Source organism: Desulfocurvibacter africanus subsp. africanus DSM 2603, from assembly GCF_000422545.1.
Classification (GTDB): domain Bacteria; phylum Desulfobacterota; class Desulfovibrionia; order Desulfovibrionales; family Desulfovibrionaceae; genus Desulfocurvibacter; species Desulfocurvibacter africanus.
The window spans coordinates 1-53,739 of the sequence record NZ_AULZ01000024.1; the positions used below are offsets into that span (position 1 = coordinate 1).

General features: G+C 61.9%; 44 protein-coding genes and 1 pseudogene. 23 read left to right on the forward strand and 22 right to left on the reverse strand.

Features of this window, described 5'->3' with window-relative positions:
• Window positions 1-281 precede the first annotated feature (281 nt).
• Entirely contained in the window at window positions 282-836 is a 555-nt protein-coding gene (locus H585_RS0115220) for a hypothetical protein (protein ID WP_027368443.1), read from the reverse strand.
• 166 nt (window positions 837-1,002) lie between these two features.
• A complete protein-coding gene (locus H585_RS0115225; protein WP_027368444.1) occupies window positions 1,003-3,102 on the reverse strand; it encodes a methyl-accepting chemotaxis protein in 2,100 nt (699 codons plus the stop codon).
• A gap of 227 nt (window positions 3,103-3,329) precedes the next feature.
• On the opposite strand from H585_RS0115225, the gene H585_RS0115230 reads away from it, so the two are divergent.
• The 3 genes from H585_RS0115230 (at window position 3,330) to H585_RS0115240 (ending at window position 6,071) form a co-directional block, all read left to right on the forward strand.
• On the forward strand, window positions 3,330-5,000 hold the full coding sequence (locus H585_RS0115230) for a PAS domain-containing sensor histidine kinase (RefSeq protein ID WP_027368445.1): 1,671 nt from the start codon (window positions 3,330-3,332) through the stop codon (window positions 4,998-5,000).
• Window positions 5,001-5,276: 276 nt separating this feature from the next.
• Window positions 5,277-5,591, forward strand: a complete 315-nt coding sequence (locus tag H585_RS0115235) for an RNA recognition motif domain-containing protein (RefSeq protein ID WP_027368446.1) — start codon at window positions 5,277-5,279, stop codon at window positions 5,589-5,591.
• A 168-nt stretch (window positions 5,592-5,759) separates the two neighbouring features.
• Window positions 5,760-6,071 carry a hypothetical protein gene (locus H585_RS0115240; RefSeq protein WP_027368447.1) on the forward strand — a complete coding sequence of 104 codons (312 nt, stop codon included), beginning with the start codon at window positions 5,760-5,762 and terminating at the stop codon, window positions 6,069-6,071.
• Between the two features lie 112 nt (window positions 6,072-6,183).
• Here H585_RS0115240 and ablB read toward each other — a convergent pair whose 3' ends face one another.
• The 5 genes from ablB to H585_RS0115265 form a co-directional block, all read right to left on the reverse strand.
• Window positions 6,184-7,086 (reverse strand): putative beta-lysine N-acetyltransferase, encoded by a 903-nt coding sequence (gene ablB / locus H585_RS0115245; RefSeq protein WP_027368448.1) that lies wholly within the window; start codon window positions 7,084-7,086, stop codon window positions 6,184-6,186.
• Window positions 7,076-8,419: a lysine 2,3-aminomutase gene (gene kamA / locus H585_RS0115250; protein ID WP_027368449.1), complete on the reverse strand. Its 1,344-nt coding sequence runs from the start codon at window positions 8,417-8,419 to the stop codon at window positions 7,076-7,078. Before kamA ends, ablB begins: the two co-directional genes overlap by 11 nt.
• Before the next feature lie 230 nt (window positions 8,420-8,649).
• Window positions 8,650-9,441 (reverse strand): amino acid ABC transporter ATP-binding protein, encoded by a 792-nt coding sequence (locus tag H585_RS0115255; protein ID WP_081678696.1) that lies wholly within the window; start codon window positions 9,439-9,441, stop codon window positions 8,650-8,652.
• A complete protein-coding gene (locus tag H585_RS0115260) occupies window positions 9,438-10,100 on the reverse strand; it encodes an amino acid ABC transporter permease (protein WP_027368451.1) in 663 nt (220 codons plus the stop codon). The genes H585_RS0115255 and H585_RS0115260 overlap by 4 nt, the downstream gene beginning before the upstream one ends.
• An 87-nt stretch (window positions 10,101-10,187) precedes the next feature.
• Window positions 10,188-10,973 (reverse strand): ABC transporter substrate-binding protein, encoded by a 786-nt coding sequence (locus tag H585_RS0115265; protein WP_034628235.1) that lies wholly within the window; start codon window positions 10,971-10,973, stop codon window positions 10,188-10,190.
• Window positions 10,974-11,742: 769 nt separating this feature from the next.
• Between H585_RS0115265 and pgi the strand changes: the two genes are divergently transcribed.
• The 3 genes from pgi (at window position 11,743) to H585_RS0115280 (ending at window position 14,552) form a co-directional block, all read left to right on the forward strand.
• Window positions 11,743-13,386: a glucose-6-phosphate isomerase gene (pgi, locus tag H585_RS0115270; protein ID WP_027368453.1), complete on the forward strand. Its 1,644-nt coding sequence runs from the start codon at window positions 11,743-11,745 to the stop codon at window positions 13,384-13,386.
• Between the two features lie 79 nt (window positions 13,387-13,465).
• The gene (locus tag H585_RS0115275; protein WP_244432572.1) at window positions 13,466-13,975 is read left to right on the forward strand and encodes a GNAT family N-acetyltransferase; all 510 of its coding nucleotides are present in this window, start codon (window positions 13,466-13,468) and stop codon (window positions 13,973-13,975) included.
• A gap of 88 nt (window positions 13,976-14,063) precedes the next feature.
• Window positions 14,064-14,552 carry a GNAT family N-acetyltransferase gene (locus H585_RS0115280; protein WP_027368455.1) on the forward strand — a complete coding sequence of 163 codons (489 nt, stop codon included), beginning with the start codon at window positions 14,064-14,066 and terminating at the stop codon, window positions 14,550-14,552.
• Window positions 14,553-14,706: 154 nt separating this feature from the next.
• Here H585_RS0115280 and H585_RS0115285 read toward each other — a convergent pair whose 3' ends face one another.
• Window positions 14,707-15,186 (reverse strand): rubredoxin-like domain-containing protein, encoded by a 480-nt coding sequence (locus H585_RS0115285; protein WP_027368456.1) that lies wholly within the window; start codon window positions 15,184-15,186, stop codon window positions 14,707-14,709.
• A gap of 409 nt (window positions 15,187-15,595) precedes the next feature.
• On the opposite strand from H585_RS0115285, the gene H585_RS0115290 reads away from it, so the two are divergent.
• Together H585_RS0115290 and H585_RS0115295 are read left to right on the forward strand one after the other, a co-directional pair.
• Window positions 15,596-16,267 carry a PHP domain-containing protein gene (locus H585_RS0115290; protein WP_027368457.1) on the forward strand — a complete coding sequence of 224 codons (672 nt, stop codon included), beginning with the start codon at window positions 15,596-15,598 and terminating at the stop codon, window positions 16,265-16,267.
• A 67-nt stretch (window positions 16,268-16,334) separates the two neighbouring features.
• Window positions 16,335-16,904: a GNAT family N-acetyltransferase gene (locus tag H585_RS0115295; RefSeq protein WP_027368458.1), complete on the forward strand. Its 570-nt coding sequence runs from the start codon at window positions 16,335-16,337 to the stop codon at window positions 16,902-16,904.
• Here the strand turns inward: H585_RS0115295 and H585_RS21650 are convergent.
• Genes H585_RS21650 through H585_RS0115305 form a run of 3 tightly spaced genes read right to left on the reverse strand, consistent with a single transcriptional unit; the run spans window position 16,879 to window position 17,772 of the window.
• The gene (locus H585_RS21650) at window positions 16,879-17,103 is read right to left on the reverse strand and encodes a hypothetical protein (protein WP_034628237.1); all 225 of its coding nucleotides are present in this window, start codon (window positions 17,101-17,103) and stop codon (window positions 16,879-16,881) included. The two genes, H585_RS0115295 and H585_RS21650, sit on opposite strands and share 26 nt — an antisense overlap.
• Window positions 17,073-17,474: a phage holin family protein gene (locus tag H585_RS0115300; RefSeq protein WP_027368459.1), complete on the reverse strand. Its 402-nt coding sequence runs from the start codon at window positions 17,472-17,474 to the stop codon at window positions 17,073-17,075. Before H585_RS0115300 ends, H585_RS21650 begins: the two co-directional genes overlap by 31 nt.
• Before the next feature lie 4 nt (window positions 17,475-17,478).
• The gene (locus H585_RS0115305; RefSeq protein ID WP_005982748.1) at window positions 17,479-17,772 is read right to left on the reverse strand and encodes an ElaB/YgaM/YqjD family protein; all 294 of its coding nucleotides are present in this window, start codon (window positions 17,770-17,772) and stop codon (window positions 17,479-17,481) included.
• 216 nt (window positions 17,773-17,988) lie between these two features.
• Between H585_RS0115305 and H585_RS0115310 the strand changes: the two genes are divergently transcribed.
• Complete coding sequence (locus H585_RS0115310) at window positions 17,989-19,728, forward strand: dynamin family protein (RefSeq protein WP_027368460.1); 1,740 nt, start codon at window positions 17,989-17,991, stop codon at window positions 19,726-19,728.
• A 113-nt stretch (window positions 19,729-19,841) separates the two neighbouring features.
• Here H585_RS0115310 and H585_RS0115315 read toward each other — a convergent pair whose 3' ends face one another.
• The 3 genes from H585_RS0115315 to H585_RS0115325 are packed head-to-tail and all read right to left on the reverse strand — an operon-like array spanning window position 19,842 to window position 22,451.
• Entirely contained in the window at window positions 19,842-20,606 is a 765-nt protein-coding gene (locus H585_RS0115315; protein WP_027368461.1) for an aminotransferase class IV, read from the reverse strand.
• Complete coding sequence (locus H585_RS0115320; protein WP_027368462.1) at window positions 20,603-21,925, reverse strand: chorismate-binding protein; 1,323 nt, start codon at window positions 21,923-21,925, stop codon at window positions 20,603-20,605. The genes H585_RS0115315 and H585_RS0115320 overlap by 4 nt, the downstream gene beginning before the upstream one ends.
• The gene (locus H585_RS0115325) at window positions 21,903-22,451 is read right to left on the reverse strand and encodes an aminodeoxychorismate/anthranilate synthase component II (protein WP_027368463.1); all 549 of its coding nucleotides are present in this window, start codon (window positions 22,449-22,451) and stop codon (window positions 21,903-21,905) included. The genes H585_RS0115320 and H585_RS0115325 overlap by 23 nt, the downstream gene beginning before the upstream one ends.
• A 246-nt stretch (window positions 22,452-22,697) precedes the next feature.
• Here H585_RS0115325 and H585_RS0115330 point away from each other — a divergent pair, with 246 nt between their 5' ends.
• Complete coding sequence (locus H585_RS0115330; protein WP_027368464.1) at window positions 22,698-23,282, forward strand: hypothetical protein; 585 nt, start codon at window positions 22,698-22,700, stop codon at window positions 23,280-23,282.
• 1,379 nt (window positions 23,283-24,661) lie between these two features.
• Here H585_RS0115330 and H585_RS0115340 read toward each other — a convergent pair.
• From H585_RS0115340 to H585_RS0115355, 4 genes are all read right to left on the reverse strand, one after another.
• A complete protein-coding gene (locus H585_RS0115340) occupies window positions 24,662-26,497 on the reverse strand; it encodes a sensor histidine kinase (RefSeq protein ID WP_027368465.1) in 1,836 nt (611 codons plus the stop codon).
• Window positions 26,498-26,827: 330 nt separating this feature from the next.
• Window positions 26,828-28,216: a sensor histidine kinase gene (locus tag H585_RS0115345; protein WP_034628242.1), complete on the reverse strand. Its 1,389-nt coding sequence runs from the start codon at window positions 28,214-28,216 to the stop codon at window positions 26,828-26,830.
• Window positions 28,206-28,883, reverse strand: coding sequence for a response regulator transcription factor (locus H585_RS0115350; protein WP_014259286.1), 678 nt, complete (start codon window positions 28,881-28,883; stop codon window positions 28,206-28,208). The genes H585_RS0115345 and H585_RS0115350 overlap by 11 nt, the downstream gene beginning before the upstream one ends.
• Window positions 28,884-29,022: 139 nt before the next feature.
• Window positions 29,023-29,277: a hypothetical protein gene (locus H585_RS0115355; RefSeq protein WP_005982794.1), complete on the reverse strand. Its 255-nt coding sequence runs from the start codon at window positions 29,275-29,277 to the stop codon at window positions 29,023-29,025.
• A 189-nt stretch (window positions 29,278-29,466) separates the two neighbouring features.
• Here H585_RS0115355 and H585_RS0115360 point away from each other — a divergent pair, with 189 nt between their 5' ends.
• Window positions 29,467-30,840: a protein kinase domain-containing protein gene (locus tag H585_RS0115360; RefSeq protein ID WP_027368467.1), complete on the forward strand. Its 1,374-nt coding sequence runs from the start codon at window positions 29,467-29,469 to the stop codon at window positions 30,838-30,840.
• A 198-nt stretch (window positions 30,841-31,038) separates the two neighbouring features.
• Here H585_RS0115360 and H585_RS0115365 read toward each other — a convergent pair whose 3' ends face one another.
• A complete protein-coding gene (locus H585_RS0115365) occupies window positions 31,039-32,208 on the reverse strand; it encodes a response regulator (RefSeq protein WP_027368468.1) in 1,170 nt (389 codons plus the stop codon).
• 628 nt (window positions 32,209-32,836) lie between these two features.
• On the opposite strand from H585_RS0115365, the gene H585_RS0115370 reads away from it, so the two are divergent.
• The 12 genes from H585_RS0115370 to H585_RS23130 all read left to right on the forward strand — a co-directional run bounded on the left by H585_RS0115370 (window position 32,837) and on the right by H585_RS23130 (window position 50,008).
• Window positions 32,837-34,048 (forward strand): zinc-dependent alcohol dehydrogenase, encoded by a 1,212-nt coding sequence (locus tag H585_RS0115370; protein ID WP_014259289.1) that lies wholly within the window; start codon window positions 32,837-32,839, stop codon window positions 34,046-34,048.
• Window positions 34,049-34,792: 744 nt separating this feature from the next.
• Window positions 34,793-35,962, forward strand: a complete 1,170-nt coding sequence (gene metK / locus H585_RS0115375) for a methionine adenosyltransferase (RefSeq protein WP_027368469.1) — start codon at window positions 34,793-34,795, stop codon at window positions 35,960-35,962.
• Between the two features lie 1,336 nt (window positions 35,963-37,298).
• Entirely contained in the window at window positions 37,299-38,693 is a 1,395-nt protein-coding gene (locus H585_RS0115385) for an undecaprenyl-phosphate glucose phosphotransferase (protein WP_027368471.1), read from the forward strand.
• Between the two features lie 42 nt (window positions 38,694-38,735).
• Window positions 38,736-39,392, forward strand: coding sequence for a polysaccharide biosynthesis/export family protein (locus H585_RS0115390; RefSeq protein WP_027368472.1), 657 nt, complete (start codon window positions 38,736-38,738; stop codon window positions 39,390-39,392).
• 24 nt (window positions 39,393-39,416) lie between these two features.
• A complete protein-coding gene (locus tag H585_RS0115395; protein ID WP_027368473.1) occupies window positions 39,417-41,675 on the forward strand; it encodes a GumC family protein in 2,259 nt (752 codons plus the stop codon).
• A 187-nt stretch (window positions 41,676-41,862) separates the two neighbouring features.
• On the forward strand, window positions 41,863-42,939 hold the full coding sequence (locus tag H585_RS0115400) for an NAD-dependent epimerase/dehydratase family protein (RefSeq protein ID WP_027368474.1): 1,077 nt from the start codon (window positions 41,863-41,865) through the stop codon (window positions 42,937-42,939).
• A 34-nt stretch (window positions 42,940-42,973) separates the two neighbouring features.
• Window positions 42,974-44,248, forward strand: coding sequence for a lipopolysaccharide biosynthesis protein (locus tag H585_RS0115405; RefSeq protein ID WP_027368475.1), 1,275 nt, complete (start codon window positions 42,974-42,976; stop codon window positions 44,246-44,248).
• 58 nt (window positions 44,249-44,306) lie between these two features.
• Complete coding sequence (locus tag H585_RS0115410) at window positions 44,307-45,557, forward strand: O-antigen ligase family protein (RefSeq protein ID WP_244432573.1); 1,251 nt, start codon at window positions 44,307-44,309, stop codon at window positions 45,555-45,557.
• Window positions 45,529-46,530: a glycosyltransferase family 4 protein gene (locus tag H585_RS0115415; RefSeq protein WP_027368477.1), complete on the forward strand. Its 1,002-nt coding sequence runs from the start codon at window positions 45,529-45,531 to the stop codon at window positions 46,528-46,530. Before H585_RS0115410 ends, H585_RS0115415 begins: the two co-directional genes overlap by 29 nt.
• Window positions 46,527-47,492 carry a glycosyltransferase family 2 protein gene (locus tag H585_RS0115420; protein WP_027368478.1) on the forward strand — a complete coding sequence of 322 codons (966 nt, stop codon included), beginning with the start codon at window positions 46,527-46,529 and terminating at the stop codon, window positions 47,490-47,492. Before H585_RS0115415 ends, H585_RS0115420 begins: the two co-directional genes overlap by 4 nt.
• Before the next feature lie 18 nt (window positions 47,493-47,510).
• On the forward strand, window positions 47,511-48,314 hold the full coding sequence (locus tag H585_RS0115425; RefSeq protein WP_027368479.1) for a WecB/TagA/CpsF family glycosyltransferase: 804 nt from the start codon (window positions 47,511-47,513) through the stop codon (window positions 48,312-48,314).
• 35 nt (window positions 48,315-48,349) lie between these two features.
• A complete protein-coding gene (locus H585_RS23130; RefSeq protein ID WP_027368480.1) occupies window positions 48,350-50,008 on the forward strand; it encodes a right-handed parallel beta-helix repeat-containing protein in 1,659 nt (552 codons plus the stop codon).
• 74 nt (window positions 50,009-50,082) lie between these two features.
• On the opposite strand, the gene H585_RS0115435 is transcribed toward H585_RS23130, so the two are convergent.
• From H585_RS0115435 to H585_RS0115445, 3 genes and pseudogenes are all read right to left on the reverse strand, one after another.
• Entirely contained in the window at window positions 50,083-50,874 is a 792-nt protein-coding gene (locus tag H585_RS0115435) for a polysaccharide deacetylase family protein (RefSeq protein WP_244432574.1), read from the reverse strand.
• 134 nt (window positions 50,875-51,008) lie between these two features.
• A complete protein-coding gene (locus H585_RS0115440; RefSeq protein WP_027368482.1) occupies window positions 51,009-52,142 on the reverse strand; it encodes a lipid II:glycine glycyltransferase FemX in 1,134 nt (377 codons plus the stop codon).
• 822 nt (window positions 52,143-52,964) lie between these two features.
• Window positions 52,965-53,739, reverse strand: a pseudogene (locus H585_RS0115445) (NosD domain-containing protein); the annotation flags it as partial.

The window sequence follows — 53,739 nt, forward strand, 5'->3', positions numbered from 1 at the left end:
ATCGCAGCAGCCCTTGACCTGATCACTCCTGAGAATGCCAGAGGATGGTTCAAAGCCTGTGGGTATTCTCAGCTTAATTGCAAAGTGCTTTAAAAGCAGTCTGCTCTAAAAGAGAGCCTCCGAGGTGCCAAGATCCGCACCGGGGAGGCTCTGTACAAGGCGATCGCACCCGCCCTGAACCTGATCACCCCGGAGAATGCCAGGAGATGGTTTAGGGCCTGCGGATATCTCTCAGTTTAATTGCAAGCCGCTCAAGGCCGATGGACTCGGAATGTCCGGGTCTATTTGGAGAAGCTGCGGGAGAACAGCCCGGCCAGGGCCTGTCTGCCGTTTTCTTCCAGGAAACGCGTACCCGTGCCGGTGAAGTGGTGGTGCGTGATGGCCGGATCGGCAACGGGATTCCAGCGCTCGCCGTCCCACGTGAACCAGCCGTTCTTCTGCTGATCGAACACGAACAAGGGCTTGTTGCAGATCTTGGCGAACTCCGCGCCCCAGCCCGTGCCGCCCTTGACCGTGCCGTCCTCCAACACCTCGCCCACTATCCAGATCTCGTGGCCGCTGTCGACCTGCCAGGATATGGACTGCAGCACCTTGCGGAAGATGGGCGCGCTCGAATACGCGCGGTTCATGAGCTTGGACACATAGGCCAAGCTCACGTCCTTGCGCATGAGCTCCTCGCTGGTCAGGGCCCGCACGCCGCGAGCGCGCTCGCTCTGATGTCCCTCGAAGCTGAAGTTGACCTCCTCGATGCCGTACTTCTCGGCGAGCCTTCCGAACTCGGACTCTGCGCCGCGCGCTCCGCCGCTGTAGAGGGTGCACTTCTTGGGGTCGAGCATGGGGATATCCTTGCAGATGTTGAGGTTAGCTCGGTTACCATGGCAGTAGCATACGTCCTGGCCCGATGCAACGCCGTGCCGCTTCCGCAGGGGTATGTCCGCCATCGCGCGCCGCCCAACCTTGGGTGTGAATGGGGATCTCGCCTTATGGTTGGGCGGCGCGGCTTCAGCGCTGGATGTTCTGTATGATTGCGTTGAGGCGGCCGGCCAGTTCGGCAAGCTGTGTTACGGCCTGGGCTGACTGCATCATTGCGTCGGCGGCCTCCGAGGCGATGCGGTTGATCTCGTCGGTGGAGCGGGAGATCTGCTCGCTGGAAGCCGATTGCTGCTCCGAGGCCGTGGCTATGCTGAGCACCTGCTCCGCGGTCCGCTCGGCCAGGCCCACGATCTCGCGCAGAGCCTCGCCCGAGGAGCGGGCCAGCTCGGAGCTGCGAGCAATGGCCTGGGCGGTCTCCTCCGTGGATTGAATATTACGCTTGGCGCTGGTCTGGATTTGGCGGATGGCCGTGTCCACGTCCGCCGTGGCGGACATGGTCTTTTCGGCTAGCTTGCGCACCTCGTCCGCCACGACCGCGAAGCCACGCCCGGCCTCGCCCGCGCGGGCCGCCTCGATGGCGGCATTAAGGGCAAGCAGATTGGTCTGATCCGCGATATCAGAGATGACGCCCATGATGCGGCCGATGCTCTCGGCTTGCCGGCCCAACTCGCCCATGTCGCCCCGCAGGGCGTCGGCCATGCGGCTGATGCCCTGGATGCCGCCAACAGCCTCCTCCACGATGCGTGAGCCCTCAAGGGCCTTGCCGCGCGTCTGTTCGGCCACGTTAGCGGCGCCTTGGGCATTGCGGGCCACCTCCAGCACCGAGGCGTTCATCTGCTCCATGGCCGTGGCGGACTCGGCCAGCCGACTGCGCTGCAAATCGGCCCCTCGGCTGGATTCGTCCACCTGGGCCGCCAACTCCTCCGAGGCCGAGGAGACCTGGGAGGCCACGTCCGTGGCCTCGAAAGCGGCGCGGGCGATAAGCTCGTTCTGTTGCTCGATGCGGGTCTGCTTCTCCTGGATCTCGGTCAGGTCCGTCACGATGGCGAAGGCGGCGATAACCTGGCCATCCAGGTCCTGGATGGGCGCCACGTCCATCTTGATGTGGCGCTGGTTGCCCTTGAGCGTGTGCATCGTGACCTGCACGTCGCGTAAGACCTGCTCGTCGCGCACGGCCCTGGAACTCAATGTTTCGCGCTTGGGGTCGTTGTAAAAGAACTCGCCCGTGAGCATGCCGACGGCATCCTCCGGCTTTCCGTCACGCTCCAGAAGGTCCAGGCAGGCCTGGTTGGCGAACAGGACGTTGCCCTGCACGTCGCTGATGACGCAGGGCACGGTCATGCCGTGCATCAGGCCCTGGCTCATGCCCAATTTGTTCTTGAGTTCCGCGACCATGGCTTGCACGTGGCCGGCCATGGTCGCCAATTCGCCCGTGAGCGAGGCATCGATGGAGGCGGCGAAATCGCCTCCGGCCACGCGTTCGGCATAGCGGCGCACGGCGTGCATGGGCCGGATGATGCCGCGCGAAGAGAGCAGGCCGAAGGTCGTAGCCAAAGCCAGGCCCACGAGGATGCCGACGAGGGCCGTCATCCGGGCCGTGGACACGCTCCGGGACGTCTGCAGCTCGACAACCTGATAACTCTCGGCGGCAAGGGCATCGGCCTTGACCAGCAAGGCTACGAGTTCCTCGCCGATTCTGTCGGTCTGCGCATCGATTTCGATGACTTCGCGCTCAAGCTTGCCAAGTTGATTCAAGGGGTCGCCGCTGGCGCGCAGGTCCAATACCCGCTTCGACTTGCCGTAGGCCACCAGCATGGACTTCTCGAGAACGCCTGAATGCAGGGCCGCGGCCTTGCCAATCAGTTTGCGCAGCTCGGCATGCGGGACCGCCTCGTAGCGCTTCCCATCCACCTCGCCGCCTTTGAGCAGCGCAGCGGACAGTTGGTTGAAATATTTCTCGTGTTCCAGGTAGCTCCGCCAGGACTCCTGGATTTCATCCGCATCCTGCGCGGTCATGATTTCCATGAGCATCTGCATTTCCCTGGCGACGAGATACTCCAGTTGTGCTGCCGCGTTGGAGAGCTGGGCGTGCCTTTCCAACTCCGTCACGGATCCGCCCATAATACTGGCCTGCCACAGGCTCGAGCCTCCCAATCCCACCAGCAACAAGGCTATGGCGCCGAAACCGGCGAACAGCCGAGCCTGGATGGTCCCCCAGAGAATGCGCATGTCCTCTCCTAAGCCTGCGGTCCGGTCTTCAAAGACACCGGGCGGTACGCATGTGTTCGATCTTTCCACGGATGAATTTTTGTGGGTTATTGTAAAAAAGTCGACAACGCAATCTCGTATTCGGCGGGTCAGGGCCTATGCGGATATGTATCATCCGATTTATGTTGCAATCCGCGTAAGAACATAAGAAGATATTTCATCATTTTCAGATTACCCTGGTGTTGAGCATGAACCGCAAGGTTCCTCCCGAAATCGATCCTGCATGCAGGCAGGTCCTTCAGAGTCGGCGCTATGTCTTCCCTGAACCGATTGCTGACGCCATACAGCCGAGCCTGGAGGCAGCCATCGCATCCATGCCCGACGGCGTCATGGTCTTTGATGCGGAGCTGCGCCTTGCGCGCGCCAATCCCGCAGCCAGGCGAATCTTCGGGCTGGGGTCCGAGGAATGCCGTTTGTCCGTTACGGATCTTGCGCTAGTCCTGCTTCCGGCAAGGCTCGGCGGCACGCCCCTGTCCGTGGAGGATATGCCCTGGATGCGCGCCTGGAGGGGCGAGGCCGTGGCCAGCGAACGGCTCATGGCGAATGTCGGCGGCCAGACGCGCCACCTGCTGTGCAGCGCCGCGCCTATTGCTTCCGGCCCTGACGGTCGGTTGGGCGTGGTGGTGACCGTCCGCGACATCTCGGACCAAATCGACGCGGACTCCCAGCGCGAAGCCCTGCTGCTGGAGCTTCGCTTGGCCAAGGCCGCGGCCGAGGACGCCAGCCGGGCCAAAAGCCTGTTCCTTGCCAATATGAGCCATGAGATACGCACGCCCCTCAACGGTATCATGGGCATGACTGAGCTGGCCCTTGCCAAGGAACCGCGTAAGGAAGTCCGTCAGTATCTGGAACTGCTCAAACAATCCGCCCATTCGCTGCTGGATATCGTCAACGATATTCTGGATCTGTCCCGGGTCGAATCCGGCGAGGCGCAGCTCGTCTTGCGCGAGTTCGTCGTACGCGACGAGCTGGAAGCAGCCGTGCGGCCCCTGGCTTTGAGCGCCAAGCAAAAAGGATTGGCTTTCAGCATGGACGTCGCCCCCGACGTTCCGGAAATCTTGACGGGAGACCCGCAGCGTCTGCGGCAGATCATGATCAATCTCACGGGCAATGCCGTTAAGTTCACCAGGCAGGGCGGTATTGCGGTGCTGGTGGACATCGACGCACTCGACCGCGACCCTCGCGGCGGCAAGGTTCTGATGCATGCGCAGGTCCGCGACACGGGCATCGGCATAGCCCCGGAGCACCTTGCGAACGTCTTCGAGAGGTTCTTCACCACTGCGGCGCTGGATTGCCCTGATTCCGGAGGCACCGGGCTGGGGCTGGCCATCTCTCGTCGTCTGGTCGAGATGATGGACGGGGAGATATGGGTCGAGAGCGTCCAAGGCCGCGGCAGCACCTTTCATTTCACTGCCCGTCTCGGCCTGGGCGAGGATCGCGTCAGGCGATTCCCTCCTGGGCAGCCAGCCGGCCAGGAGCCCGGCACGGCCTCGCCCTTGCGCATACTTCTCGCCGAGGACAACGCCATCAATCAGCTCGTGCTCATGGATCAGTTGGAAGCCAGAGGCTACATGACCGATCTGGCTCACAACGGTCTGGAGGCCCTGCGCATGCTGTCCGTGGGCGACTACGATCTGGTGCTCATGGACGTGCGCATGCCCGAGGTGGACGGCGAAGAGGCCGTGCGCCGCATTCGCGCGGGCGAGACCGGCAACCCGGACATCCCGGTCGTGGCCCTGACGGCTTGCGCCCTGGAGGGCGACCGCGAACGCCTGCTGGCCTGCGGCATGGACGACTATCTGGCCAAGCCCGTGGACATGGATGCCCTGGACAGGCTTCTGGCCCGCTTCGCATTCTGAGTCGCACCTGGCTCGCATCTGGCCATCGTCCGCTCACGTTTCTCCATTTACATTTCAGCGCCTTATTTCTTCTTGACCTCGCCCCATCCATAACCGTAGCTTCCGATACCATGAGGGGACCGTTCATCCGCATGGTGCGGAGGGGTCCCGGTTCACGGCAACGCGGCATCGTTGGGACAGGAGCCACGGTAAGGTCTTATTCCCCAGGGTAGTTTTTCCGCCCTCCTCGTTTCCGGAATCGTCTGTGACACCCCAAAGTGTAAGGAGTTATTGTGCATGGCTAAGTCGCTGTACATCGGCAATCTGCCCTTTTCCGCTACCGAGGGGGATCTGCGCACCATGTTCGCGCAGTTCGGAGCCGTGACCAGGGTCAACATGATCACCGACCGCGAAACCGGCCGGCCGCGCGGCTTCGCTTTCGTGGAAATCGAGGGGGATGTGGACGGCATCATCCGGGCCCTGGACGGCTACCGCATGTCCGGCCGGGTGCTCAAGGTCAACGAAGCCAAACCCCGTGAACCCCGCGCACCGCGAGAGGCTCCCGATTACCGCGATAGCCGCGAGTACCGCCCGCGCCAGCCGCGCTGGTAGGTGCGTGACGCATACAGAGCTGACCGCCCGCTCCGGGACACCGGGGCGGGCATTTTTTATGGCGGAGCGCCCTGCGCCGTTTGCGGCAAAATGGCTCGCGGCGGCTTTCACTGCGCCGGGCGCTCATGTATAAGCTAAAGGAAAACCAGAGCCCCATGGAGGTCGCCCGTGAACAGCACTGTACTGCAACGCATCCGCCAGATTGTCGCCAGCCCCGAGGAGGAGCGGCCCGCAAGCTTCGAACTGGCCTACAAGCTCGCCAAGGAAGCGGCGGACGGCGGCGGGGACCCGGACAAGCTGCCCTGGCTGCTCGTGCGCATGTTCTCCATCTTCGAATACGGCCAGGAACCGCAGGATGTGCATGAGGATCTGCAGGCCGGCCTGCGCGAGGAAGGCGTGCCCAAGGATTCGCCAATCCTGCGCAGCGATACGGCCAAGACGCTGCAGCGCAGGGCCGACGGCAAATCGGAAGGCCACTGAAGGCCTCCGCAGAGGCGCGGCTCTCTGAATGCCCCTTAAACAGGGACATCGCCCCTGCGTCCCTGTCTTCATGCCCTGTAGCCTTGGTCCGTGAGAGGATGACCGCGCGCGCTCAAGCCGCCGCGTTACGCCCCTCGGTCCGGGCGTCTGTCCGCAGGGGCTTGTGCCAGACGTTCATGCATTCCAGTGCGCCGGCGATGTTCGTGTTGCGCGTAAGCGTGCCGTCAAAGGTATAACCGGCGCGAGCAAAGGTGATGTTCATGCCCGGCGACACGGCCCGCGCGATGGTGTAGGCCGTGAGCACGCCGAGCCGCGCGGCCTCCTCCTCCAGGCGGGCCAGGAGGATCGAGGCCAAGCCCTGCCCTCGGTGCTCGGGCAGGGTGGCGAAATCGGTCATCTCCGCGTTCTGCCCCTTGCGGTCCAGCTCGGCCGAGGCCACGGCCGCGAGGCTGCCGTCCTTGAACGCACCCATGTAGCGCACGTGGGTGCGCATGGTTTCGCACAGGTAGCGCGGATCGTGGATGGGGAACGGGTAGCTGGCGAAGACCTGGCCATAGAGCACGGCCATTTCCTGGCAATGTTCCTGCCCAAGGACCTGAAACGTGTAGCCCGAGGGCACGCGTGGCGGGGAGCGCCGCTTTGTGCGCGCCAGGGCAATGTCGAGCACCCGGCGTACGGCTTCCGCGTCTCGCGACTTGGCGCGTGAGGGCTTGCGGAAGCGGGCAAGGAAGCACACGTCGCGTTTGCCGCACAGCATGCCGGGCACGCGCGCTTCTTCCTCGAAGCCGAGTTCCAGGAACGCCGCGCTGGCGGCGGCCGGGGCCTTGACGAAGACCTTGCCGTAGTCCCTGGAGCGCGCCAGGGCCAGCACATTTTCGGCCGCCTCGGCGCCCTTGTCCGCGTCCTCCAACTTCATGAGATAGACCCGGTCCGACAGCGGGCCGTGCTGGATCAGCGCGGAGCCCAGGCGTACAATCCTGTCCTCCGCCATGCGCGTATTCGGATTACCCGTCATGGCTGCCCTCCTGTGCGTTGTCGCCGCCTGGCCGGCGATCCAGACGCGCTGTGCCCTCGGGCACCAGGCTCTGAGTGTCGTCCCAATCCGAGACGAGTCTTTCTATGCCCACCGCCGCATATTCTTCCGCGTCCTGCTCCTTGAGCTGCAGGTCGCAGGAAGCACAGTCGCGGTCGCAGATCGTTGGCGTGTAGCAGTCGGGCTCGGCATAGGTAGTGATGACGCCCTCGTAGTTGCGCAGCACCACTTTGTTGGTGGCCCAGGAGATGACGTAGTTGGGCGTGACCGGGATCTTGCCCCCGCCGCCGGGCGCGTCGATTACGTAGGTCGGCCGGGCGAAGCCGGACGTATGGCCCACCAGGGATTCGATGATTTCGATGCCCTTGCCCACGGGCGTGCGGAAGTGCGTCAGTCCCTCGGACAAGTCGCACTGGTACAGATAGTATGGCCGCACGCGATTGCGCACGAGCTTGTGCAGCAGCGAGCGCATGATGCGCGGGCAGTCGTTGACACCGGCCAACAGCACGGACTGGTTGCCCAGGGGAATGCCCGCATCGGCCAGCTTCGCCAAAGCCTCGCGCGCCGAGCGCGTCACCTCGCGCGGATGGTTGAAGTGGGTGTTGAGCCACACCGGGTGGTGCTTCCGGATGATCGACATCAGATCGTCCGTTATGCGGTAAGGCAGCACCACGGGCATGCGGCTGCCGATGCGCACGACCTCCACGTGCTCGATCTTGCGCAGGTTCCACAGCAGCCAGTCGAGGGTCTCGTCGGGCAGCATGAGCGGATCGCCGCCGGACAGGAGCACGTCGCGCACGCGCGGCGCGGAGCGGATGTAGGCCAAGCCCTGCTCCATCTGCGCGCGGCTCGGGATGTGCCCTTCGTCGCCCACCTTGCGCTTGCGCGTGCAGTGGCGGCAGTACATGGCGCACAGGTTGGAAACGTGGAACAGCACGCGGTCCGGGTAGCGGTGGGTGATGCCCGGCGCGGGGCTGTCCTCGTCCTCGTGCAGCGGGTCGGCCATGTCGTGCGGACCGATGTCCAGTTCGTGCACCGAGGGGAAGGCCTGCCGGAAGACCGGGTCGTTGGCGTAGTCCGCCGTGTCGATGAGCGACAGGTAGTACGGCGTGATGGACAAGGGGAATTTTTCCAGCGTGCGCTCGTAACCCGCGCGCTCCTCGGGCCCGAAGCGGATGCCCGTGAGCGTCTCGAAGCTTTCGATATCGCGCACCGTGTGGCGGATGTGCCAGCGCCAGTCGGTCCATTTGGCCTTGTTCGCCTGGCAGCTGATGCGTTTGCTGACTTCCTGCTGGCGTGGGTTGTATATGGTCATGCGTTTTTCTCCTTTGGTTGATCCTCATGCACAAGAGCTGGGAAGGGCTTTGCCCTCCCCAGACCCCTCCCACCAGGGGCGGCGCGCCCCTGGACCCGCGAGTTTCAATGGAAGTGTCGTTTGGCCATCCTGCCCTGTATTGAAAATACGGGGTCCAGGGGGCCGAGCTCCCTGGCGGGGAGAGGTCCGGAGAGGGGCGGCGCCCCTCTCCGGCCGCGCCGTGCGCCGCCCTACAGCACCTGCGCCAGAAAAGCCCTGGTGCGATCTTCCCTCGGCTGGCCGAAAACCTGCTCAGGCGTGCCCTGCTCCAGGATGACGCCTTCGTCCATGAAGTAGACGGTATCGGCAACCTCGCGGGCGAAGCCCATCTCGTGCGTGACCACGACCATGGTCATGCCCTCGGCGGCCAGTTCTTTCATGACCGCGAGCACCTCGCCCACCAGTTCGGGGTCCAGGGCGCTGGTGGGCTCGTCGAAGAGGATGGCTTCGGGTTCCATGGCCAGGGCGCGGGCGATGGCCACGCGCTGCTTCTGGCCGCCCGACAACTGGCTGGGCCAGACGTCCACCTTGTCCGACAGCCCGACCTTGTCCAGGTATGCGCGGGCGGTCTCCACGGCCTCGTCCTTGGATTTACCCAGGACCTGCGTGGGGCCTTCGATGACATTGCCCAGCACGGTCATGTGCGGAAAGAGGTTGAAGTGCTGAAAGACCATGCCGACCTTGGTGCGCATGGCATTGATGGCCCGCTCCGTATCTTCCACGGGCTTGCCGCCTATGGCCACGCGGCCTTTCTGCGGGCGTTCCAGGTAGTTCACGCAGCGCAGCAAGGTGGACTTGCCCGAGCCCGAGGAGCCGATGACCGTGACCACCTCGGAGCGGGTCACGTCCAGGTCGATGCCGCGCAGCACGTGCAGTTCGCCGAACCATTTGTGCAGGCCGCGCACGCTGATCATTGCAGACTGGGGTGATGGGGGCGACTGGGGCGTCTGGCCGGTTTCCCGGTTGTCTGGGTTCATGTTCATATCATTCCCTCGCTGAGGCTCAGGCGTCGCTCCACCCTGGAGAACAGCCAGGTGAATACGCCGGTGTAGAAGAGGTAGAACAGGGCCGCGATGGTCAGCATCTCCATCATGCGGAAGTTGGACGAGGCCAGTTGCTGGCTCTTGAGCAGCAGCTCGTTGATGGTGATGGCGCTGGCCAGGGACGAGTCCTTGAGCGCGATGATGAATTGGTTGCCCAAAGCCGGCACCGCTCGCTTAAAGGCTTGGGGCAGGATGATGCGCAGCATGGCCCGTGGGTAGGTCATGCCCAGGGAGCGCGCGGCCTCCATCTGGCCGGGCGCGATGGACCCGATGGCTCCCCGGAATATCTCGCCGATGTAGGCTCCGTTGTGGACGCCGAGGGCCAGCATGGCCGAGGTCAGGGCCGACAGGCCCAGGGTGCCGCGCAGCCCGTAATACAGGAACAGCAGCTGCAACAGCAGCGGCGTGCCTCGAATGACGTAGATGTACCCTCGGGCGGGCAGGTTGAGCACGGCCTTGTCCGATATGCGCAGGAAGGCCGTGGCCAGCCCCAAGGCCAGCCCGAGCAGGATGCCCAGGGCCGTGACCTGCAGGGTCATCCAGGCCGCGGGCAGGAAATAGGGCAAAAATTGCGGGAGCACCGTGAAGTCGTAATCCATGCACTTCTCCGGTTGATGGTGGGAGCGCGCTTGCGCTGAAAGGCGGGCGGCATTGGGATGGCCGCCCACCCGTAGAGTCCGGCGGGCTTACTTCGTGGTCACGTCGGCATCGAGCCACTTGCGGCTGATGGACCTGAGCGTGCCGTCCTCGTGCATCGTGGCCAGGATTGCGTTGACCGCATCGCGCAGGCCCCCGGCATCCTTCTTGAAAACTACGGCGATGTCCTCGCTGCGCAGGGGCGAGCCGAGCAGGCGCACGTTGAAGCGATTCCCACTCTGGGCGTTGACGCCCACGACCCGGTCGGTAATGACCGCGTCCACCACGCCGTTGTCCAGCTCCAGCAAGGTCTGATTATCGTCCTTGTAGAGGCGCACGTCGCCCGCGCCGAGCTGCTTGGCGTCCTGCTCGAAGGTCGTGCCCGTGACCACGCCCACGATTTTGCCCTTGAGCTCGTCCGGGCTCTGGTAGGACGCGTCCTGGCGCACCACGAGCTGCGCGCCCGAGTAGTAGTAGGGCGAGGAGAAATCCACGACTTTCTGACGTTCGGGCGTAACGGCCATGCTGCCCAGGATGCCGTCGTAGGCCCCGGAGCGCAGACCTTCGATGATGCCGCTCCACTCTGTGGTCACGGGTATGAACTGCACGCCCAGGCGTTTGGCCACCTGGTTGGCCACGTCCACGTCGAAGCCCACCAGCTCGTTCTGCTCGTTATAAAAATTGAAGGGCGGATAGCCGCCGCTCATGGCGAAGCTGATTTTGCCGCTTTGCTTGACCCGCTCCAGGGCGGTCTGTTCGTCGGAGCCGCAGCCCGTGGCCAGGGCTGCCAGGGTGAGCGTGAGAAGGATCGTGGTCAGCAGGTGTCGCATGTTCATGCGTAGCTCCTTGGGTGGTTCGGGTTCCGCGCACGACGGGAGACGCTCGGGGCTTTGCGGCCGAAGCGTCATAAGCGTCCAGTACGCTCGCGGCAGCGAGACTCCGTAGGGCGTCCGTGGGGGAATGCCATGAAGGAGCCAGGGCGCGATGGTTTGGGTCCGTTACGTGTGCTTGTGTCGAGAATAGCGACCGGGGAGCGGAAGCGACCCGAGAGGTCGGCTCCGTCGGCCGTCATGGACCGGGGCGCGCATGCGCCCGCTTTGACGCGCTTCGCCGGAACGGCAAAGGCACTGCGTTACACACCAGGGGCGAGGACATGCTTATTTACAATACGCTGTACATCAATCCTCGCGAATTCATACCTGAGCCACTATGCTTTACTGCGCCTGATATGCTCAGGAGGCTCGAAAGCAATCATGACGCACTCTGCACGCCTGATTCGACTAATGTATGCCATAGATGAACAGGCATGTCAAACCGACTCGCGGCAGTGGACAACCTTGATTTGCAGACATTCGGCATTGCTTGCGGAAGTAGACGGATGCACGACGATATTACATGGCTTCAGGCGCTTGCTACCCAATGCGGGGGCGCATGAGGACAGGCTCCACCCGTACGCCCCAGCCGAGTCCGATGCGATGCGGCTACGCCGGCCATGCTTGGCCGGCGTTGACTTCTGCGCCGGGATCGTCCACTACGATCTGGGCAATTCCGATCCGAATCATCCGGCCGGCACACCGGCCCAAGCGGCCCGACCAAGGAGCCACCATGATCCGACTCAGCCAATCACCCGCCTGGAAAGCCCTGCTGGACCATTATCCCCAGATGGCCGACACGCACATGCGCGACCTGTTCGCCTCTGATCCGCGGCGCTTTAATAGATTTTCCCTGCGCGTGGGCGACATCCTGCTGGACTACTCCAAGAACCTCGTCAACGAGGAGACCATGCGCCTGCTGGCGGACCTGGCCCGTCAGCAGCAGGTGGAGGAGCGCCGCGCGGCCATGTTCGCGGGCGAGAAGATCAACACCACTGAGCGGCGGGCCGTGCTGCACGTGGCCCTGCGCAACCGGAGCAACCGGCCCATTTACGTGGACGGCCATGATGTCATGCCCGAGGTCCACCGCGTGCTCAAGCATATGCGGGCCTTCGTGCGGCGCGTGCGCGCCGGCGAATGGACGGGCTGGACCGGCCGCCGGATCACGGACGTGGTCAACATCGGCATCGGCGGCTCGGACCTGGGGCCGCTCATGGCCACCCAGGCCTTGGCCTACTACCGCCTGCCGAACATGCGCGCGCATTTCGTATCCAACGTGGACGCCACGCATCTGGTCGAGACGCTCAAAGGCCTGGACCCGGAGACGACCCTGTTCATAGTGGCCTCCAAGACCTTCACCACGCAGGAGACCCTGACCAACGCGAACTCCGCCAAGGGCTGGCTGCTGGATGCCGCCGGAGACGAGCGCGCCGTGGCCAGACATTTCGTGGCCCTGTCCACCAACGTCGAGGCCGTGAAGTCCTTCGGCATCGACCCGGACAACATGTTCGAGTTCTGGGACTGGGTCGGCGGGCGCTATTCCCTGTGGTCGGCCATTGGCCTGCCCATCGCGCTGGCCGTGGGCTTCGACGTCTTCGAGCGGCTGCTCGACGGCGCGCATGCCATGGACGAGCATTTCCGCACCACGCCGCTGGAGCGCAACATGCCCGTCATCCTGGCCCTGATCGGCGTCTGGTACGCCGACTTCTTTGGCGCCGAGAGTCTGGCTGTCCTGCCCTACGACCAGTACCTGGCGCGCTTCCCGGCCTACCTGCAGCAGGGCGACATGGAGTCCAACGGCAAGGGCGTGACCCTGAACGGGCAGGCCGTGGACTACCACACCGGGCCCATCATCTGGGGCGAGCCGGGCACCAACGGCCAGCACGCCTTCTACCAGCTCATCCACCAGGGCACGCGCATGGTGCCCTGCGACTTCCTGGCTCCGGCCCGCAGCCTGAATCCCGTGGGCGATCACCATGAGAAGCTGCTGTCCAACTTCTTCGCCCAGACCGAGGCGCTCATGAAGGGCAAGACCGAGGAGGAGGCGCTCGCCGAGATGGAAGCCGCGGGCAAGGAGCCCGAGGAAATCGAGCGGCTCCTTCCGCACCGCGTCTTCCCGGGCAATCGACCCTCGAACTCCATTCTCTATCGCGAGCTGACGCCCGAGACCCTGGGCAGCCTCATCGCCCTGTACGAGCACAAGATCTTTATCCAGGGCGCCATCTGGCGCATCAACTCCTTCGATCAATGGGGCGTGGAACTGGGCAAGCAACTGGCGAATGCCATCCTGCCGGAGCTGCAGGGAGACGAGTCCTTGACGGGCCACGATGCGTCCACAAACGGCCTGATCAACGCCTACAAGGCCATGCGAGGCTAGAGTGTCCGCGAAGGTTGCTTGCGTCTCAACAGGCTTCAGCCATCCGCACGCGAAAGCGCTCTCGGAACCACGCGATTCCTTGGCAGCCCGCCATGACCTGCCCGTGGATTCCTCCGGATCGCGTTGCCTCATCAGGTCCGCGAGACCCGAAGACGCCGAAGCCTTGCAGGCCGTGCACACGGCCGCCGTGTCCGCCGTGCCTGCGCATATTTACCCGCCTGAGATTCTGAACGCCTGGCGAGACTCCATCAGCAGCCTGCGCATGAGCTCGTATATGGCCGATCCCGGCCTGCTCTTCCTGGTTGCCCGGCATAATGGCGCGGCAGTCGGTTTCGGTTGCCTGGAAGGCCAACTTATCCGCGCGGTATACGTGCATCCGGGCCATGGCCGGCAAGGTTTTGGGCAAGCGCTGCTGCAGGCTTTGGAGAACGCCGCACGCAAAAGTGGATTCAAATGTGTATTTCTGCGTGCCTCGCTCAATGCGGCGCCATTCTACGTACGCAATGGATATACCGATCTGGGGCCTGGAGAGTTCGATCTATGCGCGGATCTGAGCATGCCATGCCGCAGGATGGCCAAAGTCGTATAGTGGTGGCTTGATATGTGCATGCTGTTAACCGATGTCGGCGTTCCGACATGCGAAAAGTATCCACGAACCAAAACAGCATGGTGTCAGCATGATCAGCAAGATCTATAAAAACCTTGTTATCCGCGCGGTCCGGCTGGAAGACGCCGAGGCCATCTCTCGTGTGCAAAACGCGGCCGTGCGCCGCATCCCCGAGGGCAGCCCCACCAAGGACGTCGCAGCCTGGAGCGGAGCCAGTTCGCCCGCGAGCGTCCGCCGCAACATGGTTCACGGCGTGGTCGGCTTCGTGGCCGAGATAGACGGCGAGATAGCGGGCTTTGCCGTACTCGCCGGCAATGTGGTGCGCATCGTGTGCGTGCACCCCGACCACTCCGGCTCCGGCCTGGGCTCGGCCCTGCTGGCCAAGGTGGAGCAGGAGGCCATGCGTCGCGGCCAGCACATTCTGCGCCTGAGCGCCTCTCCCAGCGCCAAGCCTTTCTACCGCTCGCGCGGTTATTGCGTCGTGCGCGAGAACACCCGTCAATTGCCGCTGGATGAATGTCTGCCTTGCGTGGAGATGGCCAAGACCATCGCCTCCTGACGCCTTTTGCAGCGCCCATGGCTCTGGCTGCCGCGCGCCTCCCACTCTGGGACGGCCGTGCGCGGGATCTTTGTCGGCGTTTCCCCTACCTGGCTGGCTCCGCCCAATCCGCTTTCCTTCGCGCCTGTGCTCGTGCGACTCGCTGCGCGAGGATCTACTCGACCTTGTCGAATCTTTCGCGCACTGCCTGGCAGACCGGACAGTTCTCCGGCGCCTCGGTGTGGATCAGGTAGCCGCATATCTGGCAGGCGAACAAAGCCGGCGGTGTCTTGTCAGGGTCGATCAACAGCTCCGCATGGCTGCGGCCGGCCTGGATGATCTGCCCGAAAAGCGCGGCTTCAGTGGCCCTGCCTTCGGCCAAGGCCTGCTCCTGCTTCAGCCGCAGAGCGTCTTCCTGGGCCTTGCGCCGGGCCAGGTCGCGCAGTCCGTCATCCAGACCGCCTAGCTTGCCCCTGGCCAGGGCCAGGATGCGTCTGGCCTGCGCCTCATCGGCCAGGGCCAGGGCCTTGAGCAGCCGGGCCGCGTCCGGCCGCCCGGACTTTTGGGCCAGCTTGGCCAACACGGAGGTGCGGGCCGCCTCCAGGGACGTATCCGCCAAGGCCTGACGCATGTTCTCGCTAGTCTTCTCCGTCATGCAAGCTCCTTGCGCTCCTGTACGGGATGAGTTGGGATCGCTAATCAGCCGGATCCAGGCTGCAGCAGGTGCATGTTCCTGAAGAATTGCGGAGCGATCCAGGTACTCCAAGCATATACGATGCTTAAGCCTTTATCCAGCTTCGAAGCCTCACAGCCGTCAAAGCCGCTGGGGAATACCACATCACGGCTTCGGCCATGCCGCCGGACTCGGATTCGCGGGTTCAGGGGGGGGCGTCTCCCCTGACGGGGTCTCCAAAGGGGCAACGCACTCTTGACCGCCGGAGGGGCCGCCGGAGCCATCCGAACTTGTCGTACCTGTCCAGCCTATTTGGCTTTCGCTGCTGGTTACGATCTGCTAACCATAGCTCATGATGTGCGTCCCAGAGCCTTCACAGTCTTCCGCGACCATGCTTTTCGACTTGCATCTGCACACCACGCGCTATTCCGGCTGCTCGGCCCTCTCGCCCCGACGGGCCTGCGAACTGGCGCTGGAGCGCGGCTTGCACGGCCTGGTCATCACCGAGCACCGCATCCGCTGGCCCGAGGCGGAGCTTGCGACCTTGCGCGAAGCCTCTCCCGGCCTGCTGCTGCTCTCGGGCATGGAAGTCACCTTGGTCGAGGGCTATGACGTGGTGCTCCTGGGCGACGCATTGCCCGAGCGCTCGCCCAGGTTCATGCGCACCAGGGACCTGGAGGGCATGCTCGCGCCGGTGCGGGAACAGGTCTTCGCCTTCGTGGCCCACCCGTTCCGCTACACCGACGCTCGCGACAAGCGCCTGGAGCGGATACTGGCGCTCGTGGACGGAATCGAGATGAGCTCGGTGAACATCCTGCGCGCCGGGTTTTCCGGCAAGGATACGTATGTGTCCAGTGCAGCTGCATTGTACGAACAGGCCCGGCGGGATTTCGGCCTGGTGCCGGTCTGGGCCACGGACGCACACTCCGAGGAGGCCGTGGGCGCGTTGGCCACGCAGATCCCCGGCCGCGTGGAGTCCATGGCCGATCTGGTGGTGGCGCTCAAGTCCGGAGGTACGCAGGAGCATCAGAACAGCAAGCTGCTGCGCCGGATTCTGTCCTGAAGGCCTGATCTTGCTTAAACATCTGCTGTGGCCTATCCGAAGTTTTCCCCTCGCAAGGAGAAGCGCAGTGTCCCATCTCATGGATTCCATCACTCCCGTTGGGAACGATACGGGCCGAAGCGATGCGCCTGTGACCGTACGCGCCGCGCGCCTGGATGATGCCGCCGGGTTGCTGCGGCTCATGCGGGAGGTTGATGTCGAAACGCCGTTCATGATCTACGGCAAGGGCGAACGCAGCCTGTCCGTGGAGGATACTCGCAACCTGCTCGTGGAGGCCGGGCTTGTGCGCGGTCTGGCAATGTTCGTGGCCCAGGTCGGGCCAGAGCTTGCCGGCTATACTCTGGCCGTTAGCGGAGGCCTGGCCAGGACCAGGCACTGCGTGCGCATTTCGGCTCTGGCCGTGCGCCGCCGCTGGTGGCGGCAAGGTCTGGGCCGGGCCATGCTGGCGAATGTGGAGCAGTGGGCCAGGGGCATGGGCGCGCAACGGCTGGAATTGGAAACCATGGCCGCCAACGACGCCGCGCAAGGCTTGTACGAGAGCATGGGCTTTGCGGTGGAAGGCCGGCGACGGCGGGCCTTTCTTGTAGCCGGGGCCTGGATGGACGCCCTTGTCATGGGCAAGCTGTTGGAGGACTGACGGGCGGGCCGTCCTTACAGCGCAGCAAGCGCCAGATCGTCAGGAATGGGGCGGCCGCCCGCGTGACGGAGCCCAGTACGCCCAGACGTCTGCGCCAGCCCAGCAGCTCCAGGTCAGCCATGGAGCGCAGGACCTGCGCCTCGGCGGTCAGGGCCAGCTTTTGGACTGCTATACGCCGGAGTCGCGATCCGAGAGCCATTGGCGGTCCTTGCCGAACTCGGCGATGGTTTGGGCAAAGGGAGCGGGTTGGCGCTTGAGCCGGGCCATGGCGATCAAGGCCGAGGCCAGCCCGGCCAGCAGCAGCACGCCCGCGCATACGGCCAGGGACATCAGGCGGTGCTCCTCGCCGGCCAGAAAAATCACGGCCAGCACGGCCAGCACAAGACCCATGAAGAACAGGCCCAGGCCCAGCAGGGACCAGACCAGGACCTGCACGAACCTGAGCTGTTCCTCCTTGAGTTCCAGGGACAGCAATCGCAGCCGATTGTGCAGGATGGCCAGGACCAGGTCCAAGCCGCGCCTGGCGTTGTCTCCGGCATTGGCCACGAGAGCCAGAATCTTGTGCAGCACTCGCTTATTTCCTGCCCATGAGCCAGCCAAGAACCACCCCGACCAGCAGGGTTACACCCATGGCGTGGTAGGGCTTTTCCCTGACCAGCTTGTCGGCGTTCTTGGCGTGGATCTTCAAGCGATCTTCAAGCTCCTCGTAGGCCTGCTCGGCCGACTGGAGACTCTCCTCCAGTTTCTGGCGCGCCTGCTTTGTCTTCTGATCCACCTCGCCGGAAGTGGCCTCGATGAGGCTTTGGGCGTTCTTGAGCAGGCTCTGGAAATCGCGGGACAGGTTTTCCTTGGTCTTGGAAATGTCCATGATTCCTCCTTTGGTTCGCGTCTATTTGGAACGCATGCATCGCGAAAAACTCCATAATTCTAGATAACAGGGAAAAGCCTACATGGGCAAGCAGTTGCGTGCTACGCTTGGCGTGCGGGAGGATGCGTGGCATAAGCGCGGATAGTCTTTTGCGCACGTGGCCGCTTGGTGCCATGTGCAAACAATATGCGGTCCCGCGCCTGCCGGAAGGAATCTATGAAGCCAGAAATCATGCAGCTGCAGTACAGTCGGTTCAAGGAGAACATAGCGAGTCTCGTGGGCAGACTGGTGGAAATATGCGCGGAGGTCGGCGACACCGAGCTTCTGGATGTCGCCCATGGGCTCGTGCGCAGTGTCAACGCGCCGTTCCTGTTCGTGGTGGTGGGCGAGGTCAAGGCCGGCAAGTCGAGCTTCATCAATGCCCTGCTCGGCGAGGACATCTGCGCCGTGGCCCCGGACCCGTGCACCGACGTCATCCAGAAGATCGTGCACGCCCCACGCAGGAGCGAGCGCATCGTGTCCGACCAGGTGCGCGAGGTCGGCCTGCCCAACGACATCCTGCGGGAAGTCGCCATCGTGGACACGCCGGGCACCAACTCCATCATCGAGCGCCACCAGGAGATCACGGAGCGCTTCATCCCTGAAGCGGACTTGGCCATCTTCGTTTTCCCGGCCGTGAACCCCTACGCTCGCTCGGCCTGGGAACTGTTCCGCCTGGTGCACAGCGACTGGCACAAAAAGATCATTTTCGTGCTCCAGCAGGCCGACCGCGCCAGTCCCGCGGAGTTGAAGGTGAACCTGGCCCGCGTCGCCGAGTACGCCCGCGAGCGCGGCGTGAACTCACCGCGCATCTTCCCTGTCTCGGCCAAGCTGGCCAGCGAGGGCAAGCCCGGCAGCGGCATGCAGGAGATCTGGGACTACATCAGTTCCACGGTCACGGGGGGCCGCCACTACGTGCTCAAGATGGAGTCGCTGATCAACACCGGCCTGCGCATCCTGGACGGCGTGCAGGAGGACCTGCGCGCCCATGCCGAGGCCCTGGACAAGGACCGCGCGGAGCGCCTAGCCATAGCGCGGGCCATGGAGCGCAGCAAGGAATACTCTCTGCGCGACGCCGACCTGCTCAAGGCCAAGCTCGTGGATGCCTACCGCCGCAACGCCGAGGATACCACGCAGGCTTTCCGCGAGGGGTTGGGCATCGGCACTCTGGTGCGCTCGTCATTGTCCAGCGTGTTCAAGCGCAAGAGGCCGCTCAACGATTGGCTGGAGGGGTTGGGCGCGACCTTCAATCAACGTTTTTCGCGTGACGTGGAGGCCGTGTCTCGGGAGGCCGCCAGCCGCATCACCGAGAACATCTCGCGCGTCATGGAGATCCTGCTGGAGGAGCTCAAGTCCACGCGTAGCCCCAGGCCCCAGCATCTGGGCGTCTCCGGCATCACCAACAAGCGCCTGAGTGTCATCAACACCTGCATCGACAACGTGCTGCTGCTCCTGCGCGACGAGTCCCTGAGCGGCAGGCTGCGGCCCACGGGCCTGGAGCGCATGGGCGAGCAGACCATGGTCGGCGGCTTTCTGACCGCCGTGGGCGCCATCATAGCCGCCACGGTGCACACGGCTTTCTTCGACGTAACGGGCGGCATCCTGTCCATGCTCGGCGCGCTGCTGGCCATCAACACGCTGACCTTCAAGCGCAGGGGCATCGTGCGCCGCTTCGAGCAGGGCTTCGAGGAAGGTCGAGAGAGGTTCGAGCGTGACCTGTCCGAGAATCTCGCGGCCCAGATCGAGGTAATCTATTCGGATCTGGATTTGGCCTTCCAACCCTTCTACGAGAACATCCGCGAACGCGAGGAGCGCCTGGCCAACCTTAAAGCCAAGGTTGGGGCCATGCGTCTGGCCCTGGATGGCGAACTGTCTGGCGCGCAGTCCCTGGTCGAGGCCCAGGAACGCGCGGGATAGGGCTTTCGCACAAGAACTGGGAAGGGCGTTGCCCTCCCCAGACTCCTCCCACCAGGGCGTGACGACGCCCTGGACCCGCGTAGTTCAATTTCGAACTGGATGAACCAAACAGGCTACAGAATCCTGAGCGTGGCCAGCTCGCAGCTCTTCTCGTCGGGCTCGTAGGCCGCGTCGCCGATGCTCGTGACCGGCCGCATGCCGATGAGCGAGTTGAGCACGTAGGCATGGCGGAATTCGGGCAGTTCGGCCAGGCGGACGGACCTGTGCCGGATGGGCAGGGCCCCGGCCGCGCGGGCAAGGGATACGCTTCTCAGGGTGAAATCACTTTTGGGCGCCACGAAGCCCGAACCGTCGGAGAAGAGCAGGGCGCAGGCAGAGGTCTCCAGCACTTGGCCGGCCGAGTCGGTCAGCAGTGCATCGTCGCGGTCCTGCTGGCGGGCGTGGCGCTTGGCAAGCACGTTGTGCATGTAGTTCATGCTCTTGTGGCCGCTCAGGTAGGATTCCTGGTGCCACGGGTACACGGCCAAGCGGTACAAGCGATCGGGCTCTGGATGCCAGGGGCTGACCTGGATGAGCGGCTGGGCCCGCTGGCCGAAGTCCGCCACCGGGTAGAAGATGTTGACCTTGGCTGTCCCGCCCGCAAGGCCGTTGCGGTGCAGCAGTTCGGCCACGACCTCCTCCCAGGGCGCCTTGGCGTAGGCGATCTGGAACTGCTCCATGGAATGGAATACGCGTTCCAAGTGCGCGTCCAGATAGCGGATCATTTGCCCGCTGTAGTAGAGGGTCTCGAAGAAACCCACCCCGAAGCGCACGTGCAGGTCATCCGGGCTGACCTGCCAGCCATCCGCAACGTATTCGCCCTTGTAATAGAAGATCATTCGCCGCCTCCGAGGAGTTGGAGGAACTTTTCGGCTTTGGCCAGTGTCTCCGCGTATTCGCAGGAGGGGCTGGAGTCCATGACGATGCCGCTGCCAGCATAAAAATGGAAGAAACCCGCGCCAGTGTCAAGAAAGCCCGTGCGAATGGCCACGGAGCTGTCCATGTCGCGCCGGCCGTAGATGGCCAGCAGCGTGCCGCAATACACGTTGCGGCTGTGCGGCTCCAAGGAATCGATGATCTCGCAGGAGCGTTTCTTGGGGCAACCCGTTACCGAACCAGGCGGAAAAGCGTCCAGCAACAGGTCGAGCACCGTGCTGCCGGGCTTGAGCCTGCCCGTCACATCCGAGTGCATCTGGAGCAGGTTGTCCACGCGGAACACGGATTTGTGGTTCTCCACGCGCACCGAGCCGAACTCGCAGTGGGCGCTGATGTCGTTGCGCACCAGGTCCACGATCATGGACAGCTCGGCGTCCTCCTTGGCCGAAGTTCGCAGGGCCTGCTCCGCCCCGGCCGCTTCTCGATCTCCGAACCTTGCGTCCAGATGCTTGGTTCCCTTGATGGGCTGGGAGAGCACTTGGCCGTCGCGCACGCGCATGAAACGCTCGGGCGAGGTGGATACCACGCGGAAGGGCCCGCTCTCGAAATAGCCGTAGTAAGACGCGGGATGTCGGCGAGCCAGGTCCAGGAACAGGCCGTAAGCGTCCAGGCCCTTGGCTTCGGCCGTGAAGCGGATGGACAGGTTGAGCTGGTAGGTGTCGCCGTCGCGGATGCGCTCCTGGGCTTGGCGCACAGCGGCCTCGTAGGCCTGGCGGTCCAGGCTGGCCGAGACCAGCCGGCCCAGGCCCTCGGCCCGCGCACTCTCCTTCCGAGCGCTCCCGCGAGCCGCTGGACTTTCCGCTGTCTTGGCGGCTGCCTCGGCGGCACGCTCCAGCAGGGCCGCCACCCTGCCGTCCAGACGTGCCTGGCCCACCAGGCGCACGCATCCCGCCTCGTACAGCAGATAGGTTTCGTACTTCTTGAGGTGGCCCAAGGGGAAATCCGAATCCTTGGCCGAAGCCAGGCCCAGCCTTCGCAGGCCATACTCGTAGCCCAGGAATCCCACGGTTGGCCGATTGTCCGCGAATAGAAAGCGCTCCAGCTCCTCGCGGCTGGTGGAGGCCCGCACCACCAGCTCGTCCTTTGGTCCTAGCCCGGCCAGGAAAGAGACGTGTCTGCCTTTGGCGGACAAGAGCACGTCCACCCCGCCCGCGAGGCCCAAGGCTTCCAGGAAGGACAACGCCAGCTCGTCCGGCAGCTCAAAGCAATTCGCGCAGGGCATGGCGGATGAAGGCCTCGCCGTTTTCAGTCAAGAAAGATTCAGGATGGAATTGATAGCCGAGGAACGGCCTGTGGCGATGGCGCAAGGCCATGGCCACGCCTTTGTCCGTGGCCGCGAGGGCCTCCAATCCATCGCCGAGCTTGGTCACGTGCAGCGAGTGATAGCGGGCCACGCGCTCGCGACGTCCCAGGAAGCCGATCTCCTCGGCCTTGCCGTGCACGCAGCCGTGAAGCCGTTCGGTGCGCCCGCCGAGGCACTCGTTGATGATCTGCATGCCCAGGCACACGCCGAGCACCGGCTTGTCGGGTTGGCCCTGCTCGCGACTGGTGAACAACGGCGCATAGGCCGGGTACTCGCGAGGATGGCCCGGCCCGGGCGAAATGACCAGCATGTCGCATTCGGCGGTCAGGTCCGTCTGGAAGAGGGCGTAAGGCAGCACCTCGGGCGCGCGACCAGTGGTCACGGCCAGCAGATGCTCCAGATTGCGCGTGAAGCTGTCCTCGTTGTCCACCAGCAGGATGTGCAAATCCCCTCCCTCGCGGCGACAAGATCATCAAAAAACTTCGAGGGCAAGCCCTTGAGCGCATGGACTTCGTGCCGGACAAGGTCTGGGTGTCGAGTGCTTGCCGACAACATGCTCACGGGCGCGCATGGGGCCTGTGCTCAGTCGTGAAGACAATCGGAGTTCGATGCCGCGGCAGGCCGTGAGCGACATGGGCTGCTGGCTCCGCTGCGCGAAGCCCAGGTTTCGGAGGTCAGGCGCGACATCGAGTTGTACAAGCCGCTCAAGGAAGCCTCCGTGGCCACGGCCGTGCGCTCGATGCAGCATTTCGATCCCTTGGAAGAGCAGGTCGTGCAGGATGCCCTGGCGGGAGTGCAGGCCGACCCCACGCGCGCGGCGGGACGCGCGACCGTGGATGTGCGCGCATCCTTCGTGAAGGCCCGCGAAGGCGAGGAGCGCAAGCTGTCTTCCATGGGCCTGGACCCGGCGCGCATGGCCTGGATGGGCCACTCCTCGTCCATGCAGGAGGCCGCGGTCGAGGCGGCCGCACGCACCCGCGCCGCCGAAACCGAGATTCAGCGCGCCGAAACGGCCACGCATCAGGGCCGTCTGGATGCCCTGGGTTTGCGCAAGCAGGCGGCCATGCCTGAGCAGAGCAGCTTGAACGCCGCGCCTGTCGATACCTTCGGAGACCAGGCCGGCCAAGCGGCAAGTCTCATGCGCGCAGGTCAGGCCGGGCTGACCGGACTGACCGGCGACAGTATGGCCATGTCCCAGAACGCCCAGAAGCTGTACGGGCAATATTCCCAGCAATTCTTGAAGGATTTTGGGCTGATGTTTTCAAAGCTTGGATGATAGGGCCTTTCCGTGATGCGCGGTCGTCGGGGGCTTCAAAAACGTCTGTCCCGACGGTCTGGGGGCCGCCGGGACAGACTACGCGAGGAGAACGAGAAGATGAGAATCGAGACAAATCGCATCAGCCGCACTGTCCAGCTTCAAGGGGGCCGGATGCCGCAGCCAGGCTGGGTCATGCGTGGGACAATGCTCGGGTGGGATCAGCCTCTTGGCTCTGCGGTCGCATGCATGAGTCGCCTTGCTGAAAAACGCGCCACATTGTCACGGTAGGTATGTATTGTATTGGTGGGCGTGCGTGTATAGGACGCAGTCTGATTTTAATGTCGGTCAGTGTCCTACGCGAATGAAAAAAGCAATGGCGCGGGGACGGCGTACAAGCCGACGTCCCCGCGCCTGAGGGCGCAAATAGAGGTCGAAGCGCGATCGTGCTCGAATGTCAACGCGAGCGTGAACCGTATATCAAATCCATTCCGGATCAGGTGCAGAGGAGCGGCAGAAGGAGATAGAGAAGAGAGTTGGTCATGCGCACCGCCTTCCGTGCGTGGAGACTTCATATCATGCTCAAGATCGGGGTCAAGACCAAAAGCACGCCTGTCCGGAGGCACGTTCTGGCAGCATCTCCCGCCAAGTGGAAGATGCACTTCGGATGATCATTGGATTATTCCGGGTGGGAACCTATCCATGCCGCATATATGAGATGCCGCAACGTTCCGATGGCTCAGGAATAGACGAAGAGGATTGAATCAAATTGGAGCCGGCCGAGTCACCCGAGGAACCATCGCGCATGCAACCGATGCAAGCACCGTCATGTGCCGGCCGCTTGAAACATCATTCCGTTTCCAGTGGCCCGGCCGGTCCGCATGTATGCGGCGCCGTCTCCAGCGCCTTGATCAACGGCCGAAACTACCGGCCGCTGCGATCAGCTCCTGCCGCCATGCTTCGAGCGGCCCTTGGGGAAGGCTGGACCACCCAAACCTTCCCCAAGGCCGTGCGGGAGGATGATGGCCTGCCCGCAGGCACAACGCCTGCACAGGCCTGCCTACACCAAGCAAGCTACCTCTCTTGCCGCCCGTGATACATCGGCCAGGGGAGCATTCTTGCGTCCGGGTTCTTCCTACCTTTGGTTCAGACTCCGGCATACGTCCTCCATCACGAGGTGTATGCTCTCCAGCCTGCGATGGGCCCTCGGATTAGGCCTGTAATGAAATAAGGGAATCGATGCGCGGCCTTGAGCTTCAGGCCTGGGGTGCCCACGCGCGTTTTCTAGAGCGGATTGCTTTTAAGACGCTCCGGCGTTGACGGCGCAAGTGAATTACGCCTACGCGGCGGCAAGCCATGCCGCCGCATGGCTTGTAGAGCATTTTCAAAAGCAAAATATTTTATTTTAAGACCGCAATGGTGGAAGGGGCAAGAGGCAATGTGAGCACGAAGGTGCTGCCCTGGCCAGGAGTGCTTGTCGCTCCGATGTCGCCGCCATGGTCCTCCATGATTCGGAAGGAGACGGCCAGCCCGAGGCCCGTGCCTTTCGCCTTGGTGGTGAAGAAGGGGCTGAAAATGCGTTCCAGGACTTCCGAGGGCATGCCCATGCCCGTATCCTGCACGGAAACCATGACCGTTTCGCCTTGACGCCAGGAGCGGAAATGGATTTTTCCTCCGGAGGGCATGGCTTCGCCCGCGTTCTTGGCCAAGTTGAGCAGCACCTGTTGAATCTGGTTCTTGTCGAAAGGGACTGCCGGCAGGTCATGGCTCAGCTCCAGGACGCATTCGATGCCGCGCTCGGAAAAATCGCTCTCCACCAGCCGCACGGTATCCAGCACGGCTTGGTTGATGTCCTGGGGGATGAGGTCGGGCTTGCAGGGTTTGGTGAAGCCCGAGACCTCGCGCAGCAGGGTTTCCAGCCGCTTGGCCTCGTCCTCGATGATCTGCAGCTTGCCGCGCAGCTTCTCGGCCTGGGGATCTACCCCGGCTAGGTCCCTGCGCACCTGGGCCGCGAAACCGCCCATGAGCAGCAGCGGGTTCTTGATCTCGTGGGCCAAGTGGGAAGCAGCTTCGCCCACGGCGGCAAAACGCTCGGAGCGCACCAGGTGTTCCTGGGCCTCAAGGAGCCTGGTCATGCTTTCCTGAACCTTATCCCGCTCCACGCGCAGATCGGCGGTTTTTTGGTCCACCTCGCGGTGCAACAGTTCGGCCCAGCGCAGGGACAGGTATATGACAGCCGCCAGCACCGACAGCGCCAGCAGCACCGACACGGCCGTAACAAACCACTGCTGCAGCAGGAACGGGCGCAGGATGCCGAAGACCTCGGTCGTGGGCGCAGTCAGGCCCACGGACCACAGCAGCTCGGGGTGCTCCCGTCCGGCATAATGGACCGGCGAGTAGGCCAGGAGCTTCTCCATCTCGGCGGTTATCCCCCGGTGCCAGCCCGAGACGTACCAGTCCATGCCCTCTTCGCCCTTGAGCAGCTTCTCGGCCATGAGCTCGTTGATTCGGCTGTAAGATATCTGGGGGTTGCGCTCCCCGCGCACGCTGAAGGCGCTCTGGCCCAGGAATCTGTCCTCGTAGTGGCTCAGGAAGATTCCGTCGTGGTTGATCACCCAGGCATAGCCGGTTTCGCCCGAACGTATCTCGCGCGCATAGCGCTGGGCCACGGCCAGGGCGTCGATCACGAGGAAGTCCAGCCCTGAACTCGGCGCATCCGGATTCCCGGACGTCCGCGCGGCCATGACCACGATGTGCCGCCCTGCGAACGGGCCATCTTGCGGAACGATGTCTGGCCCGATGTAGACCGTGTTTCCATCGGTCTGGGAGTTTACCCAAGCTCGGCTGCCGGCTAGTATGGTCGTGAGTTCCTGGCCGTGCACAATACCGTCGGCCGTGACGGCCAAGGCCCCAGAACCATTCAGGGGCGCGTGACCGAGGGCCTCGATATTCCAGCCCGCCAAGAGCTGGAACACACGATCCATATCCTTGGCCCCAGCTAGGCCGGTAATCCCGGAAGGCCTGAGCGAGTCCAGGGTCAACAGGCTCGTTTCCAGGAAACTGAAGTGGTTGCGGATGTCGTGGGCGATTTGTCGGGCAAGGATGAGCTGCTGCCGGTTGAACAGCTCCGTGACCGTGGCCTCCAGCACGCGGTTGGTCCGGTAGCCGACCAGGCCGAGAATGACGGCCAGCAGGAGCAATCCCAAGGAGAAGGCGGCTAGGAACTTCTTGATCACGTGGGGCGACCCTTGCTTGTACAGGCTGGCGCGCAAGTCCGCGCCGCATGCGTTTCAAGACGCCTAGGATACTTTGTCTTCGTTCCATGGACAAGGCGCGCGGGACTGCCTACTCCGATCAATCCCCCGCAGAGCTTGCCGCCGCGTAGGCGCAATTCACTTGCGCCGTCAACGCCGGAGCGGGCGTCTTAAAGCATCTTGTATTTCAGACGCTCCCTTCGGCGTTGACGGCGGAATTACATTCCGCCTACGCCTGCGGGGCGGCAAGCCATGCCGACGCATGGCTTGCAGAGCATTTTCAAAAGCAAAATGCTCTAAAAGCAATCTGCTCTAGACGCAGTTCGGAAAGAACAGATCCACGCGCAGTCCAGGGGCAGGCTCGCCCGGACGGTTGTCCGCAAGAGACAGCGAAGCCTTGTGCAGTCTGGCCACGGCCGCCACCAGGCTCAGACCCAGGCCGCTGCCGGGCGTGCTGCGGCTGTGCTCCAGGCGGTAGAAGCGCGTGAGCACCTTGCCGCGTTCGGCTTCGGGCACACCCGGGCCGGTGTCGGCCACGCTCAGAAGACAGCCGTTGCCGTCCTTGGTCAAAGACACGAGCACCTCGCCGCCCTCGGGGGTGTACTTGATGGCGTTGTCCAGCAGGTTGGCCACGGCCTGCGACAGAAGATGTCTGTTGCCGCGCACCGTGAGACCCGAAGAGAGCTCCGTGCGCAGGGCCAGGCCCTGTTCCTCGGCCAGAGGCGCATACAGCTCCACCGCGTCCCCGACTATGCATGCCATGTCCAGGAGCTGGGAATCCTCGCGGCTCGTGCCGGCCTCGGCCTGAGCGATGCGCAGGAGCGCGTTGAACGTGCCCAGGATGTCTTCGGTCTCGGCGATGGTGCGCTCCAGGGCTTCGCGGTAGGTCTGCTGGTCGCGCTCCTCCAGCAGCACCACTTCCAGGCGGCTGCGCAGGCGGTTGAGCGGCGTGCGCAGATCGTGGGCGATATTGTCGCTGACCTGGCGGATGGACGCCAGCAGGACTTCTATCTGGTCGAGCATGCGATTCAGGTTCAAGGCCAGCTGGTCGAACTCGTCGCCCGAACCGTCCGTGGGCACGCGCCGGGACAACTCGCCTTCCATGATCCCGCGGCTGGTGCGGTTGATGCTCTCCAGGCGGCTCAGCAAGCCCCGGCTCATGACCAGACCGCCGACCAGGCCCAGGATCATGGTCATGGCCAAACCCCATATCAGGGAGTCGATGATGAGGGTCTGGATCAGACGCAGATCCGTGATGTCGCGGCCGACCATGAGTGTGTAATTTCCGGGCAGCGCGACCAGGTGAAAACGGATGGGGACATGCCTGCGGCCGATCCTGAACGACGCCGTGAGCCAGTTGCGCTCGTTGATGATGGGCACAATCTCGCGCAGTGCGTCGCTGGGTAGGTTGCCGGCCAGGAGCCGCAGGTTGTTGTCCGCCAGCAGATAAAAGCTGTCGTGCCCGGTCTCGGCGGACAGGCGCTTGGCGATGCTGCGCTGAATGCCGCCCAGGCCCAACAGCCGATACTGCTCGGACAGGGACAGCACCTCGGCCGCTATGGTCTCGTCGGTCTGGCGCTCCATGAACCCGGCGGTGGTCCAGTAGATGTAGCCGAGCAGCATGAGCACCGAAGCGCCGAACAGGAGCATGTACAGAAGCGAGAAGCGGAAAGTCGTGGAGTGCAGGAGCCTAACGGGCATCACGCAGGGAGTAACCCGAGCCGCGCACGGTGTGCAGGAGCGGGCGGTCGAAATCTTTGTCTATCTTTTGGCGCAGGCGGCTGATGTGCACGTCGATGACGTTTGTCTGCGGGTCGAAGCTGTAGTCCCAGACGTTTTCCAGGAGCATGGTGCGCGTGACCACCTGTCCGGCGTGGCGCATGAGGTATTCAAGCAGGGCGAACTCTTTGGGCTGCAGCTCTATGCTCCGGCCCGCGCGGCGCACGCTGCGTCCCACCAGGTCCATTTCCAGGTCAGCGACCTTGAGCATGGTGCCGCCGGTCACGGCCCCGGCGCGGCGGTCCAGGGCCTCCAGTCGCGCCAGCAGCTCGGCAAAGGCATACGGCTTGGTCAGGTAGTCGTCGCCGCCGGCCTTGAGACCGCGCACGCGGTCGTCCACCTCGCCCATGGCCGAAAGGAACAGCACGGGCGTGGCGTTGCCGGTCGAACGCAACGTCTTGACGATGGTCAGCCCGTCCACGCCCGGCAGCATACGGTCAACGACCATGGCGTCGTAGCTTCCGGCGGCGGCCATGTACAGACCGTCCTTGCCGTCGGCCGCGTGCTCCACCACATGGCCGCTCTCCCGCAGGCCCTTGAGCATGTAGGAGGCGGCCTCCAGGTCATCCTCGATCACCAGAATGCGCATAGAAGATCCCAAAGGCTTTAGGTTGCCAGCAAGCCCTTATGCCTGCCGCCGGGGCAAAGCGCAAGGGACTCGCCCCCCCCCCGGCGTGGCGGCGTCGGAATGCATCCGGAAGGTGCGCCGCCCACCCGGAAGCGCCGGTTCAGGGTTGCCCGGCATGCTTGTACATATGCAATTCCCAGAGGTCGGCCTCGTCGTCGCGGCGCAGAATCCAGACGTGGCCATCGGGATCGCGGACCTTGAAGTAGCGGTGGTCCGGCGCGAGCCAGCGATCGAGCACTTCCTCCACTTCGACGGCCATGCCACCCACATGAAAGCGCCGTGGAACCTCCTCGCCCCTATGACCCGCGTAGCATTCGACCGTGATGGGAATGGGCACGCCGTTAAAGTGCGTCATCGGTTCCTCCTGCGATTCTACCATGAGTCCGCAAAGTCGCTTTTTACTTTTTCGACCCTACGTATTATCGCTCATCATGTGATACGCTTCAATAGTGCCTCCAGGCCATGTGTGGCGCGGGCAAACGCGCGGGGCCAGGGTTTCTTATCAGAATGGCCCAGGGTGGAGAGGGGGGCAACACGGAGACACATGCGAACTATCGGCAAATACGAAATCCTGGGTCTGCTCGGCGCGGGCGGCATGGGCCGGGTGTACAAGGTGCGCCTGCCCGTGGCCGGACGCATCGTGGCCCTCAAGCTGTGCCGGCCGCGCGAGGAGCTGGAGTACATCCTGGGGCCGGCGGAGATCGAGGAGCGCTTCCTGGCCGAGGTGCGCGTGCTGGGCTCCATCCGCGACAAGCATGTGGTGGGCGTGCTGGATTTCGATCGTGACCAGGCCGGCCGGCCCTTTTTCGTCATGGATTATTACTGCATGAACCTGGGCCTGCTGCTGGGCGAGCGCTACGAGTCAGGCCCGGCCCGGCGGCTAACCGTGGACAAGGCCGCGCGCTACGGCCGGCAGGCCCTGCTGGGCCTTGCGCGGCTGCACTGGGAAGGCGTGGTGCACCGGGACGTGAAGCCCTTCAACATTCTCGTCACGCCCGAGGATACGGTGAAACTCATCGACTTCGGCCTGTCGCGCGTGCGTGGCGAGGGCCGCAGTCAGCCCGGCGGCCTCAAAATCGGCACGCCCTATTACACGGCTCCCGAGCAGGAGGATTCGCCCGAGGAAGCCGACGAGCGTTCGGACCTGTTCTCCATGGGCGTGGTCTTGTGGCGCATGCTCACGGGCGAGCTGCCCGACGACGCGTCAGGCCACGTTTCCGCGCAGGAAAGCGAACGCAGGCGGCCAAGCGAGATCAATTCGCTGCTGGGCCAAGAGTGGGACGATTTCCTCCTGCGCGCCACAAACCCGGACCGGGCGCGACGTTTCGACAGCGCCTTAAGCATGTGCGCGGCCTTGGATGCGACACACGCGGCCTGGCGCGAGCGGCTGTCCGCGTCCTGCCGCCTGGACGAGCACACGGTCACGCCGCGCGCGGCTACGGCCCGGCCTCGGTCCGCTCCGCTCAGGGTGCGCGTGGCCGAAGCTGAAAGCGTTTTCGCGTTGGACAGCCTGAGCCGGCCCAAGAACTACACGTCTGGAAAGATGTTCGCTGAACCGCAGGGCTTGAGCGTGGAGCACCCGGCCACGGGCCTTGTCTGGGAGCGTGCAGGCTCTCCCTACCCGCTACAGTGGGAGGAGGCCCTGGAATATGTGGAGGAATTGAACGACGTGCGCTTTGCTGGCTTTGCCGACTGGCGGCTGCCCACGGTGGACGAGCTGCTGACCATCCTGGCTCCGGCCGGCGAATGGGGCGACTACTGCGTGCAGCCGCTGTTCGATACTGCCCAGCGCAGGCTGTGGAGCGCGGACCGGGCCACCTTCGTCTCGGCCTGGTGCGCCGATGTGGAGCTGGGCTTCGTCACGGCCCAGGACTTCACCTGCTTTTTTCACGCGAGGGCCGTACGCGGAGGAACGTAAAGCGAATCGAAGAGGGCTCCGCCCTCCTCGAGCTCCTCTCGCCAGGGAGGACGCCTCCCTGGACCCGCGAATTTTTTACGCGTGCCTCGCGAAGCGATTCGTCCATAAAAATGGGGGGTCCAGGGGAATGATTCCCCTGGTGGGTGGGATCCGGGGGAGGGCAACGCCCTCCCCCGGTTTTCTGGCGAAAATAAGTATCTACGACGCTTCGCGCGCCTCGGCCCTGGGGCTGGGCAGCGCCTGGCGCTCGTCGGTGAGCATGCGCTGCATGGAGCCGGGCAGCAGGCTGGCGATGGGCTTTTCGGTAAATTGGCGCAGGCTGTCGCGCAGGTCGTCCCAGCGGTCGAGCACGCGCTCCAGAATCGAAGCCGGCCGCTCCTGCGTGAGGTGCGCAAACAGGTCCCTGACCTGCACGAAATCCGGGCTCTCCTCCATAGCCAGCTCCAAGGTGGACAGGGCCTGCTCCATTTTGCCGCGCTCAAGCTGGGCCATGGCCAGGCCGAGCCAGGCTTCCTCGTCCTCGGGCGTGAGCATGGCCGCGCGGCGCCACGCCAGAAGGCCGGCTTCCCAATCCTGCTCCCGCCACAGGGTCTTGGCCACGGCTACGAAGGGGTTGGCCATATGCCCGCCCTCGCGCAGGATTTCCCCGTGCAGCATGCGCACTTCGACATAGCGGTCGCTCCAGGCGTAGTGCTTGGCGGCGCGAGTCAGGTTTTCCAGGTAGCGAGGTTTGTTGCGCAGTCCGCGGTATGCTTGGGCCATACCTTCGAAGGCCTCGGCATAAGCTGCGTTGAGCCTTATGGCCTGCTCGAAAGCCTCGATGGCCACGTCCCACTCCTGGTTCAAAAGAAGACGGCTGCCCTCCTGGAAGAACGAGCGGGCATTGCGCTTGTGCTCGGGGCTGACCTCGTCAGCCTCGAATTCTTCTCTTTTGGCCTTGAGCTGCGCCGCCCAGTTGGTCACGGATTCGGGCAGGCGGCGAATCTTTCTGGCCGTCTCGGCCTGACGTTCGAAGGTGTCGATGGAGTACGGCCGCAAGAGATAGCCGGAGCAGCCCGATGCGATGGCCTCAAGCACGGAAAGCTCGCGGTTTTCCAGGGTTGCCATGACCACGGGCAAGTTGGCTGTGGTCGGGCTTTCACGCAAGGCGCGCATGAAGGCGTAACCATCCATGTCCGCAAGCTGCTTGTCGCAGATGACCAAGTCTACGTGATGGTTGCCAATATAGGCCTCGGCTTCTCGGCCCGTGGTGAACACGGCCATGATCTCCGCGCCCAGCCCTTTGGCCACCTCGCGGTCCACGCGGGAATGCCCTTCGTGCTCGCTGACGATGACTACGTTCCTGAAGAGTCTGCGCTTGCTGGACATGTCGCCCCCGGCAAAAACTGCCCGGTTGATGGTTCTCGCTCCTGAAGAATGCAGGACTGATACCAATAGTCGCGGATGCTTAGCTGGCTTGGGTGGAGCTGGTTAGGTTGTTGTCGACTGTCAGATTTCCGAGTGGTGCGGTGGGGATTGCCGCGAATGGTTTGTGGCCGGAGCATGTGGAGATCGGAGGAAATATGGCCGTTCGAGCGAAGAGCGGCAAGCTTGACGGTCGGTTCGACGCTGGCTTCCACCGGCTTTCAGCTTCCCTTGGGATATTGCAAAAAGCCTGTTTTGGCTCACGCTCAAACGTTAAGGCTTTCGCAATCACAATCATTTGCGGCAATATTAATTTGACCAGCCCTGGCTTAACCGCCGTGTCTATATTATGACTTCAAAACCGGCCGAGCTCAAAAGGCTGACGTTATAAACAAGTCTCTAAGGAATCATTTTATTCATCAAACCGAATCTCCTGGGAAAAGCTTGGGTCCTGACCGCGTGTCACGTCTTTTCCCGCGTCGAGCCTTCACCGCGGCCGTACGGCGCGCTAGGCTCGCTAGATGCCCGCAACCGGCTTGAGCACTGGCGGCGGGCTGGAATCGACAGACATGAGACACAAGGAGGTAGGACCATGAAGGCCGTCGTATTTCACGGCATAGGCGACATTCGCCTGGACGATGTGCAGGAGCCCAAGATCGAGCAGCCCACGGACGCTATCGTGCGCCTCACGTCCAGCGCCATCTGCGGCACGGACCTGCACATGATTCGCGGGTCCATGAGCGGCATGCAGCCAGGCACGATTCTAGGTCACGAAGGCGTGGGCGTCGTGGAGGAGGTAGGGCCGGCAGTGCGCAACCTCAAGGCCGGCGAGCGCGTGGTCATCCCCTCGACCATCGCCTGCGGCTACTGCTCCTACTGCCGTGCGGGCTACTATTCTCAATGCGACAACGCCAATCCAAACGGCAGCCGGGCCGGCACGGCCTTTTTCGGCGGGCCCAAGTCAACCGGCCCCTTCCACGGGCTGCAGGCCGAGTACGCACGCGTGCCCTACGCCAATATCGGCCTGACCAAGATTCCCGAGGAGGTGGACGACGACCAGGCCATCCTCCTCTCGGACATCTTCCCCACGGGCTGGTTCGGCGCGGACATGGCCGAGATCAAGCCCGGCGATGCCGTGCTCGTGTTGGGCTGCGGCCCGGTGGGCCTGTTCGCTATCCAGAGCGCGCTCATGATGGACGCCGGCCAGGTGTTCGCCGTGGACCACCACGACTCGCGATTGGACGTGGCCCGGGAACTGGGCGCCGAATGCATCAATTTCGACCGCGAGGACCCTGTGGAGGCGGTTATGTCCACCACGGGCGGCATCGGCGTGGATCGGGTCATCGACGCCGTGGGCGTGGACGCCAATCCTCCGGAGTCGGGCCCGGCGGCCGACAAGGCCCGCGAGCGAGAGGAGATGTTCCGGCAGCAGGCGCAGATGGTCTCGTCGCAGGCCAAGCCCGAGGGCGAGCTGTGGAAGCCCGGTCAGGCCCCGTCGCAGGCGCTTCTGTGGGCCATGGAGTGCATCGCCAAGGCCGGCACCCTGTCGGTCATCGGCGTGTATCCCGAAACCGTGCGCTTCTTCCCCTGGGGTCAGGCCATGATGATGAACCTGACAGTCAAGGCCGGCAACTGCCCGCACCGGCGCTATATTCCGGACCTGATGCGCATGGTGGCCAGCGGCGCCGTGGATCCGGCCGAGATCCTCTCCCACCGCCTGCCTCTGGATTCCGTCATCGAGGCATACGAGAAGTTTGATCTCCGGGAACCCGGCTGGGTCAAGGTCGAGCTCAGGGCCGCCTAATAGCTATTGATAGGATTTGGAGATTGTCGGATATGGAAACAATGGCAAACCCCACCGGGCGATGGTTTGGCGGGGTTTGCGTATTTCTGGTTCATTTCGTGGGGCCTTCCGGCAGAGCAGGCACAAGTTAGCAGAAAACAGCAGTTCCAAGCTGCCTTTGCCTCGCTCTCGCGGAGTCTCTTGTCGGGTCCACGCTATTGTTAGCATTTTTGGGACAAGTTACGTTCGCCTGTTCCTCGTGGCGAATCAATCACGCATCTCGCCCGCAGGTCGTGGAGAGTCAGCCCAGAACCTTGTTCTCGCGCTATTTCAATGCACTTGTTTAGGCCTTTGTTTTGCAGTTGCAGCAGAGCTCGGCATATTTTTCTATTAGCACATAATGCTAACTTAATTTTCTTGCAAAGTTCGCAGCGCGGGTATAAGTCGCAACATATGCTAAGTTGGCAACGCGGGGAAAAGGCACGGGTGGCTCAGGAAGCGGGCATAACGCCCTCGGATCTGAGCGGGTACATCCGCGGCATCCGTCCCATGAGCGAAAAGCGCGCCCAGGGATTGGAAGAAGCCACCAGGAACGTACTCGGCCCGGAGCGCTGTGTGCCCAAGGAATCCTGGCTCATGCGCGACCGCTTTCCCCATCCTATGCTCGCCGAGCTGGAACCGGCGCGCGAGCCGCGCGCAAAAGCCACCACGAAAGATCAGCGCCCCGCAAGGACCGGGCGCTCGTCAACCAGAAGGAGGACTCCGATGATCGCTGCCAAGGGCCGTTACATGTTCACTTCCGAGTCCGTGACCGAGGGTCATCCGGACAAGGTCGCCGACCAGATATCCGACGCCGTGCTCGACTGCCTGCTGGCGCAGGACCCTGATTCCCGTGTGGCCTGCGAGACGCTGGTCACCACCGGCATGGCCTTCATCGCCGGCGAGATCACCACCCAGGCCTACGCCGACCTGCCGGCCATCGTGCGCGAGACCATCCGGGACATCGGCTACACGAGCTCGCACATGGGCTTCGACGCCGATACCTGCGCGGTCATCTCCTCCATCGACAAGCAGTCCCCGGACATCGCCCAGGGCGTCGGCCGCGCCAAGCCCGAGGATCAGGGCGCAGGCGACCAGGGCATGATGTTCGGCTTCGCGGTCAACGAGACGCCCACGCTCATGCCCGCTCCCATCTACTGGGCGCACAAGCTTTCGCGCCGGCTGACCTACGTGCGCAAGCAGAACATTCTCGACTTCCTGCGCCCCGACGGCAAGACCCAGGTGGCCATCGAATTCGAGGACGGCAAGCCCGTGCGCATCGACAACGTGGTCGTTTCCTGCCAGCACAGCCCCAACATCGAGCAGGCCGACCTGGTGGACGCCGTCAGGAAGGAAGTCGTCTACAAGACGCTGCCCGAGGACCTCATCGACGATAAGCTCAAGATCTATATCAACACCACCGGCCGCTTCGTCATCGGCGGCCCAATGGGCGACTGCGGCCTGACCGGGCGCAAGATCATCCAGGACACCTACGGCGGCATGGGTGCCCACGGCGGCGGCGCGTTCTCCGGCAAGGACCCCTCCAAGGTGGACCGCTCGGCCGCGTACATGGCCCGCTACGTGGCCAAAAACGTGGTCGCCTCCGGCCTGGCCGAGAAGTGCCAGGTGCAGATCGCATACTGCATCGGCGTGGCCGATCCGGTATCGGTGCTCGTGAGTGGCATGGACACGGGCGTGGTTTCGGACCAGACCCTTACCAAGGCCGTGCGCGAAGTCTTCGACCTGCGGCCCTACTTCATCATCGATCGCCTCAAGCTCAAGCGCCCCATCTACAGGAAGAGCACCAACTACGGCCACTTCGGTCGCGAGGACCCGGACTTCACCTGGGAGCAGAGCGACGCGGTGGACGATCTTCGCACTGCCTGCAAGATTTAGCCGCATACGAGAAAAGCAAAGACAGGAATAGTCTCCTGACGAGGGAAACCATTCCCATTTAGAAGAAATTACAAATCAAGTATTATACTCATCCTTGCATGAGGAATGAGTACGCCAAGGCCGCGAAAGCGGCCTTGTGTCGTTTCAATCCGCGCCCTGCGGAGGGGCGACCTCAAGATGATCAAGCTGGTTAGCTCCGGGCGGACTCCGGAGGCGTTGGCCAGGTCTTCACCAAGGATTCGAGCATGCCAATGCCCTCCGGGCTCCTCACGGGCGAGGAAAGCTAGCTGGCACAGTTCGGCGGCGAGCCTGACCGTCTCGTGAGCCGTGAAGCAGCCAACATTGTCCCTGAGCCACTCCACAGAGTGAGAGACCACGGGCGCTGCAAGGCGCCTTTCCACGCAATCCAGCCTGAGATCGCGGATCATCCCTGCGCTGCTACCGCCGGTTGAAGCCACAAAGCCCATGGCCTTACGTCGCAGCATTCGCTGGCCAAGGCCACGCGTACGGCCTAGCCACCTTGGCAGGCGATCTCGAAGGTATCCAAGCTTTAGCGCAGATTGCGCCGCTAGGTGATGACCTTGCCTTCGTGGGGCCGAGTAGACCGCCTGCCTGGGTGTCGGCCTAACAGAAGGTCGCATCGGCGCATGATGCAGTAGACTCGCTTGTGGTTCACCTTTCAGCGTCCAAGCGCTTCCTGTCTGCGGTTCAAGGCGGCGCACACACGGCGTTAGCCGTAGGTCAGCCTCTTCTTCATAAAGGGCCTTCGCAGAGAGTTGAGCCGGGAGGAAGGTGGAAAAGAGCCCAAGAGCAGCGAAAATTTGCCCCGGGAGAGCTCTATATCATGCACTCGCAACGCCTTGGATATGATCACCCTAGACTATGCCAAAAGCTAGTTTTCTGTTTGTTGGTATATTTTAGCATAGCTGAAAAATACCCTAGTCTTTCTGTATCGCTGCCAAGATCATCGCCTTGATTCTTCAGACAAGCTCTGTACTTTTATCCTGGTTGAAAGATAGCTTGGAATCATATGGAAAATCATGCTTTGTGGCATTCTCCTACAAATGAATTACGTGAGTTGATTGCCTCTCCTGATATGGCAAGTTTGTTACTGTATAAAAAATCAATCCAAAAACATCCCACAAAAGAACAATAACTGCCAAATTATCAGAGAGATAAATAAAATAGTTATATTAAGTTTATAAATTAATAACTAAATTTTCTATAATACGTATTGACAATCAGGTTACCAACTAATTATCGAAGTACAGGCTAAAAATAATCCCATAAGGCATTTAGAAATACTCTATGTGCTTTTTTATGGAGAAATAACTTGATGAAAAGGCCATACAGATCAACGTTTAGTGTAATCCATCAAGTGATTGAATTGCTCTTTGGCGTAATAATATTTTTTCTTGTATTACGTTTTCGCAGCTATTCGCCAGATATGCTTCCAGTTTCATTCTGGGTTGCATTGGTCATGCTGTGCTTTGCAAGCCTATACTTAGTAGATGCATATAGAAACTGGCGTGGACAGCCATTCAGGCGCGAAGCGGGGACGGTGCTCGTAGGCTGTGGGCTCGCCGTGTTTGTTCTCATCAGGTTCAACATGCCCTACAGCCTGAGCGCCCAGACGCCGAGCCTGACTCATTCGGCGTACTCGCTGGCCTTGACCTGGTGGTCGCTCTGGTCGCTGGCACTCATCGTGTCGCGCTTGGGCATTCGGCACATTCTTTCACGACTCCCGCACCAAATTCGGAATTTCCGCTCCGCAGTCATTCTCGGAAGCAATAAAAACGGACTTCGCCTTTTTGAATGGATGGCCGCGAACGACTGGATCAGGATCATTGTCTATGGAGCCACGAATCCGGAGTTTGCAGGCCTGGACCCGCGCATGAGCATCTTCGGTTCGCTGTCCGAGGCTCTTGCCTGGGCGAATCAACAAGGCATCAACCACATCTATCTCGCACCACTGCCGGAGGAAGAGGAAGAACTGCTTAAACTCGGCCCGCGCCTCAGTGATATGACCGCTTCCGTCTACTTGCTGCCGCACATGCTCACGGAGCCGTTCATTCTTTCGGGCGAAAGCGTGGCGTTTGGGAATACCCGAGCCATAGCCCTGTGGGAATCGCCCCAGGGGTACATGCTCGCGGCCAAGAGGGTCATGGATGTGGTCTTGGCGATGGCCGCCCTGCTCGTTCTGGCTCCTGTCTTTGGGGTGGTCGCAGCCGCCATCAAACTGAATTCCTCGGGGCCGGTCATCTACAAACAGATGCGCTACGGCTGGGATGGTAAACAAATAAGCGTATATAAGTTCAGGACCATGCTCGTATGCGAAGATTCGCAGCAGTTCTGTCAGGCGACTGAAAACGATTCCCGCGTGACCAGCGTCGGGCGCTTTCTCAGGCGCACAAGCCTGGATGAGATTCCACAATTTTATAACGTGCTTCAGGGCTCTATGTCGCTTGTTGGACCAAGGCCGCATCCTGTCATGCTGAATGAGCAATGGCGGAAGAAGGTAAGAGGATACATGCTTCGACACAAGGTAAAGCCTGGCATAACAGGCCTTGCGCAGGTTAATGGATTCAGAGGCGAGACAGACACCCATGAGAAGATGGAGAAAAGAATACAGTATGACCTGATGTACATACGAGATTGGTCGCTTACACTCGATATTAAAATTCTTTACAGAACTGTATGGTGTGTATTTGTGCCCAAGAATGCCTACTGAAAGAATTCTGATTGTAAATACTTGTGGCGTGGAGGCTAGGTTATGTTCAGCATAGATCAGAAGCAAAAATTCCGCATGTGGCGCCACGGTATCCGGGCTGGAGTCGTCATGGCGTTCATGTCCGTCCTTGTCATAGCCGGCTGCGGTCAGAAGCGTATCGAGGTGAAGGAGGACCTGCCGCAGTTGCCACCTGTCTCCACGCTTATCGCACCTGGAGACGAACTGTACATCGAGTTCTTCAACAATGCCGAATTGACGAACGAGCATGTCGTCCGCCCAGACGGCAAGATCATGCTGCAGCTGATCGGGGAAGTGCAAGCCTCGGGCAAGACTCCCGGCGACCTGACGAAAGAGATCGAGCAGCGGTACGAGGGATTGCTCCGCCAGCCTAAGGTCGCCATCAGCATTCTTAATCAGCCCGAGCAGGTCGTCTACGTGGCGGGCGAGGTCGTAGCCCCAGGAGAGATCCCGTTGCGCGAGCGCATCTCTATCATCCAGGCCATCATGCAGGCAGGCGGCTTCGACACCAGACGCGCCGATATGTCTCGGGTCATGCTCATCCGCTATTCGTCCGGGAAGCGCCATATGCAGACATATGACATGAAGGCCCTGCTTGATGGCAAGGATGTGCTCGGGGGCACGACCTTCCTGGAGCCCGGAGATATCGTCTATGTGCCTAAACGCATGAGCGCTGAATAGCGCTTCCACACGGGAGAGGCAGCCATGGCCAATGACGCTTTTCGACGGAAGTACACCATGCGCGATGTCGCCGGCGCATTGTTTCGACGCAAGGGGCTTATCTTCGGGGTGGCCGCGTTTTGCACCCTGGCTGTCGCCGGGGTGACCTTCCTCGTGCCGCCTGTCTACAAATCAAGCGCCACAATGCTTTTGCGACTCGGTCGTGAGAGCGTGGCCATGGACCCGTCCATGAGCGCGGAGATCAACCCGGTCCTCTCGCTCGGCCAAGCGCGCGATGCTGAAATGAAGACGGAAATGGAAATCCTAAGGAGCGAGGACCTCGCCGCGATCGTAGTGCGCGAGCTTGGACCCGAGCGAGTCCTGCGCGAATTCGGACCCGACCAGGTCCTGCACAAACCGCCCCCGGCAAGCATGAGCAAAAGCGAGGTGCTGGGGCTGGCCGTCAGGGAGTTTCTCAAGCGCCTGGAAGTGGGAGCGCCTGTGCAGGGAAACACGCTTCTTGTTACCTACGAGGCCGAGGACCCAAATTTTGCGAGGTATGCGTTGAGCATCTTCCTTGACCGCTACCGCGATTATCACGCTGAAGTGTATCGTAGCGGCGGTTCCTCGGTTTTTTTCGAACAGCAGACCCATGCCTTACGGGACGAGGTTAACGCGTTGGAGCAGCAGCTCTCGGAGTACAAGCGCGAGACGAACACGGCGGACCTGGAAGGCGAGCGCGCCCTGCTCATGGAGCGTCTTAAGGAGGCGCGGGCCAAGTTGGACGAGGTTGGAAACAGCCTGGATTCCAGCATATCGAAGGTCGATTTTCTCGGCAGAACCCTGGCTGAGCTGCCACAGGAGGTGGTCACCGGCCGCGTCGAGGGCGTTGCGAATTCCGCTTCGGAAGCCATGCGCGCGAAGCTGTTCGAGCTGCGGGTCAGATATCAGGAGATGAGGAGCAAGTATTACGACGACAGCTTGCCCATGGTTTCGCTCAAGCGGGAGATCGAGGAGGCGGAGCGGATGGTCGCTCAGGAAAAGCCTTACCATGCCCAGAAGAGCTTCGGCCTTAACGCGGTGCGCGAGGAGATTCGCGGCCAGCTTCTTGCCGAGCAGGCCCAGGAGAAGGCCTTGGGCGTGCAGAAGGCCGGGCTGGCCACCCAAATAGACGCCATGGAATGGCAGCTGCGGCGCATCATCGAAGCCGAGCGCAGCCTCAGGAGCATGGAGCGCGAGCGAAATATCAAGGAGGAGAATTACCGCAAGTACGCGCAATTGGCGGAGCAGGCGCGCATCGACAGCGCTTTGGTGGATAAGCGCATCTCCAACCTGAGCGTGATCCAGGCCCCAAGCCTGCCTATGAAGCCGTATAAGCCGAAGAAAGCCCTCAACCTGGCTATGGGCCTTTTTGTGGGGCTCTTCGGGGGTCTGACTCTGGTCATGCTCATGGAGATTATGGACCAACGTCTCAGCCGCCCGGAAGAGCTTGCCGCACTGGGAGTGACTGCCCTCGCCGCGCTGCCCAAGTTTCGCTACGTATCGGACAGGATCTCCATCGAGTCGCATCCGACCGGCAAGAGCATGCTTCCGGATTCTCCACGCGGTGCTCCGCCCATGGTAGCGGGCAAGCGCCTTCCCGCGACCGTTGCACAGATGCCTCTCTTGCGGAGTTTCAGAGTGCTCACCGACCGCGTCCTGGTCAAAAGCCTGAAGGAGGGCGACCATAAATCGCTTCTCTTCACCAGCAGCAATGCTGGCGAGGGAGTGACCTTCATCGCGACGCGCATCGCCAACTTGCTCGCCAGCGGCTGCCGTGAGCGCGTCCTGCTCATCGACGGCGACGTCCACTCGCCGAGCCTTCATTCGTTCTTCGGATTTAGCCTTGATACTCCAGGCTTCATTGACCTCGTCTCGGGCAAGGCTGAAATCGCGGATGTCGTGCGGCGGTCGCTCATCCCAGGTTTGGATATCATCCATGCGGGGCAGAGCGGCAACGGCCACATGCACATGCCAAGCTTCCAGATGCTTCAGGCGGGGGGCATGAGCAAGCTGCTAAAAGCCCTGGAGGGTAGATACGATCACATCCTCATCGACGGCGCCCCGATCCAGGAGAACTCCTCCGCCCTATACCTATCCAAGATCGTGGACGGCGTTGTGCTCGTGGTCGAGGCTGAGAAGACCCGGCGCCAAGTTGTCCAGCATACGCTCGATCTGCTGAGCGGCGTAAACGCCAAGGTCCTCGGCGGGGTCCTGAACAAGCGCAACTTTCACCTGCCCCGCTGGCTTTACCAGAGACTCTAGGTGTCATGCGGAGGCCGCGGTGAATTCAAGGCATATCGTCGTCGGTAAGGATTTCGTCACTTGGCAGGCAGGTGCTTGGACGCTCCGCGGGGCGCACTTGCGGAAGCAGGCTGGAGAGACTTGCGTCGGCATTCGTCATGTCTGGGGCGAGGTCATGAATAGCAACTAACACCCATAAGGAGCTTAGATGAAAACGGCGGTCGTAACAGGCAGCGGTGGCCTCATCGGTTCCGAAACCGTACGCAGGTGCGCCAAGGAAGGGTTCCTGGTGCTCGGCATTGATAACGACATGCGCTCATACTTCTTTGGGGACCAGGCCTCCACACGGTGGCTGAGCGACTCCCTCCAAGAACAATACGAGAACTTCATCCCGCACAAACTGGACATCCGGGACTACGCCAAGCTCGAGAAGCTGCTCCGGGAACACGCGGTCGACATAGAGCTCATCGTGCACTGCGCGGCCCAGCCAAGTCACGACTGGGCGGCCAGGGAGCCATTGACCGACTTCTCCGTCAACGCGAACGGCACGCTAAACCTCCTGGAGTTCACCCGGCAATACGCACCCCGTGCGACGTTCATCTTCACTTCGACTAACAAGGTGTACGGCGACCTGCCCAACACCCTGCCTCTCATCGAGACGGCGACACGCTGGGAGGTCCAGCCTGACCATCCCTATGCCGAACAGGGCGTGGACGAGTCCATGCCCATCGATAAGTGCAAGCATTCCGTGTTCGGAGCATCGAAGGTGGCGGCCGACATCATGGTCCAAGAGTACGGACGCTACTTCGACATGAACACTGTTTGCTTCCGCGGAGGCTGCCTGACCGGGCCCGACCACTCCGGCGCTCAGTTGCACGGCTTTCTCAGCTACCTAGCGAAATGCGTCCTGACCGGGACGGAGTACACGGTGTTTGGCTACAAGGGCAAGCAGGTGCGAGACAACATCCACTCCAAGGATTTGGTCGACTGCTTCATGCACTACCACAAGAATCCCAGACCCGCGGAGGTTTACAATATCGGCGGGAGTCGCCACAGCAACTGCTCGGTCCTGGAAGCGATCGGCATATGCGAGGAAATGACAGGCAAGCGTATGAAGTACTCCATTGATAACGCCAACCGGAGCGGCGACCATATCTGGTGGATAAGCGACGTAAGCCGGTTCAGGAGCCATTACCCGGAGTGGAACTACACGCATGACGTCAAATCCATAATTGGTGAGATCATGGCAGGGCTGGATAAACGGCTAGGAGGAAAGCCATGCTAGCCGTGCGTTCCGTTGGCCGCCAGAGGATGAGCGGATGATCATGATGCGAGTGCTGCGTTCGGGCAGCTTCCTGACCCTCGTCGATCAAGGCATCTTCAGCGTGGCCAACTTCGCCACCAGCGTGTTCGTGGGCCGGTACTGCATGCAGGAGGAGATGGGAGAGTACACCCTTGGCTTCACGCTCATTAACATCCTCCTCAGCCTCCAACTGTCACTAATCGTCACACCCTACTCCATCTACTATCCAAGACGAGCGGGGGCGGACAGGTACGAGTATACAGGGAGCATCTTCATTCACTCCCTGCTCCTGGCGCTGTGCATATCCGCGATCTTGCTGCTTGCCTCGCTCCTCTTGGGGCCGTGGCTCGATCAGGGTGTAAAATCGATACTGTTCACGCTCTCCTATGTCATCCTGTTCATCATGTTGCGGGACCTGATCCGCAGGGCGTGTTTCGCGCGACTGGAGATCGGGCATGTCCTCTTCCTGGACGGCATCATAGCCGTATTCCAGATCGCAGGCCTCTACTTGTTGCTGCGCAATGGCCTGCTCTCGGCGGAAACCGCCCTAATTGTCATGGGGCTTACGGGCGTGGTGGCGGCCGCGATCTGGCTCCTGGGCAAGCGGGGGGAGGTCCGCTTCAGCCTGCGCAAGGCCCTTGGAGAAGTGCGCATCAGCATTGCCCTGGGAAAATGGGTCTTCCTAAGCGGCCTGCTCTGGCTCCTGAGCATCTCGCTCTACCCATGGCTGCTCGCTTTCTTTCATAACACGGCCGCCGCCGGCGTGTGGGGTGCGGCCATGGGCATCGTTGGCTTCGCCAATCCCGTGATACTTGGCGTGCAGAACTACCTGGGTCCAAAGATGGCCCACCACTACGCTGCGGACGGCATCGGCCGCTTCGAGTCGTTCATCCAGGGCTCCGTGCGGGCCTTCTTCCTCCTGGTCCTGCCCATGGCGCTCGGGTTGTGGTTTTTCGGAGAGAACCTCCTGTCCCTGATCTATGGCCAGAGCTATTCCAACTCCGGGCCAGTCGTGCAGATCATGGGCCTGGACATGATAGTTACGGGCACGGCCTTTTGCTACGGCCGGGCCCTGTTCGTTATGGAGAAGGCCAAGGCCGACTTCCTCGCCAATGTCGCATCGTTTGCTTTCTTCCTTACGATAGGCATCCTTCTCGTCAAAATGTATGGGGCCGTCGGTGTCGCCCTGGGCATGATGCTGGGGAACGCCATCGCCTCGTCCATCAAGTACGTTATCTTCCGCTCGCAGTTACGTATTCACAAGGCAGCCGTGGCCCATGCATACGAGTAGGGAATACAAGCCGGGAGTCGCTGTCAGCGAGCCCATAACGATGCTCCTGTATGTAGCCATGATATGCCTGCTGCTCTTCTTTTCCGAACATGATCCGGCGATCTCGCTGAAAACCGACTACAGCGGGACCGTCATCGATTTCGTTCAGATCCGGGCCGAGGGGAAACTGATCCGCAAGGTTGCCTATCCGCTCATGGGATTCGCTGGTTTGGCGCTGCTGCTACGCTCCGGAACAGCAGCGCAGAGGCCCATGCGGGCGCAGGCCCTGGTTATTGCGCTGTTTTTCGCAACGTCAGTCTTCAGTGTCCTGTGGGCAGGCAATGCACTCATCGTCCTGCGCAGGGTCGTGGTCCTCTTCTGCCTTCTCGTGGCGGCGTGGGGTTTTGCCTCCAGGTTCAGCCTTGGCAATCTGCTCTTCGGCGCCTTTTGCCTGGCGCTTGCGTACCTTACCATCGGCGTCGCTGTCGAAGTCGCCCACGGAACATTTCTCTCCGGTGCGATGGGCTATCGGTTCGCCGGGACGCTGCACCCGAACATCCAGGCCCAGAGCTGCGGAATCCTGGCCATCAGCGGGCTCGCGCTCTTGGCGCGCTCGCAGGGGGGCAAGCGGCTCCTCTTCGGCTTTCTGTCGGTCACAGGGCTGCTGTTCCTGTATCTGACTCATTCGCGCACGAGCTTCGCGGCCTGCGCTCTGACCTTGGCCCTGCTTGTCCTGTTGCTTGCGGTGCCTCGCGTGCGATTCACACTGATGAGCGGGGCGCTCGCCCTCCTTGGCCTTGTTGGGTTGCTGGTGGGCGAGAGGCTCTCGTTGCTGCTGCAGTCGGTACTGTTGATGGATCGATCGCTTGAGAACATGGCCACACTGACCGGGCGGGTGCCTCTGTGGGAGCACTGCTTGGCGTACGTCGCACAAAGGCCATTCCTGGGTTATGGATACAACAATTTCTGGAGTCCCGAGCACGTGGAGCAGATATCGGCCGTCCAAGGTTGGGTCGTTGGCGCCGCGCATTCGACCTACCTGGAACTCCTGCTCGACCTGGGACTGGTGGGGCTGATCCTGTACGGCCTGATTGTTTTTTTCGCCGCAGGGCACAGCGTGCGAACATTCGCCGTCAGCCGGAACGCACTCTTCGTGGGGGCCTTCGGGCTGTTGACCTTCAGTCTCATCATCGGAACCCTGGAAACATTCGTCCTGTTCTATCCAAATCCAAACACTTTCTTCCTGCTCTGCCTGCTGCTGCATGTTGCGTTATGGAATGACGACAAACCTGGAGTTGACGATGCGAATCACGATGTTCTCCACGGCTGATCCCCAGTATGGAGGCTCTCGTTATGAGCAGATGGTTTCAGATGTACTGAGCGAACGCCACAGCGTCTCGGTTTACGATGTAAGGCCGCGCTTCATGCGGTTCGCCCAAAGGCCGCAGGTCATGCTCAGGACCGTCTGGCGAGAGCTTGGCTGCCGGACGGACGTCTTTGTCCGCAACGAGCTGTCGACCATCAGCATGGCTGACTGGTGGCGAACCCGCTTGAATGTTTCCATCATGCACCACTTCGACCCGAGGATCGGACCGAGCAGGCTGCTGAGCAACATGTTTGAGAAGGCCCTGATGATGAACCTGAGAAAGTGCGACCGGGTAATCGCGGTTTCCGAGTTCTGGCGGGACCATCTGCGTAATCAGGGCGTGGAGAATTGCACGGTTATCCACAATGCCTTTAACGTTCAGGATTACGACATAACTGAGGAAGAGAAGTTCCGCTTCATGGACAAGCATGGTTTGCGGGGCAAGCCGATCATCTATATCGGCAACTGCCAGCGCCTTAAGGGCGTGGTCATCGCATACGAGGCCCTGTCCTCCATGGATGCCCATTTCGTGACCAGCGGCCTCAAGGACGTCGAGTTGCCCTGCCTCCACCTGACGCTGGACCATCGGGAGTACAAGACTCTGCTGGCGGTCTCCAGCGTCTGCGTGCTCATGTCGATCATCCTTGAGGGATGGAACAGGACGGCCCATGAGGCCATGCTGTGCAAAACGCCAGTCGTTGGCTCTGGGGCTGGAGGCATGCGCGAGTTGTTGGCCGGCGGAGGACAGCTCGTCTGCTCCAGACCCGAGGACCTGCCAAGTGCGGTCGAGTACGCCATGCGCAACCGGGACCGTCTTGGAGATGCCGGATACGCGTTCGCCGCGCGGTTCACTACGCAGCGCTTCCGGGACGCCTGGGAGGGCCTCATGCATGAGCTTGAGACTTACGGAAAGCCAGTGGAGGAGCCCGAGCCATGATGCTGCTCAAGCGCTCGCCACCGCTGACCGTCATCATGCCGGTTTACAATACGTTACATTTCCTTCCTGCGGCGGTCGATTCGATACTTCGGCAGTCCTTGGGCGACTTCGAGTTCATCATCATCGACGACGGCTCCACGGATGGATCGAGCGACTATCTGGCGACGCTCAGGGACAAGCGAGTCCGCATTATGCGCCAGAAGAATCGGGGCCAGGGCAACGCACGAAACGCGGCCTTGTGGCATACGAGCACGCCCTTCCTGGCCTTGATGGACGCTGACGACATCTCACATCCTCTCCGGCTGGAGAAGCAGCTTCGCTTCCTCCAAAAGCACCAGGATGTCGGCATGCTGGGAACCGGATTTCAGTATATCGGCGCAAGCGGCCGCAAGGGGCTTTCGCCTCCGCTTCCGGACTCGCATGACGAGATTATGAGTCACCTGCTCAGGATGCGGCATGCTCTCGTGAACGCCACGATCATGGCGCGGACTCATATTGTTCGCGAGATAGGGGGCTACCGCATTGAGGGCTTTGGCGAGGACTGGGACTTCTTCCTGCGCATGGGCGAGCGGACCAGGCTCGCCAACCTGAACGAAACTCTCTTCTACTATCGGGTCAATACGAGGAGTTCCACCTACAAGCGCTTTCATGAGATGAGGCTTCGCTTCGGCTACTCCGTGCATTGCGCTGAAAGGCGCCGGCAAGGCCTGCCTGAATTGGGCTGGGAGGCCTTTATGGCGCATAGGAGCAGCAATGGCGCCCTTACGAGGCTCCTTGAGGCTATGGATGAGCATGCCCTCTATCAGTACAAGCTGGCACTCGATGATATGCTGGATTCACGGCAGGCTCGTGGCTTGCTGCGGCTTGGCTATGCTGCAATGTCTTCGCCCCGCCTTACCGCGCAAAGACTGCGGCGCGGCTGTTCGCGTTTTGTATCGAGAATCAAGGCGAATCAATCCTGATACATGGAGGAAGCTCGCATGATGTTCACGGATACGCAACAAATCGACTGGCCGCAAAAATATGATCTGTTCGGCGTGCAGGTAAGTGCCGTCAATTACGACAGCGCGCTCGAGAGCGTCATCACCGCCGCGAGGAGCAATATATCCTCCTGCGTTTCCCATACGGCTGTACATGGCCTCATTGAGGCAAGCCGCAATTCTCAGTTAAGGAGCATGCTCAACGACTTCGACATCGTCGCACCGGACGGCCATCCCGTGCGTCTGGCCTTGAACCATTTTTATGGAGCAGGCCTGCCGGATCGCTGCTACGGTCCGGAGTTCATGCTGCGAACATGCTGGCGGGCCGCGGCCGAAGGCATTGCTGTGTATTTCTACGGCAGCTATCCGCATGTCGTGAAGCGCCTCAAGGACAATCTGCTCCGCAGGTATCCGAAGCTCGCGATCGTCGGCTGCGAGCCGTCCCTCTTCCGGCCGCTGACGCCACAGGAGGACGAGGAGCTCGTCGACCGCATCAACTCCAGCGGGGCCGGCATCATCTTCTATGGCCTGGGCTGCCCGCTACAGGAAAAGTTCGCCGCATGGCACAAGGGCAAGGTGCGCGCGGTTCAGATTTGCAACGGGGCGGCCTTCGATTTCCACTCGGGCAACAAGCGGATGGCCCCGGCCTGGATGCAGCGCAACTCTCTCGAATGGCTGTTCCGCATGTCGCAGGAGCCACGCAGGCTCTCCAGGCGATACTTGCATACGAACACCGTGTTCCTGGCGAAGCTGTTCGGAAAAGCGGTTGCCGAAAGGCGCAACGGAAACGGTCGGCACATGTGACGAGAGCATGGCCTGACCCGCAGGGGCTGAAAGCTATGAACACCCGCCGCATCTGTCTTTTACTGACCGTGTTGGCCGTTCTGTTTGTGGCCGGGCCGGCCATGGCCGCCACGTACTTCGTCTCGCCCGCGGGTAACGACGGGGCGGCCGGCACGAGCCAGGGCACGGCCTGGAAGAGCCTGGCCAAGGTCGCGAGCAGCGCGCTACGCGCCGGGGACGTGGTCCAGCTTGCGCGCGGCGGAGTGTGGCGCGAGTCCCTGAGCCTGCCAAGTTCCGGCATCACCCTTACGGCCTACGGCAGCGGCAACGCGCCGGTCATCTCCGGGGCCAATATCGTCTCCGGCATGTATGCCGAGGCGCAGAGCGCCGGCGTGACCTGGATCGGGTCCATCTCGACCCAGCCTGCGCAGGTCTTCGTGAACGGCGTGCGCGGCCAGCGCGTAGGGAGCGCAGGCGAGGTCAATGCGGCCCGCAAGTGGCACTGGAGCAACGGCAGGCTGACCGTGTTCTGGGACTCGGGCAGCGCGCCCGCGGTCGAGGCCAGCCTGCGCCAGACGGTGCTTAACTACAACGGCCACAGCAACGTGGTGGTCGACGGCCTGCGCATCGAGCGCGCCACCGACACCTGCGTGAACATGGGCGTGGGCAACAGCAACGTGCTGCGCAACTCCGTGGTGGCCGACTCCTTCATCAAGGGCGTGCGCTCCTCGGGCGAGGCCCAGCACAACAACGGGCGCATCGAGGACAACAAGATCTTCGGCTGCGGGGCCGAGGGCATCCTGCTGGACGGGCGCATGACCGGCTGGGTCGTGCAGCGCAACGAGATCTACAACTGCGCCCAGCTGCACAACGAGCTTGTCGGCGGCCATGCCCAGCAGGAGTGGTCCGGCGCGATCAAGGTCTGGGGCTGGATCAAGGCCGGCTATGTCGGCACGCTGACCATCCAGAACAACTACATCCACGACATCCAGCCGCAGTTTGGGGCCGGGAGCGTAGACCACAAGCGTTACGTGGGCATCTGGCTCGACGAGCTGATCGACCCCACCGGCCGCCCGCTCATCGCCCGCAACAGGATCGTCAACACGGCCAGCCGCGGCATCTTCGTCGAAAAGTCCTCCAACGTGGACGTGGCCTACAACCTCGTGGAGCGTTGCGCTTCCATCCAGTACTGCGCCGGCATCCAGATCGAGGGCAACTACGGCCAGGGCGCGCACGACAACCACGTGTTCAACAACACCATCTACGGCGGCTACTGGGGCATCGCGATCAAGACCTTCGAGGCCAAGGGCCTGGCTAACAACGTGGTGCGCAACAACATCATATCCGACACGGAGGCCGAGCGGCTGTACGCGGTGGATGGCGGCGACAACAACGGCGTGAACGGCTCGGGCAACATCTACGAGTACAACAGCTTCGGCCCCCAGTCCTCGGGCTTCGTGCGCTTCGGCCCCTCCTGTTCGACCTACGACTGCCTGGACAAGCATTACAGGCGGCCCATGAATAATGTCCGGGGCGATCCGTTGCTGGTCGACCCGGCCAACGGTGACTTCCGGCTGAGGGCCGGCTCGCCGTGCATCAATGCCGGCAAGGTCCGAGGCATGACTAGGGGTCCGTCGGCCGCGCGGGTCAAGTCGGATGCGCCGGATCTCGGAGCCTTGGAATACAGGCGGGTTGATTTTGGCTCTGGCGGGTGAAACCGGCGTCAATGAGCAGAAAGAGCGGATTCCGAAGCTAGGCAGTATTCCTTGGACGATCGGCCATGCAGCCATTACCTGTTCGTCCCTCGCGGCACGCGTCTCTCCACGGGCCTTTTGCCTGGACTCCAAGTCTGCAACGACAATTCCGGGCTTCTGCGGCGCCTGAACTCGCCAATAATGTCGCTGGCTCCGAAGACGTTCCTGCACATGACCGAGGGGGCTTCGTCGGGCTGCACGACCAGGCGTGGGAGCGGCAAGTGGGTGGCAGGCACCCTGATCCGGCTGGAATGGGTGCTGAAGACCAGCCGAAAGCCCCGAGCGACGAGTTCCTGCAGATGCCGGCGCGTATAGCTTTCCCCCTGGCCGTAGGGCAGGGCGAAGGCCCAGGGCCGGAATCCCAGCGCAGCCTTCATGGCCTCGCTGTCCTTCAGGATCTGCCTCCTGAACTCCTGGGGGTCGATTGCCGACACCGGCGAATGAACATGTCCGTGCATTCCCACGTCCGCGCCCAGGTCCTGCAACGCTCGCAGATCATGCCAATCGAGAGCGGTCCATAGATCCTCATGGCGTGCGAGATGTTCGCTCGCAGGCTGGTCAAGAGACTTGAGGAGAAGTGGCCCAGGCTTTCCGACGGCCGAGCCGATCACGAACACGGTCGCCCTGAACGCATATTTCTTGGCCAGCCGTTCGTAGACCAGCAGCAGATCCTTGTAGCCATCATCGAAGGTCAGCAGGATGGCGCGCTTGTCGTGTCTGATCTGACCCCGGATCATGAGCTCGAACTCTTCCAGGCCGATGAAGCGGAACCCGAGCCTGGACAGCCGGTCCACATGGGTTTCGAACAGTGTCGGCGGGATGTGCATGCAGCTCTTCGTTTGGCCTGGCATGTCTGGCAATAGCCGATGGTAGCAGAGCACGGGGAGTTTGCGTTCCATTCGGCTCAGCCCGCAGACATATAACGGGTTCAGCAGTCCGAACTGTCGCCGCAGCCAGCGTCTCACGGGTGCCTTTCCGCTGTTTCCGGTTGCTTGCGGGCCAGGGAATGCCGCACCTTGGCGCCGAGCATCCGCGCCTTCATCGAGCCGAACCGCAGCCACTCTCCGGCATGGACGGCGGCGAAGGAGAGCGGATTCCGGCAGCACTCGTACTCTGGGAAGTAGCGCACCGGCTCACCGTCGCCGGCAAGCCCGCTTTTGAACTGGTACACACCCTGGCTGCTCGCCTTGTGTACTCCGTTCAAGTCCAGCAGTTCGCAGCCGCGGCTGCGAGCCCAGCGAACCGCCTCCCAGTGGAGCAGGTAGGAGACTCGCAGGTGCATCGCATCGTCCGCAGTGGCGCCGTGAATATACATGGCGGTCTTGCCCATCGCGACATAGACCACGGCCGAGACAGGCTTGCCCTCATGAGAGCCGACGAAGACGCGCAGCTTGAGGTCGTCAGGCAGCCCGTGCTGAATGTCCCGCAGGGAATCGATGGCCATGAACTCGACGAAACCTTTTCGTGCCACGAGTTGTCCAAAGAAATCGTCAAAAATGGAGAGCAGCTCGTCGCTGGTCCCGGAGACGACCTCGATGCCGTTTTTTTGCGCGTTGCGCAGATAGCGCCGCCAGCGTGGCTTCGTATTGGCCAGCAGGGCCTCCTCGGACTGGCGCAGATCCATGAAGATGGTGCTGTCGGTGCGGCCGGCCTTACGGGCAGGACGATAGCCTTCCTCGTGCAGAACCTCATCGAAGTAGCCCTCGGCCACCATGAAGGGGGAGGGCACGATGCGCAGCAACATGCCGCGACGCTCGACATACTCCTCCCGCAAGGCGGCCAGGGACCAGTGCAGGACTTCGCGCGGGCTGGCGTGGTTATCGGTCCAGTGCAGGGGGCCGTGCCTGACCTGGGCCAGGCCGCCCTTGAGACCCGGCAGGCGAAAGACGCGCACCTGGGTCGCGGCCAACAGATGGCCGTTGCGCGAGAGCACAAGATGGCTCAAGCGCTGCCGGCCAAAGCGTACGGTCCCGTATGCTCCGGCCTGATAGAGATGGGCATCGCCGAAGGTGGGCATCAGTGCGTCCCATTCGTGCGGCGAAAGCGAATCCACCGAGACGGCATACGGCGTGGGGCGGTTCATTGTCTGAATCATCGTTGATCTCCAATCATTTGCAGCGCTCCTGAACACGATCGGCTCCGCGGAGTTTCGGCCGGGCTTTCCGTTTCCTGATCGAGATGCCGCTGAAGGGATGTCGGCTGGCAGGGAGTGCGGGCGTCGAGTGGGTCTGAGATGCCAGGAGGGTTAGGTTTTGGGCTGGGTTCGCATGTCCGATGCGACAGCGAAACATTTTATAAGATGGAGGATCGTTGATGTAGCAACGGCGATGACGGGCATTGGGCCCGTTCGGCCTGTAACGTGAGAGTCGAGCAGGCGGAATGCGGGAAGCCAGGCGCTCGATCAGCTCAACAGCCATCCAGGTCAAGGTGTTTAAAAAGGTATGGCCGACGGGTACTGCAAATATTCTTATTCCATGGCTGTAGCTGGCAGCGAAGTGGCTTGCTACAAAATGCTGCACGTCAGCTTAACCTTGATTCAATATCTTTTGATTTCATGGATTATCTCTTATTAATCCAATGTAAAATCTCAGACTCCGTTCATTGAGTGCTGAGCAATTGTTGATATGTGCTTCTTTACATAATCCTAACTATAGGAAGGCTAGTTATGAGTTGTCAGTATAATATTAACTCTAATAAATAAGGCTTGGTGAGAATCGGATTGAGCGACGCAGCCTTGCTGTTCCGGAAGCCGATGGCTGGGAATCGGATAGCTGCTTCAGGACCAATCATCTGTATTTGGGGCCGCCAAATCTTGGCGCGCACCTCATGAAAAACCCCCGGCGATTGCCGGGGGTTCGTGGTCTCGAAGCATCTTTGCGGCCCTGCGTGCCCAGGAGCGATGCTGCCGCGAGGGTGTCTAGAGCAGAAGGCTCCTGACCGGCACGAGATGCTTGTATTTCTTGGGTGTGACCGGGTCCGGTGTAACGGGGTCAGGCGTGACCGGATCTGTGGAGCCGCCCTGAAGGTACTCGATGGCGCCGACATCGGGCACTCCATTTTGAATCGCATTGCCGAGGATGTCTTTGGTCCCAAAGGTGGAACCGCCGGCGTCGATGCAGGGGGAATCGGCCTTCAGCCGGAGGTCGCCGTTGGCCGGGTCGACCAGCCGCGGGTCGCCCTCCACGTTGCGCATGGATCTCTTGTAGAGACTCTCCAGGCTGGCATAGGTCGAGCAGGAGGAGCCAAAGCGCACGAAGCCCGAGGCCTGGGGGCCGAAGCTGTTGTGCTCGTAAACGTTGCCCGAGCCGTTCGTGCCGTTGTTGTCGCCGCCATCCACCGCGTACAGCCGCTCGGCCTTTGTGCCGTAGGCGATGTTGTTGCGCACCACGTTGTTCACCAAACCCGAGGCTTCGAAGTTCTTGACCGCGATGCCCCAGTAGCCGCCGTAGACGGTGTTGTTGAGCACGTGGTTGTCGTGCGCGCCCTGGCCGTAGTTGCCCTCGACCTGGATGCCGGCGCAGTACTGGATGGAAGCGCAACGCTCCACGAGGTTGTAGGCCACGTCCACGTTGGAGGACTTTTCGACGAAGATGCCGCGGCTGGCCGTGTTGACGATCCTGTTGCGGGCGATGAGCGGGCGGCCGGTGGGGTCGATCAGCTCGTCGAGCCAGATGCCCACGTAACGCTTGTGG

Bases quoted from the DNA above. Each gene is read 5' to 3' on its own strand.
- H585_RS0115400 (WP_027368474.1), top strand. From the start codon at position 41,863: ATGAAAACGGCGGTCGTAACAGGCAGCGGTGGCCTCATCGGTTCCGAA.
- H585_RS0115310 (WP_027368460.1), top strand. From the start codon at position 17,989: ATGAAGCCAGAAATCATGCAGCTGCAGTACAGTCGGTTCAAGGAGAAC.
- H585_RS0115370 (WP_014259289.1), top strand. From the start codon at position 32,837: ATGAAGGCCGTCGTATTTCACGGCATAGGCGACATTCGCCTGGACGAT.
- ablB (WP_027368448.1), bottom strand. From the start codon at position 7,086: ATGACGGGTAATCCGAATACGCGCATGGCGGAGGACAGGATTGTACGC.
- H585_RS0115235 (WP_027368446.1), top strand. From the start codon at position 5,277: ATGGCTAAGTCGCTGTACATCGGCAATCTGCCCTTTTCCGCTACCGAG.
- H585_RS0115360 (WP_027368467.1), top strand. From the start codon at position 29,467: ATGCGAACTATCGGCAAATACGAAATCCTGGGTCTGCTCGGCGCGGGC.
- H585_RS0115345 (WP_034628242.1), bottom strand. From the start codon at position 28,216: ATGCCCGTTAGGCTCCTGCACTCCACGACTTTCCGCTTCTCGCTTCTG.
- kamA (WP_027368449.1), bottom strand. From the start codon at position 8,419: ATGACCATATACAACCCACGCCAGCAGGAAGTCAGCAAACGCATCAGC.
- H585_RS0115420 (WP_027368478.1), top strand. From the start codon at position 46,527: ATGATGCTGCTCAAGCGCTCGCCACCGCTGACCGTCATCATGCCGGTT.
- H585_RS0115385 (WP_027368471.1), top strand. From the start codon at position 37,299: ATGAAAAGGCCATACAGATCAACGTTTAGTGTAATCCATCAAGTGATT.
- H585_RS0115410 (WP_244432573.1), top strand. From the start codon at position 44,307: ATGATATGCCTGCTGCTCTTCTTTTCCGAACATGATCCGGCGATCTCG.
- H585_RS0115415 (WP_027368477.1), top strand. From the start codon at position 45,529: ATGCGAATCACGATGTTCTCCACGGCTGATCCCCAGTATGGAGGCTCT.
- H585_RS0115305 (WP_005982748.1), bottom strand. From the start codon at position 17,772: ATGGACATTTCCAAGACCAAGGAAAACCTGTCCCGCGATTTCCAGAGC.
- metK (WP_027368469.1), top strand. From the start codon at position 34,793: ATGATCGCTGCCAAGGGCCGTTACATGTTCACTTCCGAGTCCGTGACC.
- H585_RS0115280 (WP_027368455.1), top strand. From the start codon at position 14,064: ATGATCAGCAAGATCTATAAAAACCTTGTTATCCGCGCGGTCCGGCTG.
- H585_RS0115440 (WP_027368482.1), bottom strand. From the start codon at position 52,142: ATGATTCAGACAATGAACCGCCCCACGCCGTATGCCGTCTCGGTGGAT.
- H585_RS21650 (WP_034628237.1), bottom strand. From the start codon at position 17,103: ATGGCTCTCGGATCGCGACTCCGGCGTATAGCAGTCCAAAAGCTGGCC.
- H585_RS0115390 (WP_027368472.1), top strand. From the start codon at position 38,736: ATGTTCAGCATAGATCAGAAGCAAAAATTCCGCATGTGGCGCCACGGT.
- H585_RS0115425 (WP_027368479.1), top strand. From the start codon at position 47,511: ATGATGTTCACGGATACGCAACAAATCGACTGGCCGCAAAAATATGAT.
- H585_RS0115435 (WP_244432574.1), bottom strand. From the start codon at position 50,874: ATGCACATCCCGCCGACACTGTTCGAAACCCATGTGGACCGGCTGTCC.
- H585_RS0115315 (WP_027368461.1), bottom strand. From the start codon at position 20,606: ATGATCTTCTATTACAAGGGCGAATACGTTGCGGATGGCTGGCAGGTC.
- H585_RS0115290 (WP_027368457.1), top strand. From the start codon at position 15,596: ATGCTTTTCGACTTGCATCTGCACACCACGCGCTATTCCGGCTGCTCG.
- H585_RS0115230 (WP_027368445.1), top strand. From the start codon at position 3,330: ATGAACCGCAAGGTTCCTCCCGAAATCGATCCTGCATGCAGGCAGGTC.
- H585_RS23130 (WP_027368480.1), top strand. From the start codon at position 48,350: ATGAACACCCGCCGCATCTGTCTTTTACTGACCGTGTTGGCCGTTCTG.
- pgi (WP_027368453.1), top strand. From the start codon at position 11,743: ATGATCCGACTCAGCCAATCACCCGCCTGGAAAGCCCTGCTGGACCAT.
- H585_RS0115405 (WP_027368475.1), top strand. From the start codon at position 42,974: ATGATCATGATGCGAGTGCTGCGTTCGGGCAGCTTCCTGACCCTCGTC.
- H585_RS0115220 (WP_027368443.1), bottom strand. From the start codon at position 836: ATGCTCGACCCCAAGAAGTGCACCCTCTACAGCGGCGGAGCGCGCGGC.
- H585_RS0115395 (WP_027368473.1), top strand. From the start codon at position 39,417: ATGGCCAATGACGCTTTTCGACGGAAGTACACCATGCGCGATGTCGCC.
- H585_RS0115255 (WP_081678696.1), bottom strand. From the start codon at position 9,441: ATGAACATGAACCCAGACAACCGGGAAACCGGCCAGACGCCCCAGTCG.
- H585_RS0115320 (WP_027368462.1), bottom strand. From the start codon at position 21,925: ATGCCCTGCGCGAATTGCTTTGAGCTGCCGGACGAGCTGGCGTTGTCC.
- H585_RS0115355 (WP_005982794.1), bottom strand. From the start codon at position 29,277: ATGACGCACTTTAACGGCGTGCCCATTCCCATCACGGTCGAATGCTAC.
- H585_RS0115225 (WP_027368444.1), bottom strand. From the start codon at position 3,102: ATGCGCATTCTCTGGGGGACCATCCAGGCTCGGCTGTTCGCCGGTTTC.
- H585_RS0115365 (WP_027368468.1), bottom strand. From the start codon at position 32,208: ATGTCCAGCAAGCGCAGACTCTTCAGGAACGTAGTCATCGTCAGCGAG.
- H585_RS0115285 (WP_027368456.1), bottom strand. From the start codon at position 15,186: ATGACGGAGAAGACTAGCGAGAACATGCGTCAGGCCTTGGCGGATACG.
- H585_RS0115265 (WP_034628235.1), bottom strand. From the start codon at position 10,973: ATGAACATGCGACACCTGCTGACCACGATCCTTCTCACGCTCACCCTG.
- H585_RS0115260 (WP_027368451.1), bottom strand. From the start codon at position 10,100: ATGGATTACGACTTCACGGTGCTCCCGCAATTTTTGCCCTATTTCCTG.
- H585_RS0115350 (WP_014259286.1), bottom strand. From the start codon at position 28,883: ATGCGCATTCTGGTGATCGAGGATGACCTGGAGGCCGCCTCCTACATG.